A 54612-nucleotide genomic window follows, 5' to 3' on the forward strand; every position below is an offset into this window, starting at 1 on the left:
CAGATCCGACCGAGCCACCGACCCCGCAGGAACACGCGTACCCATATACACCAGCATCCCCCCACACCCCCCGACCGGCGAATCAAACACCGCACACCCCCGCACGACCGGTCGCCCGCCGCCGTGCGGGGCACACTGGAGGAATGGACGTGGCCGGCGGGACCGGTCTGCCGTGACGGGCCGGGGACATCGGGTCGGCCGTGGGCGAACTCCGCCCGCGGCCCGCGGTGTTGGCGCAGCCGGCGCCGGTGCTCGGGTGGCCGGCGCGGGCCGCCGGGTACGGGGCCGGCCGGCCGGTCCGCCGGGGCACCGTCCGTGGGAGCTGCCATGAGTTCGACCGCGATCGCCGACTACGCACTGATCTCCGACCGGCATTCCGCCGCGCTCGTCAGCCGGGACGGCTCCGTCGACTGGTTGTGCTTCCCCCGGTTCGACAGCCCCTCGGTCTTCGCGCGACTGCTGGACGGCGCGGCCGGTCACTGGTCGGTCCGGCCGTCGGTCCCGTACGAGGCGACGCGGACCTACGTGGACCGGTCCATGGTGCTGGAGACGACCTTCCGCACCGGGTCGGGGACCGTCACCCTCACCGACGCCCTGCTGACCGGCCCGGGCGGCGACGGGCACAGCCTCGGGGCCGGCGCACCACGCCTGCTGGCCCGCCGGCTGACCTGCACGGAGGGCGAGGTGCCGGTGGAGACGGAGTACCGTCCGCGCCCCGAGTACGGGCTCGTGGCGCCGATCCTGTCGGGCACCGAGGGCGGGGTGATGTCGCGCGGCGGGGCCGAGTGGCTGATGCTGACCACCCCGCACCGCATGGACCTCGCCGACGCCACGGCCCGCGGCGCCTTCACCCTGCGGGCAGGCGAGTCCGTCTGCCTCGGTCTGCACCGTTCGACGCTCGAGGAACCCCCGGCCCACGTCTGGACGCAGGACGAGCTCTCCGGCCTCCTGGACTCCACGATTGCGGCGTGGCAGTCGTGGTCGGACCTGCACCAGGCCTACGACGGACCCTGGCGCGACCTGGTGCACCACAGCGGCCGGGTACTGCAGGCGCTGTCCTTCCAGCCCAGCGGTGCCATCATCGCCGCCGCGACCACCTCGCTGCCGGAGGGCGTGGGCGGCGAGCGCAACTGGGACTACCGCTACACCTGGGTCAGGGACGCCTGTCTGACGATGGAGGCCCTGTGGGTGGCGGCCTGCCCGGACGAGGCGCACGACTTCTTCGACTTCCTGGCGACGGCCGCGCCGTCGCTGGGCGAGGACCGGACGCTGCAGATCATGTTCGGCGTGGGCGGTGAACACGACCTGAGCGAGCGCACCCTCCCCCACCTGCGGGGATGGCGGGACAGCCGGCCGGTGCGGGTGGGCAACGGCGCGTGGTGCCAGCAGCAGATCGACGTCTACGGGGAACTCCTCGACGCGGCGTACCGTCTCGCGGACCAGCTGGACCGGATCGACGACGACACCCGGCGCTTCCTCGTGGCCTGCGCGGACGCCGCCGCGGAGCGCTGGACCGAGAAGGACCAGGGCATCTGGGAGGTCCGTGGCGAGCCCCGCCACTTCCTGTACTCCAAGGTGATGTGCTGGACGGCGCTCGACCGCGCCGTCAGGCTCGCCGCGCCCCGCGCGAAGGTGGCGGGCTGGCGCAGGACGCGGGACGAGATCCACCGGACCGTGCTGCGCGAGGGCTGGAGCGAGGAGGCGGGCGCGTTCACGCAGTACTACGGCTCGACCGCGCTCGACGCGTCGAACCTGATGATGCCGATCGTCGGTTTCCTGCCCGCCGACGACCCGCGGATCCGCGCCACCATCGACGCGACGGAACGGGGACTGACGGACGGCGCGGGGCTGGTCTACCGTTACCGCCCCGAGGAGGGTCTCGACGGCATGGCCGGGGAAGAGGGCACCTTCCTGCTGTGCACCTTCTGGCTGGCCCAGGCGCTGGCGCTGGCGGGCCGGGCGGAGCGGGCCAGCGACGTCTTCGCCCGGGCGGCGTCGTACGTGAACGACGTGGGCCTCCTGGCGGAGGAGATCGACCCGGTCACCGGTGAACTGCTCGGCAACTTCCCGCAGGCGTTCAGCCACATCGGCCTGGTCAACGCCGCGTGGGCGATCAGTGAGGCCCGGCAGCCCATCGCCGCCTGATGCGGCGTCAGGAGAGGTGCGACGGCACGGAGTCGGCCGGTGAGCGTGGGCGGGGGAGGTACGAAGCGGGCCCGGGGCCGTTTCATCGGGGGCCACTCCGGGGCCCCGGGCCGCTGATGCCATCAGACACCCGCCGGCACCTTCCTGCGAGCCGGGCTGACCCACCCGGGGTCAACCGGGCATCGGGACCCGTGGTGTGACGGGGTGTCCGGAACGCCGCGCGGCACGGCGGGGGGCGGCGCCGCACACGATCGGCGCCGGCCGGAAGGGGGGCCGGGCCGGCGCCGGATCGAAGCGGGGCCGTTCTCCTGGACCGCGGGCTCCGTGGGGACCGGACCGCTCGTCGGTCCCCGGCGGAGTCCCGCGTCAGGTCTCCCGCACCCGGTCCAACCGTGCGGCGGACCCCGTCATTCCCCCGTCGCCGCCGTCCGACGCGCCGTACTGCCCGTACCGCCGCCCTCCGGGTGCCCGACCTCGCCGGTGAACCGGGCGCTCGTGGCGGGCGGCGATGCGGTGAGGGCCGACGCGTAGCGGACAGGCCCGGGACCGGCCGGCGCCGACCGGGAGCCGTTCCCGTCATCCCCCGCCGGGTCCGGAGCGGGGGTGCCGCCGCTCCCAGTCGTCGGCGAGCAGGCCGAACAGCAGGTCGTCGGTCCACTCGCCCTTGATCCACGAGTGGGCCGGCCGGCGGCCCTCCAGCCGGAACCCCACGCGTTCCAGCAGCCGCGCCGAGGCGCTGTTGCGGGCGTCGCACTCTGCGGACACGCGGTGCAGACCGCACTCGGTGAAGAGCCGGTCGAGCAGCGCCGTGACGGCCTCGGCGGCGTAGCCGTGGCCCTGGTGCGCGCGGGCGAGGGTGAAGCCGAGTTCGGCCTGCATCCGGTTGTCGTGCAGGCACACGCCGATGTCGCCGATCAGCTCGCCGCCGGCGACGAGCTCCACCGCGTACTGGAACCATCCCGGCTCCGCCGGATCGCCCGCCGCGAAGGCCGCGACGAGGTCCGCGGCCTCCTCCGGGGAGACCGGTGCGCTCCAGCCCTGGTACCGGGCGACGGCGGGATCGGAGCGGTAGGCGGCCAGGGCCGGCGCGTCGTCGGGACGGAAGCGGCGCAGGCGCAGCCGGGAGGTCTGCGGGAACATGCCCGCGATGCTCTCATGCGGCGGCGCGCCTCCCGGCGCCCCCGCGCCCCCGCACCGCCCGCACCGCCCCGCCCCGCCCCGTCCCGTACTGCCGGGTACGTCGCGTTGGTGCTCACCCCCGACAGGCACGATGCTGGTCAGTGGATGGCCCGGCCGAGCCCGGTTCCCCGCCACCGCCCGAGCGGGGGAAGGAACCTGGTTCCCGGGGCGCCGACGGCGGTACCGCCTACACCGCCTCCGCCACGCTCGACGACCACGGGGTCGTCAGGAGCGCCCAGGCCCACCGCCTGCTCGGCCACGCGCCCGCCGAGATCATCGGCCACCCCGCCACATTGTTGCTCGCCGGACCGCCGCCGCACACACCACCGCCCTCCGCGGCACGCTGGGCCGGGACCCTCGCGCTCCGGCACCGGGACGGGCACACCCTGCGGCTGCGGCTGCTCGCGCACCACCGCGGGCCCGCGGACGGCGATGACGCCGCGGGGCCCGGACGCAACGGCGGCGGAGAGGGCAAGGCCGGCTGGCTCGTGGCGCAGCTCGCCCAGCAATGGGGTACCCGTCACCACCCCCCGCGGCAAGACGATCCGGACCGAACAGGCCCTGGCGCCCGCATGGCACGCCTGACCGGCATACCCCCACCCCGTATCCCGAGACAGCTCCCCCACGCCTTGGCACATACCCCCTGGGGGTATATGTTGGTGCCGCGCGGCCGCCCGGCACGCGTCCCCGGCCACGCCGTCCACGGAGCACCCTTTGAACACCGGAGCGAAGATCACCGCGTTCGCCGTCGTCCTGGCGGCATCCTTCGGCACCGCCTACGGCGTGGGCGCGGCCCTGGACCCGGTGCGCGCCCCGGGATCCGGCGCGAACGCGCCGGAGGCGGCGCACGCGCACGGGAGCGCCGGTACCGCCGGCGCCGCCCACTCCGCAGGCGAAGCGTCAGCGGCGCATCCCGTGGGCGGCCTGGGCGCCACCGAGGCCGGCTACACCCTCGACCTGCTCACACCGCGGGTCGGCTCCGGCCGCCCGGACCGCCTGCGCTTCGTCATACGCGACGCCGACGGCCACCCGCTCACGTCGTACCGGCGCGCCCACGAGAAGGAACTGCACCTGGTCCTCGCCTCGCGCGACCTCACCGAATACCGCCATCTGCATCCGGTCCGCGCGGCCGACGGCACATGGAGCACCCCGGTCGGCCTCCCCCGCGCCGGGGACTACCGGGTCCTCGCCGACTTCACCCCCGCCGCGGAGGGCAGCCGCGACCTGACGCTCGGCGCCGACCTGTCGGTGACCGGGGACCACCGTCCCGCCGCCCCCGCGCCGGCCTCCCGGACCGCGACCGTCGACGGCTACACCGTGACGCTCGACGGATCCCTGCGGTCCGGCGCCGAGCGGGAGCTCCGGCTGACGGTGACCAGGGACGGCCGCGAGGTCACGGACCTGCAGCCGTACCTCGGTGCGTACGGCCACCTCGTCGCCCTGCGCGCCGGCGACCTCGCGTATCTGCACGTGCACCCGGGCGGCACCCCCGGCGACGGCCGCACCGCGCCCGGGCCCGAGGTCTCCTTCACCGCCACGGCCCCGAGCACGGGCACGTACCGGCTCTTCCTCGACTTCAAGCACCGGGGGACGGTGCGCACCGCCCCCTTCACGGTCAGGGCCGGCGAGGGCGGGGAACGCGGGCACGCCGACGCGGACAGCGGCAGCGCCGGCCACGGCCACTGACGGCGGGCGCCGTCCGCGGGCTCGCCCCTCAGGCGGAGCGACGCCGCAGGCGACGGACGCCGAACAGGGCTCCCGCACCGGCGGCCAGCGTGCCCGCGGCGACGGAGGCGAGAGCGGCGACGCCGGAACGACGCTCCGCGGAGCCGGTGTCCGCCAGCTCGGGGCGGCCGCCCTCCGCGGCGCCGGCGGCCTGGAGGATCAGGTCGGCGACGGCGTCGGGCCGCGCGATCAGTGAGACGTGGCAGGTGTCGAGCTCCACGGTGTGCGAGTGCGCGCGCCGCGCCTGGAAGCGCTCCTGCTCCGGGTTGATGGTCATGTCCTGACGGCCGACGAGCGCCCAGGACGGGATCGTCTTCCAGGCCGCGACCTCGGCCTTCTCCGAGAACGCGGTGGTGGCCGCGGGCCGCTGGGTGACGCCCAGCAGATTCGCCTGCCCCTCCGAAAGGCAGGCGGCGAACACCGGGTGCACCTTGTCGCGCTCGAGGTAGAGGTCAGTACCGCTGACCCCGCCGCCCGCGCGGTACGGCACGGACCTGGTGGCGGTGCCGAGTGCGCTGGGGAACCGCTCGGCCAGCGACATCCCGCTCTCGCCGACGTCGGGCATCAGCGCCGAGACGTACACCAGCGACTTCACGTGGGGGTTCCCGGCCGCGGCCGAGCTGATCACGGCGCCGCCATAGGAGTGACCGGCCAGGACGATGGGGCCCTTGACGCTCTTCAGCACGGAGGCGACGTACTCGGCGTCGCTGTGCAGCCCGCGCAGCGGGTTGGCGGGGGCCATGACGGGATAGCCGCGGGCCTCGAGCCGCTCGATCACGCCGTTCCAGCTGGAGGCGTCCGCGAACGCCCCGTGGATCAGGACGACCGTCGGCTTCGCACTTGACGTGTCCCCGTCCGCGGCGGCGGGGGCCGCGGCGGACGCGCTCAGGGCCAGGGCGCAGCCGGCCGCGGCGACGTGGGCGCGACGTATGCGACGCCGGGAACGGGGATCCAGAGTTGCCGCCATGCCGTATCTCGCTTTCCTCGGGGCTCAGGGCGGGGCCCTGTGGCCCCGGGGCCCTACGGCACCTGAGTGTTCACGGCCCGGCGGCGACAGGCCCGGCCACGTGTGCCGACCGGGTCACGTGCGGGGGCCGTCGGGGTGAAACGCGGCCCGGGAGGGTGTGACGTCCACGGTTGCGTCACGTCACACGGCGGCAGCGGTGCGGCGGCCTTCGCCGTACCCACGGCAGGGCACGGCGACCCGAACGGCGAAGAGCGGGCATGAAGCCCTCGGGGCCCCGCCCCGTACGACCGGATCCGGCGTCAGCCGTGGTCCAGGGAGCGGTGCGGATGCGCCGGGTAGACGCCCATGATCCGCACCTCGGAGGAGAAGAACCGCAGCTCCTCCAGGGCCAGGGCCACGCTGCTCTCCGCCGGGTGGCCCTCGATCTCGATGTAGAAGCGGCTGGCCTTGAGGCCCGCGCCCACCTGGTAGCTCTCGATCTTCGTGAGGTTCACCGCGTTGCTGGAGAAGCCGCCGAGCGCCTTGTAGAGCGCGCTCGGGATGTTGCGCACGGAGAAGAACAGGCTGGTCATCATCGGCGTGCCCGAGTCCTGCGGGAACGCGGCGTCGCGGGCGAGGACGACGAAGCGGGTGGTGTTGTCCGAGGTGTCCTCGACGCCGCCGCGCAGCACCTGCAGCCCGTAGAGCTCCGCGGCTCCGGGCGGGGCCAGGGCCGCGTGACGCCGGTCGCCTAGCTCGGCGACCTCGCGGGCGGCGCCCGCCGTGTCGTCGCTGACCAGCGTCTGCCAGCCGCCCTCGCGGATGATCTTCCGGCACTGCCCCAGCGCGTGCACATGGCTGCGGACGCACGCGACGTCCTCCAGCGTGGCGCCGGGCACGCCCATCAGGTCGAAGCGGATCGGCAGGAAGTACTCCGCGATGATCGACAGGTCCGCCTCGGGCAGCAGGTGGTGCACGTCCGCGACACGGCCGGCGGCCGAGTTGTCGACGGGGATCACGGCCAGGTCGGCGGTCCCCAGCGCGACCGCCTCAAGCGCCTGCTCGAAGGTCGTGCAGGGCAGCTCCCGGCTGTCGGGGTACAGCCTCTGGGCGGCGGCGGCCGAGTTCGATCCGGGTTCTCCCTGGTAGGCGATGGTCACCATGTGCGCGTCGGTATCTCCGGATCGATGGACTGTGCTGTCGGCGGGGCCGTCTTCGCATGCTACTGCGCGGTGCCCGCCGACCTCGTACGCGTCCGAGGGCCGGACGGCCGCGTGAGTGGGCCGGGGATCCGGCCCACCCGCGCCGCAGGGTGCCCCGGGCGGCCCCCACCGCCCGGGGTCGTCGGCGCGCCGCCGGCGGGGTGACGAGCCGGTCGACGGCGGCCGCCACCCACTGTGCGCGGCCCCGGGCGCGGGTGGCAGTGCCCCGCTGTTCCTGGGAGCACGGGGACCAGGCACGTCACCCGACAGGGCGGATCCCGGAGCCCGGGCGGCGCGTCGTGCGGCGGCCGGGCGGGCGCGTCACGTGGCCTGGTGACGGCGGCCGAAGGCCCGTGGCCGGACGCGCGCCGACAACACCCACCCCGGAGGTCCGGCATGAGCACGTACCTGATCAACCACCTGCGCATCCCTGGCGGCATCCCGAACGAGGAGGGCCTGAGGTACCTGGAGCGCGTCGACGCCACCTTGCGGCCCTACGGCGGCGCCTGGCTCGCGAACGGCGAGCCGACGGTGGTGGAGGGCGCATGGCCCGGCCTGGTCGTGCTGCTGGAGTTCCCCGACCGGGCCGCCGCCGAGAGCTGGTACGACTCGCCGGAGTACCGGGAGATCCTGCCGCTGCGCACCAGGAACGCGATCTCCGACCTGGTGCTGATCGACGCGGTCCCCGCGGGCTACACCGTCGCGGACCTCGCACGGCAGGTCAGGACGGCCGCCGCCGGGACGTCAGTTCCCGAGGGCTGACGCGGGGCCGCCGCCCCGGTGTGCCCGCCCCGGAGCCGTGCCGTCCGGCGTCGCGTCGCCCTCCAACGCCCCGTCGCCGCCCGGCTGCCCCGCCGTCCACGAGGCGAGGATGCGCAGGGCGTCGTACGACGAGGTGCCGGGCTCGGCGGTCAGCACCATGAGGCGCTGCCCCGAGCCGTCGGGGCTGCTCCACGTGTCGCAGTCGAGCGTGAGGTCGCCGACCACGCCGTGCCGGTAGTGCTTGGTGCCGTAGGCGGCGGTGATGACGCGGTGCTCCGCCCACCAGGTACGGAAGTCGGCGTCCCGGACCGACAACTCGCCCACCAGGCGGGCGAGTTCGGGGTCGTCCGCGTCCGCTGCGGCCTGCATGCGCAGCGCGGCCACGGCGTCACGGGCGTCGTGCTCCCACTGCCGGTGCATGCCGCGGACGACGGGGTGGGTGAACAGCAGGTGCACGTAGTTGCGGCGGTCCGGCGGGACCTGTGCGAAGTCGGTGTACAGGGCCGCGGCCGCGTCGTTCCAGGCCAGGACGTCCATCCGCGTGCCGAGGACGACGGCGGGCGTCGCGGTGAGCCGGTCCAGCAGGCGACGCATCGCGGGCCTGACGCGCTGCGGGGGACGCCGCCGCCGCGGATGTGCGTCGGCCTTGCCGGCCAGCTCGTACAGGTACCGCTGCTGGTCCTCGTCGAGGCGCAGCGCACGGGCGAGGGGGGCGAGGACCGCCGCCGACGCGCGTACCCGGCCCTGCTCCAGCCGCGTGTAGTAGTCGACGCTGATCGCGGCGAGTTGCGCGACCTCCTCGCGGCGCAGGCCCGCGACCTTGCGCGCGGAATCCGCCGGCGGCAGGCCGCATTCGTGCGGTGCGAGCTGTGCCCGGCGGGCCTTGAGGAAGGCTCCGAGTTCGCGAGGACCAGATGCCGCAGTCATGTGCCCCATTCTCCCGCGGGCTCCCCCGCCTGTGAGGGGGCAGGTTCCTTCCCGGGCAGGAACCCGCCTCTCCCGCCCGCCCCGGCCAGGGCGGATGGTCGGGAAGTGCCCGGCGCGGAGCCGGGCCGCGGCGGGCCCGCCGGGGCGCGGCCCCGCGGAACACCGCACACGCGACACGCGACACGCGACACGAGACACGGAGCATCCTGTGGCCGAGACCACCGTCACCTTCGACAGCGCCGGCATCCCCCTCGCCGGCCACCTCCACTCCCCCGACGCCCCCGCCGCGGCGGGCCCGCGGCCCGCGATCGTCGTGGGCCACCCCGGCACCGGCGTGAAGGAGCAGACCGCGGGCCTCTACGCACGGCGCCTGGCCGAGGAGGGCTTCGTCACGCTCGCCTTCGACGCGGCCCATCAGGGCGAGAGCGGCGGCGAACCCCGCGGCCTGGAGGACCCGGCCCAGCGCGTCGAGGACCTCAAGGCGGCCGTCTCCTACCTCACCACCCGCGATGACGTCGACGCCGGGCGCATCGGCGCCCTCGGCATCTGCGCCTCCGGCGGCTACGTCCTTCCCGCCGCGGCCGGCGACCGGCGGATCAGGGCCGTCGCCACCGTCAGCGCGGCCGACATCTCGCGCCAGTTCCGCCTGGGGGCGGACGGCACCCAGGACGCGGCCGTGTTCGAGGGGATGCTGGAGGCCACCGCCGCCGCGCGTACCGCCGAGGCGCGCGGCGAGAAGCCGCCCGTCCTGACCCTCTTCCCCGGCACCGCCGAACAGGCCCGCGCGCTGGGCGGGGAACACGGCGTCGAGGGCTTTGAGTACTACCGCACCCCGCGCGCCCGGCACCCCCGGTCGGCCGACTTCTTCACCTGGTCCAGCGTCGACAGGTTCGCGGCCTTCGACGCCTTCGCCACCGTCCCCCTGATCGGGCCGCGTCCGCTGCTGATGGTCGCGGGATCCCGCGCGGTCACCGCCTGGATGAGCGTCGACGCGTTCCAGCGCGCCACCGGGCCCAAGGAGTTGCACTGGATCGAGGGCGCGAGCCACGTCGACCTCTACGACCGGGAGCAGTACGTCGGGCCCGCGGTCGAGAAGCTCGCCGCGTTCTTCGCCGCGAACCTGGGCGCGGCCGCGGAGCACTGAACCGGACGACCCGGACGGCGTGTGCCGGTAGGGTCCGCGCATGCGCGAACTCGCCCGCGGCGTCTGGCACTGGCAGGCGCCGCACCCGGAGTGGACGCCCGACGAGCGGTGGCCGCGGGAGGTGTCGTCGTCCGCGATCGACGACGGCACCCGGCTGCTCCTCTTCGACCCGCTGTCCGTACCGCCCGGACTGCTCGCGCTCGCCGCCGACCGGGAGCCGGTGGTGGTGCTCACGGCGCCCTGGCACGAGCGTGACGCGCGGCGTCTGGCCGAGCGCCTCGGCGCACCGGTGTTCACGCCGCCGCCCGACACCGCCGACGACCTCGTGCGGAAGTTCGGCGTCACGCGCGAACAGGCCGGGGACGGCAGCCCCGACCTCACCTGGCTCCGCACGGGCGGCGACGGTCCCGGCCACCTGTACGCAGCGGGCGACCGGCTCCCGGCGGGGGTCGAGGTGTTCGCCGGACGGGAGCGGAACGACCTGGTGCTCTGGGACGGCCGGGCGCGGGCCGTCATCCCGGGCGACACCCTGGTCGACTTCGGCCGCGGCCTGCAGATCAACGACCGGTTGCGGGACGGCGTCACGCGCGAGCAGGTGGTCGGACGCCTGCGCCCGCTGCTCGCCCTCCCGGTCGAGTTCGTCCTGCCCGCACACGGCGCACCGGCCGACCGGACCGCGCTGGAGCGCGCGTTGTCCCCGCTCTGACCGCAGCGGACCGGTCCGGCGCGGGGGCGTTCTCCGCGATGCCGGCCGGGGACGTGCCGGCCCGTGGACTCACGCGTCGCGGTGGGCGAGGAGGATCCCCCCGAGCCTGCTCTCGGCCGAGGTGAGCGTCATCTTCGCCTCGACGGTGAAACCGGCGTCGCCGAGCCGGGCCGCCATGTGGCCGGTCCGGCGGAGGTGGACGCGGACCTTCATCGGGTGGCCGCCGTAGCCCTGCGTCTTCAGGCGCGTCTCCTCGCCGACGTGGAAGGCGAGCAGGAGCGGGCCGCCCGGCCGCAGCACGCGCCGGAAGTGCGTGAGGACGGCGCCGAGCGCGTCGTCGGGGACGTGGATCAGGGAGTACCAGGCGACCAGGCCCGCCGTCGAGGCGTCGGGGAGGTCGAGGTCCGTCATGGACCCGACGTCGAACCGCAGGCCGGGGTGCTCGCGCCGGGCCACCCTGACCATCGCGGGTGACAGGTCGATCCCGAAGGCGTCCACGCCCATGCCGTGCAGGTGCGCCGTGATCCTCCCGGATCCGCAGCCCACGTCCGCGACCGGCCCTCCGCCACCGCTCCTGACCAGGTCGGCGAAGAGCCCCAGGACCGCGCGTTCGTACGGTGTCCCGTCCAGGAGCCCGCGCACCTGGTCGGCGTAATCCTCCGCGACGGTGTCGTAGGAGGCGCGGGTGTCCGCCAGCCAGTCGTCGGTGTCCATGGCCGGCCACGGTAGCGGGGCCGGCCGCGGCGGGCAGCGAGGGCCACGCGGCGCCCTCCGGCGACCCCGTCGGGGCCCGTGAGGGGACGGTCATGACCCTGCGGGAGGGCGGGCCGGCGCTGTGCCGCCGCGAACGCGTCACGGTGGAACCGGGGATGACGACGACCGCTTCGACGGGGCTGCCCGGCCGGGTCGAGGACGTCCGCTCCCCGGTGCTCGCACCGGAGCGCAGGCGGCTCGTCGTGGAGTCGGTCCGCCGCCTCGTCACGGACCGGCCCGTCGGCCCGCGGCGCCCGACGGCGGTCGGCAACCTCCGTACGAACCGGGCGTGTTGACCCGCGACGGAGGAGGCACCACCCCGTCCGGCGCAATCGCCACGCCCTCCGGCCTGCGCCGCCGGCGCGGACGCGGCAGCCTGGAGGGCGGAGCCCGCCCGGTCGTCCTCGCACGCCGACCGGGCGGGCCGCTGCCGTCTGCCGTCACTGCCTCCGGGGGCCGGCGGGATGACTTCGCGGTCCGCGGCGGTTGTACGGAGCAGGGAGTACACCCGGCACGCGAGGGAGCAGCGGACATGACCGCGCAGGACGTCGACCGCACCGGATTCGCCGAGGACTGGGAGCACTGGCACCGCGCCAAGGAGGAGGTGCTCGCCGGTCCGCACGGTTTCCTGGCGATCACCAGTCTGCGCTGGCTCGGCCCGCGGGCCGAACGCTTCGACGACGCCCCCGGCGCCTGGTCGGCCGCCGACGGCCGGGTGGTGGTCGAGCTGGGCGACGGCGAGGAGTTGACCGTCGACGGGGCGGTCGTGCGCGGACGCCACGACTTCGGCGTCATCGCCGAGCGCGACAGCGTGTACGCCGGCTTCGGCGACGCCGTCGTCGAGGTCGCCAAGCGCGGCGGGCACGACGTGCTGCGGCCGCGCCACCCGGACAACCCGCTGCGCACCGGCTTCACCGGGACGCCCGCCTACGCACCCGATCCCCGCTGGGTGCGCGAGGGCCGCTTCGTGCCCTACGACGCCCCGCGCCCGGTGACCGTGGGCGCGACGGTGGAGGGGCTGGAGCACGTCTACGACGCCCCCGGGCACGTGGAGTTCGAGGTGGACGGCGCGACGTACCGGCTCACCGTCTTCAACGGTTTCCGGCCGGGCGCCCTGATGGCCCTGTTCACGGACGCGACGTCCGGGGTGACCACCTACGCGGCGAACCGCTCCCTGCAGATCGGCCCCCCGGACGCCGAGGGACGGGTGCGCCTCGACTTCAACCGCGCGGCCAACCTGCCCTGCGCCTACACCGACCTGGCCACCTGCCCCCTCCCGCCCGCCGGCAACCGGCTTCCGTTCGCCGTCGAGGCGGGCGAGAGGATCCCCCTGGAACGCGGCGGACGCCCCTGAGCCCCGCCCCTCAGCCGCGCAGGACCTCGCGGCCCAGCCGGCGGCGGGCCGGGTCCAGCGCGGCGTCGACCTCCTTGTTCCGCGCGACGTCCAGCACGACGGCGGCAGGGTGGTGCTCCCGGCGCTCCACGGCGGCGCGGCGCAGGTGGGTCGGCGGGTGGGTCCGGTCCTCGGTGTGGCCGGTGAGGGCGGACACCCGGGCGCCGGCGTTCGAACTCGTGCGGCGGGATCGACGCGACGTACTCCTTGAGCCGCTCCCAGACCGCCTCGTCCGGTTCCCGCCCGGTTCCGCGTGCGGCGCGGTGGACGGTGCCGGCGGTGACGTACTGCTGGTCGAGCCAGAAGGAGACGGCGTCCCCGAGCAGCAGGACGTCCAGCATGCCCAGGGCGGCGTCCGTCGAGCCGGTCCACGCCGCGAGGTCGTCCGCGAGGTACTCGGCCTGCTGGCTCGCACCGTAGGGGATCGGCCCGCGGCCCCACGCGGCGGACGGCCGGGGCCGGGGCCGGGCTCACGGACGGGGTCCGGTCAGGGCTGCCGCCAGACCGCGGGATCGGTGCCCCAGCGGCCCGGCGGGCGGCTCCAGTCCGCCGGGGCCCCGCCGTAGCCCAGCGGCGGCCGGGCGTGGACCAGGCGTCCGTACGCGGAGTCGACGGCGGAGAGCCAGGGGGCGGGGTCGTGGTCCTCGCCGGGAACGGCGTCACCGGGGCCGATGCCGTGGGTCAGCCAGGAGGCCGTGCCCGCCAGCGACAGCCTCAGCAGCCGGCCGCCGCCGTGCCGGCGGGAGTCGGTCAGGGCGCGCAGGACCGCCGCGGCCAGCAGGTAACCGGTGCCGTGGTCGAGGGCCTGAGCGGGGAGGACGCCGGGGCGGCCGTCCGGTCCGGCCTCGGCCGAGGCGATGCCGCAGCGCGCCTGTACGAGGCTGTCGAATCCGCGCCGCCCGGCCCACGGTCCGGAGCGCTCCCAGGCGCGGAGCTGCGCGACGACCAGTCCCGGGCGGCGCTCGCGCAGTGCCTCCGGCGCCAGTCCGTGGCGGTCCAGCGCGCCGGGGCGGTAGCCGGTCACGACCACGTCGGCGGTGGCGAGGAGTTCCTCGAGGACCGTGCGACCCGCCCCGGACAGGTCGAGCCGCGCCGACCGCTTGCCGAACCCGGTGTCGGCGTGGGCCCACTCGTCCTCCGGCAGGGACGGGCTGTCGACCCGCAGGACGTCCGCGCCGAGCAGCGCCAGCGTGCGCGTGGCGACCGGGCCGGCGATGACCCGTGTCAGGTCGAGCACGCGGACGCCCGCCGCGGGCAGCTCCGCCGGGGGCAGGGGGCGCACCGGGGCGTCGTCGGTCCGCTCGGCCTCCACGAGGGGCTGCGCGGCGGCGCCCGGCTCCTCCCGTACGGCGACGGCCAGCCCGCCCGCCGCGTAGACGGTCTCCTCGACCTCCGCCGCGGTGCGCCCGGCCAGTTCGGCCGCCAGCAGCCGCGACGTGACATCCGCGTCGCCGCCCTCACCCGCGTCGGGAATGCCGAGGGCGGCCGTCAACCGGGCGCGGTGGTGCGGGTAGTTGGCGTGGGTGCGCACCCACCCGTCCGCGGTCCGCCAGAAACCGGACAGCGGTGCGAAGGACGTGCCCGCCCGGCCGTCGATCCGCAGGTGCCGCTCGCTCACGAAGGCCGTGGCCACGGCCCCCTCGTCCACCCGCACCGAGGGCGGCGGCCCGCCGGAGCGCACGGCCAGCAGTTCGGCGGCGGCGAGGGAGCAGACCCCGACCGTGGCCCGGGCCAGGCGGCGGACCGGCAACCGCGCGGGCAGCACGCCGCGGGCCTCCCGGTACGTCACGTGGTGGGCCGGCTCGGGGGCGCCGCCGAGGGCTTGCCAGGCGTGCGCGGTCGGGCCGTCGGGGGACTGCGGCATGACGTCCTTCCTTCCTCGGGGGCGGCGGTTCAGCGGGGCGGGCGCCGCCGGTACAGGCCCTCCTGCACGACGGAGGCGACCAGACGGCCGTCCCTGGTGAAGAACTGGCCCCTGGCCAGACCCCGGGAGGACGCGTACGTCGGGCTCTCCATGGCGAACAGCAGCCACTCGTCGGCGCGGAACGGCCGGTGGAACCACACGGCGTGGTCGAGCGAGGCGGCCTGCCGCTCACCGGGGTGGTCGGCGTAGGGCAGGCCGGCCGTCGCAAGCAGCCGGATGTCGGAGATGTACGTCAGCGCGCAGGCGTGCAGCAGCGGCCCCCCCGGGCAGCGGGGCGCGGGTGCGCACCCACAGCTGCTGGCGCGGCCCCTGCCCGATGCCGGGCAGCCCCTTGACGGGGTCGCCCACGCAGCGCGACTCGAGGACGGCCTCGAAGACGGACACGCCCCGTCCCCGCCGCCCGGACTCCCACAGTTCGGGCAGCCCCTCGGGCCCGGGCGCGTCGGGTGCGTCCGCCTGGTGCTCGTCGCCGTCCTCGGGGCGGTGGAAGGAGGCGGAGAGGCTGAAGATGGCCTCGCCGTCCTGGATCGCGACCACCCGCCGGGTGGCGAAGGAGCGTCCGTCCCGGGTGCGGTCGACCTCGTAGACGATGGGGCGGTCGGTGCGGCCCGCGCGGATGAAGTAGCCGTGCAGCGAGTGGACGAGCAGGTCCAGGACGGGTGCGACGGGGGCCGCCGGAGCGGGGGCGGCCGCGCTCGCGGCGGGGGCGTTCGGGTCGGGCAACGTCGACCCCGCAGCGATCAGCGACTGCGCCGCGACCTGGCCGCCGAACGCCCGCAACGGCATCCCGGCGTGGCAGGAGCCGCGGTAGAGGTTCTCCTCCAGCCGCTCCAGGGCCAGCAGTTCCGTGAACGACGTGTCCGTCTGGGCGGGATCCGGGACGTTCCGCTGCATGGGTTCACCGCCAGGGTGCGTACGGCCGGGCGCCGACCGCTCGCCCACGTGTGTGCATGACACACATGGTAGGGCCGCCGACCTGCGCGGACCCGGCGGGGGTCGGGCCCCGGAACCGGGCACGAACACGTCCGGGCGCGTCGGAGGGTGGCGGCCCGCGACCCCTCGCGCGGTCAACGGCGTTCTGCGGACCAGCGGTTGAGGGTGGTGCCGTCGGAAGCCAGGGTGAGCCAGGTGCCGTCCCCGAGCGCGACGGGGTTGTCGCTCCTGGCCGTGGCCCCCTCCCCGCCGGGGTAGGCGACCGGGCCGAGCGGGCGCAGCGTGAGCGCGTCCAGCAGCCAGTGCCGCGCGGCCGCCACGTGGTGACGGGCATCGTAGGCAGCGGCGATCACGGTGTGCCCGTCGACGAAACCCGCGACGAAGTCCCAGGCCGGCTCGGGGCCTTCGCCGTCGTGGTCGTCATCGCCTTCGTGCTCACCCTGGACGCCCGCGAGGTCCGCGGCGTCCCGTTCCATCAGGACGCGGCCGTCCGTGAAACGGTGCAGCAGGAGCGGGTCGTGGCCGTGCGGGGTGCTCAGGAACGCGCCGCCGCCGGGATGGACGGCGACGGGGACGCGGAAGCCGTCGCCGACCTCCTGGACGGTGAGCGCCGAGCCGTCCCAGTGGCCGGCGTAGGCCGGGGAGCCGTCCTGGCCCTGGCCCGTGCCGAGGATCATCCGGGAGCCGTCGGGGTGCGGGAGTTGGTGGGAGCCCTGGGAGCCGCCCTCGACGCGTGCGAGGCCGAGCACGGTGCCGTCCGCGGCGTCCAGGACGACCCACTGCTCGTACGAGTCGGCGGCCGGGTCCCCGTGGTCGATGTCCGGGAGGACGTGCGCCCAGACGAGCCCGCCGTCCGCGCCGACCTGGACGGACCCCCGGGCGAGGCCGGGGCACGGCGGGGGGCCGTCGTGCCGGTGGGGTCCGTCGCCCCAGCAGCCGTGCCGGTACTCCCAGCGGGTACGGCCGTCGGCGTCCAGGGCCAGCACCGAACGCTGCCCGGAGAGGACGACGAGCGCGCCGTCGGCGCTCGCCGAGCTGGCGCTGTTGCGCCACCCGGGCCAGGGGTCGGCGACGGTGGCGAGCACCGCGGGCCGGCCGGCGAAGGCGGCCTCCAGGTCGACCAGCGCGATGGCGCCGTCCTGGTGCAGCAGCGCGTGGTGCGCGCCGCCGGGATGCCGCAGCAGCGCGTGGCCGGCGGTCACCGGCCGGGCGCCGGGCAGCCGGGCCGTGCCGACCCGACGCGCGGGGACGATCGGTTGACGGCCGGGCAGCGGGTGCCGCCGCGCGTCGTCGCCGGCGGACCGGCGACGAGGGGGTTCCACGGAGTCCACGCCCGCAGCCTAGGCCGTATCGTCACATGAGCCCCCCCAGCTGGCGCTGGGAGGTGCCCCGTCGCCCGGAGGGCGGGCCCAGCGGCTCCCCCGGCCTCCGCCGGGAGGTGCCCCCAGGTGCGGTGCATCGCAAGGCGGAGGATCGTGGGGCACCTCCCAGCGGAGCTGGGGAAGCCGTGGGGTGGGGGCACCCCCGGCCGAAGGTTGGGGGAGGGCATGTGACGATACGGCCTAGTCGCCGCCCGGCGCGCTGATGTCGTACGAGATGCGCCCGGCGGGCAGGTAGAACAGCGCGATGACGGCGCCGCCGCGGACCTCGGGGTAGTGGTGGCTGCCGGGGGCGGGGGCGGTCCAGCCCGGGCCCTGCCAGCCGCTGGGGCCGGCCAGTTGCGCCCTGGGGTCGACGGGGGCCACGAGGTTGATCTCGCCGTAGGGGTGGGCGTGGTACTGGCCCCGGTAGCGGGCCTCGGCGTTCATGTAGACCGACGTGATGCTGAAGTACCGCGTCTCGGCGGAGGGCGGCGCGATGAGGCTGCGCCGGTAGTCCGGGCCGTCCACTTCGACGTTCGCGGCCCAGCCCTCCTCGACGCCCAGCCTGGCCAGGCGCGAGAGGTGGCCGTAGAGCTCGCCGTGCGGACCGTGGGTCGCGTTCAGCCAGTCCTCGAGTTCCTTGCCCGGGGTCCGGTTCATGACCTCGTCCAGGAACGGGATGCTGCGTTCGATCAGCTCTCGCCGGTGGTCCATCGTCCGTCCTCCTCGGTGCCCGGGGTGACCGTCGTCCCCTCGAGGTCAGCCTGCCAGGCAGTTTCGTTATCGTCAACGACTGTAACGAAACCCACCATCGCGCCGGAATCCCCAGAACATCGGTTAACGTTACATGTCCTAAATGTAACGAAACGCCTGTCTGGGCCCGCTCTCCCGAAGCGAGGCGGCGGACCGGGCGAGGAGGTCAGGCCCGTGCACAAGCCCGTCCGGCGTGCGGCAGGTCCCGCACCCGCCGCATCCGTCCCGGTCGCCACGAGGGCGCCCCACGGCCACCGCGCCGGGCGCCCCGCGGCGCACCACGGGTGGAGGCCGTCCGGGACCTGGCGGGCGCTGCGGTTCTCCGAGCTGAGCGCCCCGGTCGCGCTCGTGCTGATCATCACGGGGATCGGTCTCGTCACGTCCACGGACGTGCACCTGGGGTCCCTGCTCATCGCCGCGCCCGCCCTGGCGGCGGCGATCTCGTCGGCGCGGGCCACCTGCGGGGTGGCCCTGCTGTCGCTGGCGGCGGCGGTGGTCTGCGACGTCCACGACGGCCTGCTCCGGTCCTCCGTCCTGCCGATACACCTCGCCGCCCTGCTGGTGGTCTCCGTCTTCCTCGTCGCCTTCTGCGGCACCCGCGACCGCAGCCGCCGCGAGGCGCGCCAGTTGCGGGCGATCTCCGAGGCCGCCCAGCACGTCGTCCTGCGGCCCCTCCCCCGGCGGATCGACGGCCTGAGGGTCGCCTCGGTGTACCGCGCGGCCGAGAGGATGGCCGAGGTCGGGGGCGACCTCTACGCCGCGGCTCGGACGCCGCACGGCGTCCGGCTCCTCATCGGCGACGTCAAGGGGAAGGGCCTGCGGGCGCTGGACGACGCGGCGGCGCTGCTCGGCGCCTTCCGTGAGGCGGCGCACCAGCACCGCACCCTGCCCGGCCTGGCCGCGGCCCTCGAGGCCAGCGTGCGACGGCACGTGGCCGAGGCGGCCGAGGCCGACGCGGACGCGCCCGAGCGGTTCGTCACCGCGCTCCTGGTGGAGTTCCCGGCCGGCGGCGGCCTCGTACGGACGGTCAGCTGCGGGCACCCCCCGCCCCTGCTGCTGCGGGACGGCCACGTCACCGCGCTCGCGGGACCGGCGCCGGCGCCGCCGCTCGGACTGGCCGGCCTCGACGCCGCCGCGTACCGGGAGGACTGCTTCCCGCTCGCCCCGCGCGACCTGCTCCTGCTCTACACCGACGGCCTCGCCGAGGCCCGGGACCGCTCGGGCGCCTTCTACCCCGTCCACTCCGTGGCCGACCGCGGCATCCCCCGGGACGCCGCCGGGTGCGAACCGGAGTCGCTGCTCGACGAGGTGCTGGCGGACCTGCTCCGCCACACGGACGGGCGGCTCAACGACGACGTGGCGCTGGTGGCGGTGCGGTGCCCGCCGGCCGCCTGACGTGCGACGGCGTCGGCCGGTGCCGCGGCGCGCCCGCTCAGGACGCAGGGGGGTCGGGTTCGATGCGGGCGCCGTCGGTGTCCGGCGGCCACAGGGGCTCGGGGACCCGGGCGCCGAACGAGGCGCCCCAGCGGTTGCGCGACGAGACCTCGTGGACGGGACGCCGGTTCGCCGCGACCCCCCAGCGGCCCAGCGGGTAGCCGAAGGCCAGCATGGCGATCATCCGCCAGCCGTCCCCGGCGGGAACGCCCAGCAGTTCGCACACGGTGCCGGCCTCGTAGCGCAGCACCGTGGTGAGCACCGCGCCGATGCCCTCGGCGCGCGCGGCCAGCATCGAACTCCAGATGGCCGGGTAGATGTTCGCGCCGCCGTGGTCGTCCACCGCGAAGACGAAGACCAGCAGGGGGATCTCTGTGAAGTGCTCGGTGAAGCGGTCCCCGGACTTCCTGATGCGCGCCAGGGACTCGGCGCGCTGCTCGGCGTCCTCGTGCGGCGACGCGCCGAGCAGGCCGGCCGCGATGTCGTCGTACTCCTGCCGCCGGCAGGAGGCGTAGAGCTCGGCGAGCCGGGCCTTGAGCGCGGGGTCGTCGACGGCGAGGAAGTGCCAGCGCTGGGTGTTGCCGCCGTTGGGCGCGCGGATCGCGGCGTCCAGGATCCGGCACTGGCTCTCCAGCGGGATGGGGTCCGGCTTCATACGGCGCATGATCCGGGTCGTGTAGAGCGCCTCGTGAACGTCCACCGGTCGGCTCCCAGGGCATGGGTGGCGGTTCCGTCGCAGGTACCCATCGTCACACGGACCCGCCGCCCGGCACGCCCCGAGCGCGGCCGGAGCGCGGCCGGAGCGCGGCCGGTCAGCCGGCGGGACGGGCGGCGACGGCGGGCCAGAGGGTGGCGACGACGCGGTCGGCCACGTCCGCGCCGGAACCGCCGGTGCGCAGGTAGTCGGCGAAGTAGCTGCCGAAGCAGAGCGTCACGACGGTGTCGAGGTCGACGTCCTCGCGCAGCTCACCGCGCTCGCGCAGCCGCAGCAGGGTCCGCGTCAGCTCCTCGCACCGGGGCCCCACCCCGTGCTCGCGCAGCTGTTCCAGCAGGCCGGGGGCGCGCTCGACCTCCGCCATGAAGTTGCCGTGCAGGGACATCGCACCCCTGTTGTGGTAGCGGGGGTCGAGGCGCCGCACGGCCTCCCGGAACGCCTCGACCCCGGGCAGCGCGTCCATGTCGACGTCCGGGTACGCCTCGCGCTGGGCGCGGAAGCCGTACGCGAGCGCGTCGACGACCAGGTCGTACTTGTTGGCCCAACGCCGGTACAGCGTGGGGCGGGTGACCCCGGCGTCGGCCACGATGTCCCCGATGGTCATCTGCGAGTAGCCGTCGGCGACCAGGCGCTTGCGGGTCGCCCGGATGATCGCCTCCTCGATCGCCGGATCCCGCGGCCGGCCACCGGCCCGCGCGCCGGCACCGCGGCCGGCCTCCCGCTCGTCCCCGGCGTTCCCGGCGCGGTCCTCGCCGCTCATCCGCGGTCCTCTCTGTGCCGGGACACGGGCCCCATGCCGATCGATAGCGGGCATTACATTACATAAGTGTAATGTAACGACCCCTCACTTCACCATGCGAACGGCCCGCGCACCAGGGTGCGGACCCCGGACGCCGCGGGCAGCATGAACCCGCCACTTGCCCGCGGGCACCCCGCGCACCGGGGGTGCCGCGCGGGGACGGCGCGGCTATCGTACCGACTGGACGGTATGAGCCGGTCCCCCGTCGCGAGCCCCCAGGAGCCCCGCATGCCCCGCGCGAAGTCCAACGGAATCGAGCTCGAGTACGACACCTTCGGCAGCCCCGGCGATCCGGCGCTGCTGCTCGTCATGGGCCTCGGTGCGCAGATGACCCTGTGGCGGCCGGAGTTCTGCGCCGCGCTCGCGGACCGCGGTTTCTTCGTCGTGCGCTACGACAACCGTGACGCGGGCCTGTCGACGGGGCTCGACGAGCACCCCGTCCCGGACATCGGCGCCGTGCTGTCGGGCGACCGCTCGGGCGTCCCCTACCTGCTGGCCGACATGGCCGACGACGCCGTCGGGCTGCTGGACGCGCTGGAGATCCCGGCGGCGCACGTCGTCGGCGCCTCGATGGGCGGCATGATCGCCCAGCAGCTGGTGATCGACCACCCCGGCCGGGTGCTGTCGCTGTGCTCGATCATGTCGACCACCGGCGACCGGTCGGTCGGCCGCGCCTCGGCGGAGGCCATCGCGGCGATGCCCGGCTCGAACGGCGTTCCCCTGACGCGTGAGGCCGTCATCGACGAGGGGGTGCGCCGGGCCGCCGTGATCGGCTCCCCCGGCTACCCGCAGTCCCCCGAGGAGCTGCGCGAGCGCGTGACGGCCGCGCACGACCGCGCGTACCGGCCGGAAGGCTACGTGCGCCAGTACGCCGCGATCCTCGCCTCCCCCGACCGCACCCCGGGCCTGCGGGCGGTGGCGGTGCCGACGGTGGTCGTGCACGGCGAGCAGGACCCCCTGGTCGACCACAGCGGCGGCCGGGCCACGGCGGCCGCGGTCACCGGCAGCGAACTGCTGCTGATCCCCGGCATGGGGCACGACCTGCCCGAAGAGGTGTGGCCGGCGGTCGTGGACGCGATCGCCCGCAACGCCGCCCGGGCCGCCTGACCCGCGGACGACACCACCGGCCGGCCCCCGGAGGCCGGCCGGTGCCTACCGCACGGACGCCGCCGGCGGGCGCTCGCGCAGGGCGCCGTAGCCGATGAAGTACGCGGGCACCCGCTTCAGCCAGGGCGTGGAGTTGAGCAGTCCGGCGAGCCTTCCCGCCCGGTCGGCGTCGCCGAGCGGGGAGCGGCCGGCCAGCACCGGGGCGATGAAGCGGCGGTGCGCCAGCCGCTGCAGGCCCTGGGTGGCGACCGTGGTCGGCCACCGCCGGAGCTGTACGGCGCGGACGTCGCGCAGCCCGACGCTGCCGCGGCGCAGCGGCTCGACGAGGTGCCGCGCGGTGGCGACGGCGTCCTCGACCGCGAGGTTGATGCCGATCCCGAACACGGGCGACATCGCGTGGGCGGCGTCGCCGATGCACAGCAGGCCCGGGCGGTGCCAGCGCTCCAGCCGGTCGCAGCGCACGTCGAGCAGCTTCACCTCGTCCCAGGAGCGCACCGCCCGTACGCGGTCGCCCAGCCACGGCACGGCCGCCGCGAAGGCGGCGAGGAACCGGTCGAGGCCCGCCGCCCGGAGGCCCGTGTCGCTCCCCTTGGGGATCAGCGCGGCGCACTGCCAGTACTCGCCGCGGTCGATCATCGCGGTGAGGAAGCGGTCACCGACCCCGGCCACCAGCCCCTGCGGGTCGTCGGGGTGCCGCGGCACCCGGAACCACCACGCGTCCATCGGGCAGCCGAACTCCCGCAGGCCCAGCTCCGGGCGGGACCGGGCGAGGGACCCGCGGCCGTCGCAGGCCACGGTCAGGGTGGCGCGCAGTTCGCCGGTGCGGCCGTCGGCGGCCCGGTAGCGCACGCCCGTGATCCGGCCGCGCTCCTCGATGAAGGAGGTCGCCTCGGTGCCCATCCGCAGGGTGAACGAGGGCTCGCGGGCCGCCTCGTCCGCCAGGAGGGCGAGCAGGTCCCACTGCGGCACCATCGCCACGTAGTTGTACGGGCCGCGCAGGGTGCCGACGTCGGAGACGGTGACCAGGGACCGGCCGGGACCGATCGGCAACTGGACGGTGGTCACGCGGCGTTGCGGCAGCGCCGCGAAGCGCTCCGCCAGGCCGAGCTCGTCCAGCAGGGTGAGGGTCGACGGGTGCACGGTGTCGCCCCGGAAGTCGCGCAGGAAGTCGCCGTGCTTCTCCAGCACCGTGACGTCCACCCCCGCCCTGGCCAGCAGCAGGGCGAGCACCATCCCCGCCGGACCGCCGCCCACCACGCAGCACGTCGTCCGCTCCATCTCCCCGCCCTCCGCCGCCGTCCCTGACCGCATCCCCGACCGGACACAACGGGACATATTATCCTTGAACGATGCACATTGGTGTTGCCGTCATGAGGTGCCACGCACTCCCGGAGGCCTGATGAGCCAGCAGCCGGTCACCCTTCCGTTCACCGATCCGGCCTTCGCCGCCGATCCCTTCCCCCTGTACCGGGAACTACGCCAGGAGGGCCCGGTACGCCGCGCGGTCATCCAGGGCGAGCTCGAGGCCTGGCTGGTCACCCGGTACGAGGACGGCCTGGCGGCCCTCACCGACCCGCGGCTGAGCAGCGACGTCCGGGACGCCGCCGACCCGCGGCTGATGGAGCGGCTGCCGACCACCGAGCGCGAGTCGATGATCCGCACGATGCTGCGCGCCGACCCGCCCGACCACACCCGGCTGCGCCGGCTGGTCTCCAAGGCGTTCACCGCCCGCCGCGTGGCCGAACTGGAGCCGCGCGTCCAGCGCATCGCCGACGAGCTCCTGGACGCGATCCTCCCGGCCGGACGGGCCGACCTCGTCGAGGACTTCGCGGTGCCGCTGCCCGTCACGGTCATCAGCGAACTGCTGGGCGTCCCCGTCTCCGACCGCTACGACTTCCAGCGGTGGACCGACGACATGGTCCTGCAGGGCCCCCAGCCCCCGGACCCGGCGAAGATCGAGGCCGCCTGGCAGCAGATGCACCGCTACCTCACCGCGCTGCTGGAGGCCAAGCGCGCGGACCCCGGGGACGACCTGCTCAGCGCGCTGATCGCGACCCACGACGACGAGCAGCGGCTGGACCGGCACGAACTCGTCTCGATGACGTTCCTGCTCCTGGTGGCCGGCTACATCACCACCGTCAACCTCATCGGGAACGGCATCGCCGCGCTGCTCACCCACCCCGACCAGCTGCGCATGCTGCGCGAGGACCCCGAGTTGCTGCCCGGCGCGATCGAGGAGTTCCTGCGCTGGGACGGACCGGTCAACCCCGGCATCGCGCGCTTCGCCCGCGAGGACCTGACCATCGCCGGGGTGGCGATCCCGCGCGGCGCGACCGTGGTGGTCGCCTCCGCCATCGCCGACCGCGACCCGGCACGCTTCGCCGACCCCGACCGCCTGGACGTCACACGGGCGGACAACGCCCACCTCGCCTTCGGCCACGGCATCCACTACTGCCTGGGCGCACCGCTGGCCCGGCTGGAGGGCAGGATCGCCGTCGGCAGCGTGCTGCGCCGGCTGCCGGGCCTCGCGCTCGCCGTGCCGGCCGAGGAGCTGCACTGGCGGCCCCGCGTGCTGCGCGGCCCCGCGCGGCTGCCCGTCACCTTCGGTCCCGCGGCGGGCGGGACGCCGTAGGCGGACCGCGTCGGAAAGCCGACCGCCGGGCGGGCGCACGAGGCGCTCGTCCGGCGGAACGGTTTCCGGCGGGAGCCGGTCAGATGCGCGAGCCTCCCGTGGGTCCCCTCATGTCGGTGGGGGTCCCACGACCCGTGGACGGCCGCATCGAGGCCGCCGCAAGGGCGAGCACCAGCGCGATGACGCCGACCACCACGTTGTTGATGATCGTGCGCGTCGTGGCGACGTTCCCGGCGATGCACCACGGCGAGATGATCGTCCACAGGCCGATGATGGCCGCGGCCCATGCCATGGAGTGCGTGCGCTCGAAGGCCCTGCCCACGCCGCCCATGAGCATGGCGTACGCGATGCCGGCGATCAGGGTGCCGACGGCTATCGTCGACAGTCCGTTGAAGCCCACGATCCAGGGGGACGCCGCCAGGTAGGTGCCGGTCACCAGGCCCATGGCCTCGATCGCCTGGCCCCGGTTGGTGGCGGTCGTCCTTTCGTACTCCGCGCGCAGCGCCAGCAGGTCGGGGTGCTGCTCGATACTCGGTCGCGTAGAGGCCATCTAAACCATCCCCACTCATTTCGGACGTTTCACCCCACACTTACCCACGCTGTGGCAGTCGAGACGTGGAGATTTCCGCGAGCCGTACCGGAGGGCCGGCACTGCCTTCCTCAGACCGCCCGTGCCGCCGAACAGTCGACGCACAACGTTGTCGTCGGCAGGGCCAGGAGGCGCTCCCGGCTGATCGGCTCGCCGCAGTTCACGCAGGGGTCGCAGGTCCCTTCGGTCACGCGGTGCAGTGCCTCTGAGACGCGCCGGATCCGGTCCGCGCACAGCGCGGCTTCGGCGTCCAGCCGCTCGCCCGCCGCCGCCCTCTCCGCGGCGTCGGCGGCGTCGAGGAGGCAGTCGGCGGCGAGGTCGGCCCGCGCGCGCTCGGTCCGGGCCAGGGCGTCACGCGCCTCCTGCAGCACGGCCGTCAGTTCGCACCGGATCCGCTGCCGGTCGTCGTCATGCAACGCGTCCCGCATCGCTCCTCCTGGGAATCCGGCCCGCCGGGGAATCGCCGGCGCCTGTCGGGTACCCGAGAAGGTGTGCCGTGAACGTGCGCGTCCCGCCGGTCGGGCACCGTGCACGGGAACCGGCGGTGACGTCCCAGGAGCGCGGAGGGAATCCACATGGGCGCGGACTGTCTCAGCACTGTCGTCACGATCACGCACAACCGGCGGACGGAACTCCTGGAGACGCTCGGCCGGCTGACGTCGCTCCCCGGACGGCCACCGGTGATCGTCGTCGACAACGCTTCGGAGGACGGCAGCGCCGACGCGGTGACACAGGGCTTCCCCCAGGTCCGGGTGGTGCGGGCCGGGGCCAACCTCGGCGCCTGCGGCCGCACACTGGGCGTGCGGCGGGCCCTCACGCCCTACGTCGCCTTCAGCGACGACGACTCGTGGTGGGAGCCCGGCGCCCTGTACACCGCCCGCGACCTCCTCGACCGCCATCCCCGGATGGGCCTGCCGGCCGCACGGACACGCGTCGGACAACGCGGTGCCCCCGATCCGCTCGACGACGTGCTGGCCGGGTCCCCGCTCGGGCGCGCCCCGGATCTTCCGGGCCCCCAGGTCATGGGCTTCCTTGCATGCGCCGCCGTCGCCCGCCGGGCCGCCTACCTCGACGCGGGCGGCTACCACCCACTGCTGTTCATCGGCGGCGAGGAAGTGCTCCTCGCCTATGACCTGGCGGCTTGCGGCTGCTCGTGCTGCTACTGCCCCGAGGTCCTGTCGGTGCACCAGCCGTCCCCCGGCCCGCGTCCGGGTCGGCGCACCGTCCAGCGCCGCAACGAGGTGCTCACCGCCTGGCTGCGCCGTCCCCTCACCCTGGCGCTGCGGCGCACGTGCACCCTGGCGGCGGACGCGGCGGACGACCCCGTGGCGCGAGACGCGCTGGCCGGCGTGCTCACCCGCCTGCCCGCCGCCCTGCGCGACCGCCGGAGCCTGCCCGCACCGGTGGAGGCCGCGGCCGCGCTCGTCGAGCGGTGACGAGGACCGGCAGCCGGATCAGAGGATCTGCTCGGTGTCGATCCGGGCGTCCACGCGCTTGTAGGCGTCGGGCTGCTGGGTGAGGACCGGCAGGCCGGTGGAGAGCGCGAGGTGCGCGGCATGGGCGGTGGCGATGTCCGTGGCGCGCTCGTGGGCGATCTGGGCCACGGACCAGCAGGTGGCCTCGCCGAGCGCCCGGAAGACGAAGCACGGCGCCGCCAGGGCGTCCTGGAGGCGTTCGTACACCTCGCCCAGGACCGACTCGGTCAGGCCCTGCGCGAAGGGGACCGCCGGGACGATCAGCGGCACCGCGGTCTGCGCCGAGCGGATGACCCGGGCCACCATGTACGGCCGCCCCAGGGCCAGGGCGCGGACGGCGGTGTGGTCGAGGATGTACCCGCCGCTCACGCCGCCTGACCCGGGTCGGCCGGAGGCGCGGTCTCGAAGCCGCGCCGCGTGTCGGCCGAGGCCACGGCCTCGAGCGCTGCCTCCCACTCGCCGGGGTGGTCCTGACGGGCCCGGGCGGCGAGCCAGTCGACGGCGCGCAGGGCGCGTTCGGTGCGCTGGAGCCGTTCGGTGACGGCCGCCTCGATGAACGCGGAACGGTTGCCGCCGGGGCCGCCGGCCAGCTTGTCGACCGCCGCGACGGTGTCCTCGTCGAGCGTGATGGTGACCTTCTGTTTCGCCATACGGTCACCTTACCGACGTATGGCCCCGGGGGCGCCGATCGTCACCCGGCCGGCCGGACGTCCGCGTGTCGGACCCGGATGGGACGATGTCCCCGCCGCACGTACGGACTCAGGGGAGGATCCACCGGCCATGTCGCTCATCCACCGCACGACTCTGACGCCCACCAAGCTGGAACTGCTCACCGACTGGCTCCCCCGGCAGCCCTGGTACGCGGGCGCCGGGCGGCGACCGGAGCTCGTGAGGGCGGGCGGCTTCCGCCTGGACGACCCCCTGGGCGAGGTCGGCGTGGAGTTCATGGTGGTCACCGACCAGGACGGCGCCGCCTACCACGTGCCCATGGCCTACCGCGGCGCGCCGCTCGCCGGGGCGGAGAGCGCGCTCATCGGGACCACGGAGCACGGGGTGCTGGGCAGGCGCTGGATCTACGACGGCGCGCACGACCGGGTCGTGGTGGCCCAGTTGACCGCCCTGGTGCGCGGTGAGGCCGAGGCCCAGGCCCAGAGCGTCAGCGACACGCCCGACCCGACCGTCGCCCGCCACTACGCGGGACCGGCGGACGCCGCCGTCTCCGGCGCTGCATCCGTCGCCGACGGCCCCGGGGCCACCACCGATGTCACCGTCGACGCGGGCCCGGCCGGCCGCCTGGTCCTCCGTCTGACGCGTGCCCTGCGGCCCGGCGCGGCCGACAGCGCAGCGGGCGACGTGCTGGGTCACGTCGAAGCAGGCTGGCAGCAGCAGGACGGCACCGGGGCCCGTGCGGTCTTCGCGAGCCTGCACAAGGACACCGAGGGCTGATCCGGGGGACGCGTACCGGCGAACCGGCCCGCGTGGGCGGCGCGTTCGGCGATCCCTGGTCCGTCGCGGCGGACGCAGGCGTGGGCGCGTCCGCCCGGCGCCCCGACTGCGCGGCCTCCCGCGCCGCGTTGAGGGCGGCGGCCGGCGCCGTCGCCGCGGTACGCGTCCTGCCGCAGCGCACGGGGTCCCCGGGGCACCGCCGGCGCGGAGCGGCGTCCCCGTCGTTCGCCGCGCGGCGGGACGGCGCCGGACGGAGACTGGGAGGAGCACGCGCGTGCTGCCGTGATCGTCGACCGGCTCGCCCCAGGGAGCGGACATGCGCATCGACCTCACCGGACGGACCGCCTTGGTGACGGCGTCGACGCAGGGCATCGGAGCGGCCATCGCCGCCGGGCTCGCGCGGGCGGGTGCCCGCGTCGGCGTGAACGGTCGCGACCCGGGGCGGGTGGAGCGGGCGCTCAAGGAGCTGCGGGACGAGGTGCCGGACGGCGATTTCGTCGCCGTCGGAGCCGACGTGGCCACCGAGGAGGGCGCCGAACGGGCCCGCGAGGCGGTGCCGGACGTCGACGTCCTCGTCAACAACCTCGGCGTCTACGGCGCCAGGGACGCCCTCGAGATCGACGACGCCGAATGGCGCCGGTACTTCGAGGTGAACGTCCTGTCCGCCGTCCGCCTCACCCGGATGTACATGCCGCGGATGCTGGAACGGGACTGGGGCCGCATCCAGTACGTCTCCAGCGAGTCCGGCGTGGCCATCCCCGTCGAGATGGTCCAGTACGGCATGACGAAGACGGCCATGCTCGCCCTCGGCCGCGGCTTCGCGAAGAAGGCCGCGGGATCGGGCGTCACGGTCAACTCGGTCCTGGTGGGCCCGACCCGCACCGCCGGGGTGGAGGAGTTCGTCCGGGGGCTGGTCGGCGACGAGTTGCCCTGGGAGGAGGCACAGCGCCTCTTCATGCGCGAGCACCGCCCGCAGTCGCTGCTGCAACGGCTCATCGAACCGGCGGAGATCGCCAACATGGTGGTGTACCTCAGCTCCGACCTCGCCTCGGCCACGACCGGCGGCGCGCTGCGCGTCGACGGCGGCTGCGTGGACGCCATCGTCACCTGAAGCGCCGTCGTCGGAGCGGGGCGGGGCCCCGTGCACGGCGCAGGGCACGCGCACGGCACACTGGCCTCGTGATCACGGTGGACTGGGACATGCGGCCGGCTGCGGCGACGGACGTCGAGGCGGTCGCGGAACTGCGCGCCGTGGTGCTGCGACCCGACCTGGAACGGCTCGGGCGTTACGACGAGCGGCGCGTGCGGCAGCGCCTGCGCGACGCCTTCGTACCGGAGCACACCTGGGTCGTCGACGTGGGCGGCGCCTTCGCCGGCTGCGTCGCCCTGCGGCCCGCCGACGACGCGCACTGGCTGGAGCACTTCTACCTGGCCCCGCACCTGCAGGGCGGCGGCATCGGCACGGCCGTACTGCGGACGCTGCTGGAGCGGTGCGACCGCGACGGCGTCCCCGTCCGGCTGAACGTGCTGCGCGGCAGCTCGGCGCGCAGGCTGTACGAGCGGCACGGGTTCACCGTCGACGCCGAGGACCCGGTCGACGTGTTCATGGTGCGCGAGCCCGGCACGCTCCTGTACGGCGGTTGATCCCCGGGGGCGGCCCGGCGGTCCGTCCGCTCAGGCGCGGCGACGCGGATGCCGGCCCGGGCCCGGTCACCTGGCCGGCATGCCGCCGTGGGGGCTGTTCACCACCAGGGACAGCGATCCCTCAACCAGGTAGGGGTGGTCGGGGAAGTGGTCGACGTGGAGGTGACCGCCGTCCGTCGCGTCGGCCATCGCGTGCAGTTCGTCCGCGAGGATGGCCCTCGCACCGGGGTCACCGCTGATCACGAGGACGCGCCGCGCGGCATCGACCCCGATCCGCACCCCCGGACCGGCCGCCGTCCGCACGTCGACCCCGGCCAGGTACTCGCCGCCCGCCGGCGCCAATGCCCCGATGAAGCCGTCGCCCGCGGCCACCGCGTCCGCCAGGGCCGCCAACTCCCGCGCCGGCGCCGCGAGATCCACCCCGCCGTACACGGCATCGACGGTCAGTCGCACGTGTCGCACTCCTCCGGACCCGTCCGGCGAGCCCGATTCCCGGGCCGGATTCACCGACCGTCCTCGAACTCTGCGCGGGGGAAGCGGTGTCCGCGCTTGACGGTCAGGGTGACGCTGCGCAGGTGGGCGATGTCGCGCAGCGGATCCTCGTCCAGGACGACGAAGTTGGCCAGCTTGCCGGGTTCGACGGTGCCCATGGTGGCCTCGGTGCCGGCGGCGCGGGCGCCGATGAGCGTGGCCGAGCGGAGGACGTCGGCGGTGGGGATGCCGCAGCGCCGGACGAGGAAGGCGAGTTCGTCGTGGAGGGCGGGGAAGGGGGCGCCGGGGGCGGTCTCGTGGTCGGTGCCGGTGGAGACGGCGACGCCGGCCCGGTGGGCCTGGGCGGTGACGGCGGCGGCGAGTTCGCTGTTGGCGCGGGCGCGGGCGGCGTCCTCGGGGCCCTCGCCGGCGAGTTCGTCGCTCTCCCACATGGCGGCGGTGGCGTCCAGGACGGTGCCCCGCGCGCGCATGAGGGCGAAGAGCCGCTCCAGGTGCGGGTCGTCCCCGGCGGCGAACCGGGCGTGGTCCACGGCGGGTTTGGTCCTGTAACTGGTGAGCCCGTCCCGGCTGCCCTCGAAGGCGAGCAGGGTGGCGTGGGAGACGGTGTCGACGCCGGCTGCGACGACCTGGCCCGGGGTCGCGGGGAACACGGTGGCGTGGGCCCAGACGGGGATGCCCTGGCGGTGGGCCTCGGCGGTGACGGCCGCGACCAGGTCCGCGTCCAGGTCCGCGTAGACCTTGATGGCGGCGGCGTACGTGCCGCGCGCCAGGGCGACGGCCAGGGGCAGGTCGGTCGCGGCGGTGACGGCCTGCATCCAGGGCACGTCGCCGGGCACGGCGCCCTGGGAGACCTGATGGGTGCGCGGGTCGTCGAAGAAGCCGGGGCCGGCCATCAGGGCGGCGTAGCGGATGTCGGGGCCGGGGATCTCGCCGACGAGGGTGGCGCGGGCGAGGTCGCCGATCTGCCGCAGGTCGTCGGCCATGTCCCGGACGGCGGTGATGCCGCTGTACACGTGGCGGCGCAGTGCCGACTCGGCCGCGGAGCGGTCGGGCGGGGTGGCCAGGTGCTGGTGGGTGTCGATCAGGCCGGGGACGACGAATCGTCCGCCGAGGTCGAACACCTCGGCGTCGGCGGGGAGCCGGGAGGCGAGGCCCGTGTCGGGCGCGACCGCGCGGATCGTCTCGCCGTCGGTGACGATCGTGGTCGCGGGCCGGGGCGGGCTGCCGGTGCCGTCGAAGAGGGTCGCGCCGCGGTAGACCGCGGTCGTGCCCGCGGCGGGCGCCGCGTGGGGAGTGGGGGCGCCCTGGGACCGGTCGGCCATGCTCACCTCGACTGTTGCAGCCTGCGTGACATCTGTATCGTCTGCCGAAACGGTCGGTACTGTACTCCAGCCGCCGCAGGACGAGGAGGAGTGCCCGCGATGTCCGAGGCCCCGCGCACCGCGGTGGACAAGGCGCTCGACCTGGTCGAGGCCGTCACCCGCGCGCCGCGTCCCGTCCGACTGACGGACCTGGCGGTCGAGGTCGGCCTGCACCGGGCGACGGCGTACCGGATCCTGCTGGACCTGGTGCGCAGGGGCTGGGTGCTGCGGGCGGGCGACCGCTACCTGCCCGGTACCGCCGTGCTGCGGATGTCGGCGGCCGCGGCGGGGAACTCGCTGACCGCCCTGGCCAAGCCGGTGCTGCGGGAACTGTCCGACGCCACGGGGATGATGGTCAACCTTCAGGTCCTGGAGGCCGACCGGTCCCGGGTGGTCGACGTCGTCCGGCCGGAACGGCTGGCGGTGATCAGCCACTTGCTGGGCGAGGCGCTGCCCGTGCACCGTTTCGCCGGGCCGCTGGCGCTGGTCGCGGCGCTCGAACCGGCGGCCCGCGCACCCTACCTGCGTCCCGCCGAGGCCGACGGGCATGCGCTGGACGGGGAGGCGGGGCTGCTGGCGGACATCGCCCGGACGGAGCGGACCGGGGTCGCCGTGGAGCGCGGGCGCAACGAGAGGCTGATCGCCTCGGTCAGCCGCGCGGTGGCACCCGGCCCCGGCGCCCCCGTCTGCGCGCTGACCGTCGTCGGGCCGGACGCGGAGTTCGACGGGGCCCGGCTGCCCGCCCTGGAGCGCGCGCTGCGCGACGCCGCCGACGAACTCCTGCGGGTGCTGACCGGCCCTCAGGGAGGCACGGCGTGAGGGGTGTCCTCGTCCTGGACCGCGCGCAGACCCGGGCCGCGCTCGACACGCGCCGTGTCGTCGACGCCGTGGCCGGGGCCCTCGTCGCGATCAGCCGCGGCGAGGTGTCGGCTCCGCCACGGATCGCCGCGCGCACCCCGGCGGGGCTGCTGGGCGCGATGCCGGGCCATGTGCCGGGGCTGGGCCTGGCGGCGAAGCTCGTGTCGGTGTTCGGCGACCCGGCGCGGCCCGGGCGCGGTGCGCACCGGGGCGTGGTCGCGTTCTTCGACGAGCACGACGGACGTCCCCTGGCCCTGATGGACGCCGAGTCGCTGACGGCGGTGCGCACCGCCGCCGCGGCGACGCTCGGCGCGCGCGTGCTGGCCCGCCCCGGGGCGGTGCGCCACACCGTGGTGGGCACCGGGGCCCAGGCGCGCGCCCAGATCGGCCTGCTGGCGGAACTCCACCCCGGCGCGGAGGTCGTCGTCGCCGGCCGCGATCCGCGGGCCGTGCGCGAGGCCGCGGCCCGCCATCCGGGGGCGCGTGCGGCGGAGGACGTCGAGGAGGCGGTGCGCGGGGCCGACGTCGTCTTCTGCTGCACCGGGGCGACGCGTCCGGTCGTACGCCGCTCGTGGCTGGCACCGGGCACGCACGTGAGCTCGGTCGGCGGATCCCACGGGCCCGAGATCGACGCGGACACCGTACGGGACGCCGCCCTGTTCGCCGAGTGGCAGGGCGCCGCGGGCTCCCCACCCCCGGCCGGGGCCCACGAACTGCAGGGCCTCTCCCCCGGCCGGGACGTCGTCCTGCTCGGCTCGGTGCTCGCGGGCGACCACCCCGGGCGCGGCGAGGGGGACGGGCTGACCCTCTTCAAGTCCACCGGGCACGCGGCGCTGGACGTGGCCGCCGCCCACGTCGTCCACGCCGTGGCCCGCGCGGAGGGACTGGGCACGACCGTGGACCTCTGACCGTTCCCGACCGCACGCAGACCAGGAGCGCGACCTTGCAGCAGTCACGGCAGCAGTCTCAGCACCGGGCAGTGCGGCAGCCACTGGACGGTGTCACCGTCGTCTCCCTGGAGCAGGCCGTCGCCGCTCCGTTCGCGACCCGCCAACTCGCGGACCTGGGCGCCCGGGTGATCAAGGTGGAACGGCCGGGCGGCGACTTCGCACGGGACTACGACAGGGCGGCCCGGGGGCAGTCGGCGTACTTCGTCTGGTGCAACCGCGGCAAGGAGAGCGTGGTCCTGGACCTCAAGCAGGACGCCGACCGGGCGCTGCTGGACCGGATCCTGGCCGGGGCCGACGTCTTCGTGCAGAACCTCGCCCCCGGCGCCGCGGGCCGCCTGGGCCTGGGCGCGGAGGCACTGCGCGCACGGCATCCACGGCTGATCTGGTGCGGTGTCTCCGGCTACGGCGACCACGGACCCTACGCGGCGAAGAAGGCGTTCGACCTGCTGGTGCAGTGCGAGTCGGGGCTGGTGTCGCTGACGGGTACGCCGGACAGCCCCGCGCGGGCGGGCGTCTCCATCGCCGACGTCGCCGCCGGGATGTACGCGTACACCGGCGTCCTGACCGCCCTGTACGAACGCGAACGCACCGGCGAGGGCAGCGCCTTCGACGTGGCGATGCTCGACGCACTCGGCGAGTGGCTGGGGCAGCCGCTCTTCCACGGCCTGTACGGGAGCGCGCCGCTGGGCCGCAGCGGTGCCCGGCACCCGTCGATCTCGCCGTACGGCCACTACCGGGCGGGCGACGGCGCGGAGGTCTTCGTCTGCGTGCAGAGCGACCGGGACTGGGTCGCGCTGTGCGAGAAGGTGCTGGAGCGGCCCGAACTCGTCCGCGATGCGCGGTTCGCGGACAATCCGCTGCGCCACGCCCACGACGACGAGTTGACCGCGATCCTCGAGGAGCACTTCGCCGCCTTCCCGGCGGACGAACTCCTGGAGCGGCTGGACGGCGCCGGGATCGCCAACGCAAGGCTCCGGTCGGTCCCGGAGTTCGCGGCCCACCCCCAACTGGAGGCCCGCGACCGCTGGCGGGAGTTCGCCACGCCGTCCGGCCCGCTGCGCGGACTGCTCCCACCGGTGACGGTACGCGGTCGCGAGGCCCTGATGGGGGCGGTGCCGGCCCTGGGCGAGCACACCGACGCCGTCCGCGCGGAGTTCTCCGCCGCGCCGGAAGGGACGGAGGTAGGCCAGTGAGCGACCACGCGGCCACCTGCCCGGGGCCGGGCACCGGGAGGTCTTCTCTGCGAGGCCGCGGCACGTAGGGGCGGACGCGGTCCCGTTCGACCCGGAGGGCCCAGTCCGCTGCGGCCGCCGAACCGGGGGCTTTGTCGGTGCCGGATGTCACGATCGACGGGTGACGGACACCGACTTCGACTGGCGGTCCTTCCTCGCGCGCTGGAGCGTGGAGTGGGCCGATGCCCAGGATCCCGACGCGTCTCCCTCCGAGGACGAGGCGCGGGCCCTGCGCGAACGCCGGCTGGGCTTCGCCCCCGCGAGCCCGGAGCGCATGGCGGAGGCCGAGCGCCGGCTTGGGCACCGGCTGCCGCGCTTCGCGCTGACCCGGGGACGTCTGCACACCTTCCGTACCCGGTCGTGGACGCGCCCGCCCGCTCCGGGCGAGACGTACCTGACCGTCTCCGTGACCGCTCACCGGAGCGGGGAATGAGCGACACGGCGTCACGCGACACTCGTCCGGTGGATTGGTTCGAGCAGGCCAAGGCAGCTGAAGAGCGCCGGGATCGGGATGCGGCCCTCGCGTTGGTCGGGGCCCACGCCGAGTGCTGCTCCCCCGACCCGTACAGGCACAACTCCCATCTGTGGCCCATGGATCTGCTGCTCCGTGCGGGACGGCTCCCGCAACTCGCCGAGCTCGCCCGCACGGACGTCCACGCACGGCGGAAACTCGGCGCATCGCTTCGCGAGCGCGGGATGTCTCTGGAGGGGCGATCGTGGTGATCAAAAGCGAAGTCGATTCCGGAGTCGCCGAACGGGACGAGTGGTCCTACACGCCGGCTGTCGGCGTCGGACCGCTCCGGTTCGGCATGAGCGTCGACGAAGTGGTCGCGGCAGCTGAGGATTTCGGCCGGACGAGGGTCGGCGAGTGCACACGGGACCACCCCGTCTTCGCGCCGACGTGGAAGGTCGAGGTCCACCGTCCCGGCGTGGGTGCTCCTCAGCCGGCCGTCACAGCCTATGTGAGCCAAGCCGTGGGGCTGTTCTGCGTCGCTTCCGACGCCGTGAACGGCCCCCAGGTCGCGTACGAGGGAATCCCGCTGGTCGGGAGGGATCTGGCGGAGCTGACGAGCGACGCGATCGCGTACGCCGAGGCAAGGGACACGGGCTTGCGGTACACGCCGGAGGGCTGCGCGCTACCGGATGTCCCCGGGGTCGTCCTGCGCGCACAACGGGTCGGGGCGGTCCTCCGGTCACGTCAGTTGTTCATGGTGACGCGCGACGGCGCGTACACGGAATGGGATTCGCTGCCCTCCGAGGAGCACCGCGTCAACGGTCGGTCCACGACCTGACGTGGTGTTCCGACGGCGAGTCGCCGGAGTGGGGAACGAAGCACGGCCCCGGGGGCTCGGCCTCGCCGCTCACCGGCCAGTCGCGTCGCGCATGGACCAGGACGTGATCCGGCGGGCACGGTACGGCGGTGCCGGCATCGGAAGTGGATCAGGCGCCGCATAGGGTGTCGACATGTCACTGAGCCGCATAGTCCTCTTCTCGGGTCGGTCGATCGAGCTCACCGAGTTGCGGATGGTGTCGACCTACCACGGGTTGCTGGAGGGCTACCCGTGCAAGCGCATCAACGACATGCGGGTCAGTGGTTTGCAGCGGATGGCCGAACGCACTTTTCCTACGACGCCGGTCCATCTCGTCCCGCCCTCCCGCGAGTACCCGGACCAGACGGCCGGCGCCTTCGGCCCCGTTGAGGTACTGCCTCCGGTGGCGTGCACGGGGACCTTCGGCTCGACGGCGGTGGCGCCTGAACTCGACCCGGTGCTGCACCGCTCCGCTCTCACCGTGATCTGGTTCCAGTCCCTCCCGGATGTCCCGTCAGGTGAGAATGCCGGTCCCGCGCTCCGCGGCGTTCACTGGGAGGAGCTGGCCCAGGACTACGAGCTCTGATCACGAGCGGATCGGCCGCCCGGGGGACGGGGCAGGTGGGCCGGTCACGTGTGCGGCCTGGAATCCTCGTGCGTATGAGCGAGACGAGCGAGCGCCAGGATGTCCCGAGGGACCGTTGGGTCTTCGGTCTGGAAGAGATACCGGCCACCGACCGGGGCGAGGACGGGACGTTCCATCGTGTCGCCGGTGCCTTCGGCACCACCGTCATCAGCGCTCCCGACGGCGCGCCTCGGGAACTTGTCTGGGCGGCGGAGGAGATCGTCTCCCAATGCGGGCCGGACTGGGCGGTGCCCTCCGTCCTCCTGCAGTGGCTCAGGATCGAAGCCGGCGAGGAACTCCGGCTGGGGGTGGAAAGCTGCCGGCTGGAGCGCGTCTCCGAGGATCAGGTTCGCCTGCACGCCCACTACAAACAGTGGGAAGACCTGGTCGTCCCCCTTGCGGACGTTCGCCGCATGCTGATCGACATGATGACCTTCCTCCACACGGAGGCCCGTCACCCGCTGCCGAGCTGGCGCATCCGGCGCCTCGGGGAACGGGACTGGACACGGAAGCGCAACCCCCGTTAGCCGGGTGTCCGCCGGTCACGAACGAGAACGCCGCGCCGTAGACAGTGTCTACGGACGGCTGGTAGACACTCCCCCATGACCGATGGCGGCTCCCTGCGGGAGCGACTTGTCGATGCCGGGGTGGACCTCGTGATGGCCGGGGGCACCGCGTCGGTGGGGCTGCGCGAGATCGCGCGGCGGGCGGGGGTGTCGCACGGCGCGCCGAGGCGCCACTTCCCCACGCACGACTCCCTGTTGTCCGCCATCGCCCGGCGCGGCTTCGAGGACCTGCACGCACGGTTCGCGACCGCGACCGCCGGGGCGGCCACGCCGCGCGCCCGGCTGGAGGCCGCCGCCCGGGCGTACGTCGGGTACGCGCTGGACCACCGCGGCATGTTCGAGCTGATGTTCCGCCACGACCTGCTCGACGGTGTGCCGCAGGCGGACGGCGGTCCGCGGCTGCGCGAGACGTCGCTGCCGCTCTTCGGGGCCCTCGTCGAGCTCGTCACCCGGTGCCGGGCCGAGCAGGACGCCGCCGCGGCGGCCGCCTCGCCGCCCGCCGCCGTGACGGCGGCGGCCCTCTGGTCGAACCTGCACGGCCTCGTCCAGCTGTGGACCTGGGGCAGCCTCCAGGTCGTTCTGGGCGCCGACGACCCGGGCGAGGAGTCGCTGCGCCACGAGCAACTCCTCACGGCCGTCCTCGACTCCCACCTCGGGCGGGTGCCCGCGTGATCTCCCCCGCACGGCAGCGGCTCGCGCTGGCGGCGAGCGTGGCGGGCGCCGCGATGGTCGCCCTGGACGGCGGTGTGCTGCTGGTGGCGCAGCCCAGCCTGCAGCGGGATCTCGGTGCGAGCGTCGCCGAGGTCCAGTGGACCAGCACGGGCTACCTGGTGGCAGTGGCGGCGCTGCTCGTGCTCGCCGGACGGCTCGGGGACCGCTACGGGCACCGGCGTCTGCTCTGCGCGGGGGCGCTCGGCTTCGGGGCGGCGTCGGCAGGGATCGCCGTCGCGGGGAGCGTCGGCTGGGTGATCGCGCTGCGTGTGGCCCAGGGTGTGTGCGGCGCGCTCCTGCAGCCGGCGACGCTGGCGCTGCTGAGGCTGGCGTACCCGCCGGACCGGCTGGACAGGTCGATCGCCGTCCGCACGATCGCGCTGGCGGTGGCCGCCGGGGCCGGCCCGGTGCTCGGCGGGCTCGTGCTGACCCACCTGGGGTGGCGCGCCGTGTTCTGGGTCAACGTCCCCGTGGCGCTCGCGATCGCCGCGCTCACGCTCGCCGTCCGCGTGCCGGCGCCGCGGCGGCCCGACGGCGGAGGGCGGGTCGGCGTGGCCGGTGCGGCCCTGCTCGCGACGGCGCTCGCGGCCCTCGTCCACGCGCTGTCGGGCATCCCCGCGCGGGGGTGGACGGGCGGCCGAACGCTGCTCGAACTCCTTGCCGCGGCAGGCGCCCTCGCACTGCTCGTCGCGTACGAACGGCGTGCGGAGCACCCCAACGTGCCGCGCGCGGTGGCCCGTTCGGTGCCCGTCATTGCGTCCGTCGGCATCCTGCTGGTGACCACCGCGGGCCTGTTCGGCACCCTGTTCCGGGCCACGTTCCAGCTGCAGGACGTACTGCGCCTCGACCCGCTGGCCGCGGGCCTGCGGGTGCTTCCGCTGACGGCGCTCATGGTGCTCGGGGCGCCCGTCGCCGCTGCCGCGCTGCGCCGGTACGGCCCGCGGCGCACCGCGGTGTGCGGCACGCTCCTGGTCGTCCTGGGCATCGCGTCGCTCGCGCGGTCGGGGGCGGACGGTGCGTGGGCCGCGATGGCCGCTGCGTTCGCCGTGCTCGGCGCGGGCTTCGCCACCGTCATGGTGACCGCCACCGCCTCTGTCGTCGGCGACGCGCCGCCCGGGTACGCCGGGGTCGTCGGGGGCCTGAAGCAGACGGCGATGAACGTCGGGCCGGCCCTCGGCATCGCGGTCGCGGCCGGGACGTCGGGCTCCGCCGGGGTGCCGGGCGCCACGACGGGCACCACGCTGTTCCTCCTCGCCGCGCTCGCCGCCCTCGGCCTCCTCCCGGCGTCGCTGCTGCCCCGGCCCACCCGGGCATAGGCCGGGCCGACCGGGCCGGACCCCGCCCCGGCCGGCCGCATGGGGAGGAGCGGCCGTCCGGGGCGTGCCGTACCGGCCGGGGTCAGGCGCCGGCGCGGTAGGTCGAGGTGAACGTCCAGTCGCCGGAGCCGACTTCGTAGACCCGCTCCCCCTCACCGGAACGGACGAGGCGGGCGTCCCTGGGCGCGGCGACGTGACCGGACGTCACCGGCACGTGCACCTCGGCCGTGGTGCCCGCGGGCACGGTGAGCCGCAGCCGGTACGCGTCCCCGTCCAGGCGCCACGCGGTGCTGACCGTGCCGTAGGGCGTGCGGTACGAGCCGGAGGCGGAGGTGAGGCCGGCCACGAGGGCCGGGTCCACGAGGAGTTGGCGGTAGCCGACGGAGCCGGGCGCCTGCTGGATGCCCGCGAGGCGGGCGGTGAACCAGGCGTCGATGGCGCCCAGCATGAAGTGGTTCTGCGACTGGCCGGGGCCGCCGTCCCAGCTCTCGCCGAGCGTGGTGTTGCCGTGCAGCACCTGGTAGCCGTAGCTGGGGCTGGTGGTCTGGGTGGCGATGCGGCCGACGACGTCGTCGTGCCCGGACTCCGACAGCACCCGGAACGCGGCGGGCAGCGAGATCTCGCCCAGGTTGAGGTGGAAGTCCGCCGCCTCGACGCTTGCGACGAAGTGGCCGAGCAGCCGCTCGCGCTGGTCCGCGGGGACGGCGCCCATGTCGAGGGCGAGCGCCTCAGCTCCGTGCCCGCCGCCGCCGAAGGTGCCGGTCGCGGGGTCGTAGTACTTGTCCGCGAGGGCCTTGGCGGTGGCGTCGGCCTTGGCCCGGTACTCCGCTGCGGCGTCCTGGTCGCCGAGGAGCGCGGCGATGCGGCTCATGGCGTCGACGACGCGCCAGTAGCCGTAGGTACCGGCCACCGCGCGGGGGAAGGTGGTGTCCGGGGTGAACCAGTCGCCGAGCCCGTAGTCGAGGATGCCGCCGGAGACCTTCTCCTCCAGGAAGGTGACGTACTTCCGCATCTGCGGGTAGTAGGTGGCGAGGGTCTGCTCGTCGCCGTAGGTGGTGTAGAGCTGCCACGGCACCAGGACGAAGGCGCCGCCCCAGTTGGAGTCGTTGCGGTAACCGCCGGGCAGGGCCGTGTACTCGGGGGTGGTGGAGGTGATCAGGCCCTCGGGGGTCTGGCCGTCGGCCATGTCGCGGACGATCTTGCGGAGCTGGGACTCCATGTCGTAGTTCGCGGCGAGCGTGGGGAAGACGAGCTGGTCCTGCTCCAGCCAGCCGAGCTTCTCGCGGCTCGGGCAGTCGGTGAGGACGCTCATCATGTTGCCCTCGATCGAGCGGCGGATGATGGAGTGGATGCCGTTGACCAGGTCGTTGGAGCTGGTGAAGTCGCCGGCCGAGGTGTTGTCGGTGTGCAGGACCTTGCCGCGGACGGTGACCGTGGCCCCGGCGGGCAGGCCCTTGAGTTCCAGGTAGCGGAAGCCGTGGTAGCCGTACTCGGGGTGCCAGGTCTCGGCGCCCGGGCCCGCGGTGGTGTAGCTGTCCCACAGCGGGCCGCCGACGTTGCTGATGGACTGGAAGGCGTGGCCGTCCTTCAGGCTCTCGGCGGGCACGATGCGGACGGTGGTGCCGGCGGGGGCCTTCACCGTGATCTCGGGCCAGCCGGCGATGTTCCTGCCCACGTCGAAGACGCGGCTGCCCTCGGCGCCGGGCACCTCCTTGGCGGTGAGCGTCTCGATGACCCGGATCGGTTCGGTCTCGCGGGCGCTGAGCCGGGCGGGCGCGTCGGCGGTGCCTGGGCCGGCGACGGTGACGGCCGGATCCCAGCCGGCGCGGCTGCCGCGGGGCTCGTCCCAGTGCGGGATCGCGCGGCGGGCGTCGTAGTCCTCGCCGCCGTACCAGTTGGAGGAGGTGGTGGGGCCGAGCGTGGTGCGCCAGTCGTCGCCGCTGCTGATGCGGCGGACGGTGCCGTCGGCGAGGGTGACCTCCAGCTGCGCGATCAGCTTGGGGTCGCTGATGTTGCCGTAGAGCTTGCGGTAGCGGTCCGCTGTGCTGACGACGTTGGAGATGCCGTTGCCGAGGGAGACGCCGACGGTGTTGCCGCCGGTGCGCAGCAGGTCGGTGACGTCGTAGGTGGCGTACTGGACGCGCTGGGTGAAGGTGGTGTTGGCGGGTTCGAGGACGGCGTCGCCGACCTGCCTGCCGTTGATGGTGGCGTCGTGGATGCCGAGGCCCGAGACGTACAGGCGGGCGCTGCGCACGTGCTCCGGCAGGGCGAAGTCCTTGGTGAACAGCGGCAGCCCGGACGGCAGCCAGGGCTTCGGCGGCTGCTGACCGGTGACGGCGGCGGCCTGGGTGAAGGGCCCGGTGGGGGTGTCCGCGGTGGCGAGGGTGTAGTCGGTGGGGAAGCCGGGGACGCGGCCGTCGTCGGTGAGGACGTCGGCGCGGGGGTAGAGCGCGACCTCGTCGAAGGTCTTGGCGGACTTGAGGTCGAGGGTGAGCGTGATGGGCTGCTGGGAGACGTCCGGCCCGGTGTGCGCGGCGCTGGAGTAGCCGGCGGCGGTCTGGAGGCCGCTGTTGGGCAGGCCGTCCACGGCGAGGGCCGGTTCCCAGGTCTTGCGGAGGGTGTTGGACTCGGAGGCGGTGACGGCGGCGCCCTTGGCGAGGCCGGTCGTGGCCGAGGCCGCGTCGCGGACGTCGATCTCGCCGAGCTGCAGGCGCCAGGTCCGGCTCGGGAAGTCCTCCTGCAGGGGCAGCCCGAGGCGGGTGACGTCGAGACGGACGTAACGGGCGGTGGTGCGGGGCAGCTTGACGACCACGGGGGTGACCTCGCGCTTGCCCAGCTGCCAGTCGGCGTTGGTGATCCAGTCGGCCTGCCAGTCGTCGCTCCTGGTGAGACCGGTCTCGAAGGACGCGGGCGCGCTCCAGTCGGCGGCGTGGTCCGGGCCGTGCGGGTCCTTGCCGTGAGGTCCCGTGCCGTGCGAGCCCGTGGCGGACCAGAGCATCACGCGCCAGTAGACCCGGGTGCGGGAGCCGAGCTCCTTGCCCGCGTAGACGGTCTGCGGGACGGCGGAGCCGACCTTCCCGGAGTCCCACAGGTCGGGGCGTCCCTGGCGGAGCCTGGTGAGCGAGGTGGCCGCCTGGACCCGGTAGGCGGTCTGGACGAGCCCCCGGGAGCGGCCGGTCAGGGCCCAGCTCAGTTCGGGGGTGGTGTCGTCGATGCCGAGGGCCTGGGTGAGCTTCTGGGTGCGCAGGGTGGTCGCGGTCAGCGACGCGGGGGCGCCGGCCTCCGCGGTGACGGCGGTGGGCAGGATCGTGACGAGCGCGGTGAGTCCGGTGGCGACGGCGAGGGCCGGGCCGCGCCGGACGGCTCTGCGCGGAGGTCGGGGCATGCGGGTGCTCCTTGACGGTGGTGCGGTGGGCGGTTGCTGCGGGTCGGGCTCTGCCGGCGCCGGCACGTCAGATCCGGTGCAGGGTGGCGGTGACCCGGCGGTACGGCCGCAGGGTGACCGGGCCGAGGAGCCCGGACGGCAGCGGCTTGTTGCGCTCGTTCGACAGGGTGTTGGACACCCGCACCGCCAGGGTGTTGCGGCCCGGACGCAGCAGGTCCGTCACGTCGGCGGTGTACGGGGTCCACAGCAACGGGGGCAGTTCGGTGCCGTTGACGGTGACCGAGGCGACCTCCCTGACCTGGCCGAGGTCGAGGCGGAAGCCCCGGCCGTCGAGGGTGCCGGCGTCGAGGTCGAGGTCGGTGGTGTAGACGGCGCTGCCGGAGAACAGCGGTTCCACCGTCGTCCAGCTGCCGAGCGGGCCCGTGACGGGGCCGGCTCCGGGGCGCTGCAGGGTGAGCGTCCAGTCGCCGCCCACCTGGACGGGGGTGAGCGGGTCGGTGACGCTCACCGTGCCCCGGTAGGCGCGGCCGCCGTCGGTGCCGGTGAGCACGTGGTCGCCGGGCGCGTCGAGGAAGGCGGCGACGCGCAGGGTCTGCCCCGCGGCCGTGACGGAGCCGAGGGAGGCGGCGGGCAGGGTGCTGTCGGTGAGGTGCGGCCGGGGCTTCGCGCCGGCGCGGACGACGACGGCGAGGGTCTCGTAGGGGGCGAGGCGCAGCGGCAGCCGGACGCCGCCGTGCTTCTGCTCCCGGTGGACGGGCGCGGGTCGTACGGTGCCGGTGACGGGGTCCCAGAGTTCGGGCACGCCGTCGGCGGGCAGAACGGCGACGGTCTCGACGGGCGCCGCGCTCTCGTTGTTGAGGAGGAAGGCGACGTCCTTGCCGCGGGTGGTGCGCAGCACCCGTACGGCCGGAGCCGGCGGTTCGAGGACGGCCGCGGCGACGCCGGCGTCGCGTGCGGCGTCCCCGAGGCCGGCGGTGCCGGCGACGCGTACGGCGGTTCCCGCGCCGACGCGCCGGCTGCCCGGGACGGCGTCGCCGAAGAGCGCGGACAGCGCCCGCTCCAGGGTGCGGTCGCGCCCGCCGGCGTCCTCCTGGGGGAGGGTGCCGACGGCGACGACGGTGCCGCCCTGCCGGGCGAAGGCTTCGAGGCGGGTGACGGCGGCGGCGTCGAGCGTCGGGGTGACGGGGAGGACGGCGAGGTCGTAGCCGGCCTCGCCGACGACGAGGCGTCCTTGGTGGACGCCGGCGTGGGCGAGCAGTTCGGGGTCGCCGGACAGGGCGCCCTCGTGGACGAGGTCGAAGTCGACCTGGGCGCTCTCCAGGGCGTACGCGGCGTCGGTGAAGGCGCCGTCGACCTCGCCCTGGCGGGTGGTGCCGCGCCACTGCTCGGCGGCGCGCTGCGGCTGGATCAGTGCGGTGCGGGCCCCGGAGGTACCGCGGGCGACCTCCATGACGCGGCCGATCCAGTCGGCGATCGGCTCCATCGCCCACCACCAGGGCGCGCGCGGGCCGAACGGCGGCGGGAAGAAGACGCGCTGCTCGTCGGTCCACAGCGCGTGCAGCACGGTGAGGTTGACGCCGCGGGCGGCGTTCGCGCCGACCAGGGCGCGCACGAAGTCCGGGGCGACCTGCCAGCCCATGTTGCCGAAGCACTCCAGCAGCGCCCGGTCGCGGCCCATCTGGTGGGCGACGCTCACCGGGTTGCGGGGGATCATGGTGGGCTGTCCGGCCACGTACTCGGCGGTGATGATGTCGCCGCCGGGCACCTGCGCCCACTGGTGGACCTTGTGCAGGTCGCCGGTGGAGACGATCCGCTTGGACGGCGCGGTCTCGTCGTACAGCGGGTTGGTGATGAGTGCGACGCCGCGCTTCTCGTACCACTGGGACTGCTTGCGGAAGTAGCCGGCGAAGCGGTCCGAGACGGCCTGCCAGTAGCGGCCCCGGGTGATACGGCCGGTGCGGCCGAGGTCGTCGAAGGCCGTCGCGTAGGCCGTGCCGGGCTCGGCGCCGGTCTTCCGCAGGGCCGCGGCCAGGGTCGGCGACCACGGGAGGCGCTTGAAGTGCGCCTCGGCGGAGGCGAAGAACGGCTCGTCGTCCCAGAAGCCGGGGATGACGTTGCCGAAGTAGCGGGCGAACCTGCGGTGGTACTCGCCGGGCACGATGTCGAGGAACAGCTCCACCGGCTCGTCGTCGAGGAGGTCCACGTAACTGCGGCTGTAGCCCTGGGAGTCGTCGACCAGCGGGGTGCCGCCGAAGACGTCGATCAGCCAGTCGCCCTCGGGGACGTGCCAGGTGCGGCCGTCGCCGAGTTCCCCGGTGAGCTCGATGACCTGGTCGCTCGATGTGGCACCGACAGGTCGGGCGGCGGCCGCGACCGGTGCCGCGGCGCCGGCGGGCGGGATCCGGGCGGGGAAGTCGCCCGCGGCGGCGGGGTCGTCGAAGGCGGTCCTGGTGTGGAGGACGGTGCCGTCGGCGGCGGTCACGACGAGGCTCGCCCACAGGGCGCGCTGGGTCCCGGCGGCACGGACGCCGACGCCGCCGGCGGGGTGGGCGGGGTCGGTGACGGTGCCCTTGGCCCTGCCGTCGAGGGTCACGGTCAGGGTGGGGCCGCTGACGGTGACGGCGAGGGTGTGGAACTTGGTCTTGTTGAAGCCGTCGGTGCGGGTGGAGCGGGCGAGTTCGACGGGGTCCCGGTCCTTCGCGAGGAGCGAGACGGTGACGACGCCGGTCTGGTCGAACTCGACGGCGTAACCCGCGCCGCCGTCGGCGGCGGCCCGTACGACGAGGCCCGCGGCCACCTGGTCGGCGCGGGCGCTGCCGGTGACGGTGTAGTCGCGCCACTCCGTTCCCCCGCGCAGCACGGCTGCGCCGCCCAGGACCGCGGCGTCGGCGACCAGCGAGGTGGTGTCCACACCGACGCCGGTGGTGGTGCGCAGGTCGACGGTGGCGGGGCCGGAGACGACGGTGCTGGACCGCCACAGGGCCTTCAGCCGCAGGTCGGGGCGGGGCTTGTAGGTGCGCGAGCCGACCTGGCCGCCCTTGACGATGTACTCGCCGGCGCGGCCGCTGGGGAAGTGGTCGTCGTTGAAGATCCACACCCGCATCCCGGTCTTCTCGGCGGTCTGCAGGACGTGGCCGACGATCGCGAACCATTCCTCGGTGAAGAAGACCGGCTGCATCTCGGCGTTGTCGAAGGGGAAGAGGACGACCTCGTACATCCCCTTGTCCCGCAGGTCGGCCATCTGGGCGTCGACGAGTTCGGGGGTGACGGGGCCGTTCCAGTACCAGTAGACCGTCGGGCGGCTGTCCTTGGCGGGGTCGGCGAAGCGGGCGGGCGACCAGACCGCCTCCGGAGTGCCGTGGTGCTGCGGCGCGGCGTGGGCGGGGAGGGGCAGGCCGGATGCCAGCGCGGCTCCGGTGACTCCCGCGGCGGCCACGAAACGGCGTCTGGACAGGGGGAACTCAGGCATGGCGGTACTCCGTGGGACGAGGACGGGGGGGAGTCGGGCGGGCGGTGGCGCCGTGGCCGGGCGGGCCGCGGCGATGTCGCCGGGCGGCCCGTCGTGCCTTCGCCGGGCGGCTCAGACGGCCGCGAGGGCAGCGACGTCGGCTGCGGCCAGGGCGCGGTTGTGCAGCCTGAAGCCGGCGACGGCACCGGTGAGGTAGGGGTGCGTGGGGTTCTGCGAGCGCCCGAGGTAGTTGTGGGTGGTCGTGCCGAGCAGGAGGGGGCTCGCGGCCATCGCGGGGTTGCGGCCGGCCTCGGCGCCGTCGACGTAGAGGACGCCGGTGCCGTCGCCGAGGGTGAGCGCGACGTGGGTCCAGCGGCCGGCGGGCAGCGGGCCCGTGGCGTCGATGACGTCCTCGGCCTCCATGCCGGCGATCTTCAGGGCCGCGCGGGCGCGGCCGGCGCCGGTGCGCGGGGTGAGGAAGAGGTAGGTGTCCTTGTGGTAGCCCAGGTCGAAGACGCGGGCGGAGTTGGCCAGGACGTCCACCCGCACCCACATGCTGACGGTCAGTTCGGACAGCGCCGACGGCAGGGCCGGGGCCAGCGCGACGTGCCCTCCGGCGCCGTCGAGCGCGACGGCCGGCCGTCCGCCCGGTCCGTCCGCGGTCCAGGAGGCGCCCGCGGCGAGCGTCGCGGGGGCGAACGTCCGTGTGGTGTCGGCGGCGGTGGTGCCGGTGCCCTCGTCGAGGGGATAGCGGGCGACGTCCCGCTCGCGGGCGGCACGGGGGGCGACGGCCCAGTAGACGGTGTAGTTCTCGTGGTGGACCCGGTGGAACGGCTTCAGGGTGACCGCGCCGCCGGCCGTCTCGGCGGTGAAGGTGCCGTCACCGCCGCGTACGGGGCGCAGGGACTGCGGGGTGATCTCCGGGACGGCCGTCAACTGCGTCGAGCCGTAGGTGCCGGCGAGCACGAGCGGGCCGTACGACACCGAGCGCACCTGCGGGTTGTCGGGCGCGGGGCGCCACACGGGTTCGCGGGGCAGGGTGAGTTCGACGGTGTCCCCGGCCCGCCAGTGGCGGTGGAGGGTGAGGTGGCTGCCGGGCTCGACACGGCCGGTGTACGGGTGTCCGGCCACGCGGACGCGTGCCCGGGCCCGGCCGTCCGCCAGCCAGCCCGGTATCCGAACCTTGAGCGCGAAGCGGCCGCCGCCCTCGGTGACGGTGATCCGCACGGTGTCCTCGGAGACGGCGTGCTGACGGATCGTCACCCCTTCATTCGGCCCGTGGCGCCGCCAGTCCACCTCGGAGGGGATGAAGAGGTTGACGTAGAGCGCGTCGCCGGACTGGAAGTAGATGGTGTCCGCGAACTTGGTGTGGGTCTCCAGGCCGGTGCCGTGGTCGCAGGAGAAGTTGTCGTAGTCGCCGCTGTAGCTGCCGGGCGCCGCGCCGAGGCCGCCCTTGGGCTGCCGGTGCGAACCGGCCCACAGCCCGGTGTAGTACGTGACGAAGCCGTGCTCGGAGTCGGGGTCCTGCTCGCCGAGCATCTGGTTGTACAGGGTCCACTCGTAGTGGTCCAGGTAGGCGGTGCGGGTCGGCTCGTGCAGGAACAACTGCCGGCCGAGCTTGAGCATGTTGTAGCTGTTGCAGTTCTCGCAGGTGTTCTCCGACAGACGGCTGACGATCTCGTCCGGGGGCCCGAAGAACTCCAGGTTGGAGTTGCCGCCGATGGCGTACGTGTGGTGCTCCACGACGGTGCGCCAGAAGGTGCGCGCGATGTCGAGGTAGCGGCGGTCGCCGGTGGCCTCGTAGGAGTACGGCGCCCCGACCACCTTGGCGATCTCGGTGTTGGCGTGCCGGCCCGCGAGTTCGTCGCGTCCGGCGGCGAGCGGCGCGTAGAGCTCCTCGTGGTCGAAGCGGCGGGCGGTGCGCAGGTGCGCGGGGTCTCCGCTGACGAGGTGGAGACGGGTCAGGACGTCGTTCATGCCGCCGAACTCGACCTTGAGCACGGACTGCATGCGCTCGTACGACAGCGACGCGGTGCGCGCCTCCGCCCAGCCGGCCATCCCCAGGAGCACGGTCATGGCCTGCTGGTTGCCGCTGAGGGTGTACTGGTCGAGCAGCCCGGCCATGATCTTGTGCAGGGTGTAGTACGGCGCCCAGGGCTTGCCGCCCGCTTCCAGGCTGTCGAAGACCGCCTCGGGGAAGGCCGACAGGTACCCCTCGTGGAACCCGGCGGCGGGAGAGGCCGCCTGGCACTCGGCGAGCGCGGCGACCAGGACGCGGCCCTTGTCGGCGTAGGCCTCGTCCGCGGTGTTGGCGTGGGCCTGGGCGAGGGCGGACAGCAGGTGCCCGGTGGTGTGGCCGCGCAGTTGGACGTCGGGCGCCTCCCAGCCTCCGCAGGGCTCGGCGGACGAGGGAAGTCCCACGGTGCGGCGGAAGGTGTGCAGGAGCCGGTCGGCGTCGACGAAGCGCAGGTAGGCGCCGGTGCGCCGCATGTTGTCGCGGAAGGGGCTGTCGAGCAGCCGCACGGCCGACAGCGGCAGCGGGGCGAGCTTCGGACGCACGGCGGGGGACGCACCACCGTGGACGGCGTCCGCCGGCCCGGGGGCGCTCGGCGCGGCGGCGGCCGGGGCCGCCAGCACGGCCTGGCCGGCGGCCGCAAAGGTCGCGGCCGTCGCGACGCCGGCGGTCAGCACGTTCCTGCGGGACGGCTGGGAGGGGTGGGGTGCGGACATTCTCGGAACTCCTTCCGGGCACGGAGGAGTACCACCGGCCGGCGTGGGCCCGGCGGTGGCGCGGCCGTGGAACGCGGTTGCCGGGCAGCCCGATGCCCGGCCACTGGCCTGAGTGCGAATGAATCGTTTTTAGAGCCAGCGGCAACCTAGGGTGACTTCGCGGAGACCGTCAAGAGCCGTACCCCGATCCGGCACCCATGGCGTCACGCGTCCGACGCACCGTCACAAAAGGTTGCATTCGCGGGCGATGGACAACCCACGGGGCGCCCCCACGCGCGGGTGAAGGCACTTGCGGCACCCGGTGTCTTGTCGCGGCAGCGGTGGCCGCGTATGTTCCTGCCCGTCACCTACTGAATCGTTCAAGTCCTGAGGGGGAACAGCAAGCGCGGTCACCGTGCCGCACCACGGAGGCCAGAGCGGACGTGGGCACCCGGCCGTCGTCCGGCGGCGCCGGACGGGAGTGGATACTCCGGGACGGCGAAAGGATGCACCCACCCATGACCACTGACAGGATCTCCGCGGCCACGGCCGGCACCTGGCTCCTCGGCGACATGACGGTGAACCGGATCGGCTTCGGCGCGATGCGGCTCACCGGCAACGCGGCCTTCCACCTCGGCACCTCCAGCGACCGGGAGCGCGCCATCGGCGTGCTGCGCCGCGCCGTCGAACTCGGCGTCGACCACATCGACACCGCCGCCTTCTACTTCTCACGGCTGCGGTCGGCCAACGAACTCATCAACTCGGCCCTGGCGCCGTACCCGCAGGACCTGGTCATCGCCACCAAGGTGGGCCCCGCACGGGACGCCTCCGGCGCGTGGGCCACCGCGGCGCGCCCCGACCAGCTGCGCGGCCAGGTCGAGGAGAACCTGCGGCAGCTCGGCCGCGACCACCTCGACCTGGTCAACCTCCGCTTCATGGGCGGCACTTCCGTCGCCGAGCACTTCGGCGCCCTGGCCGAGCTGCGCGACGCCGGGCTCGTCCGCCACCTCGGGCTCTCCAACGTCCGCCCGGAACACCTGGCCGAGGCGCGGGCCATCGCCCCCGTGGTGTGCGTCCAGAACCGCTACGGCGTCGACGCCCGCGACAGCGACGACCTGCTGCGGGAGTGCGGCGCCCAGGGCATCGCCTTCGTGCCCTTCTTCGCCATCGCGGGCGGCGGCCGCGAACGCGGGCCCGGCGCCGCCGGCGACGGCGAGAGCGAGGCCGTCCTCGCCGTCGCGGCCGCCCACGGCGTCTCGCCCGCGCGGGTGCGGCTCGCGTGGACGCTCGCGCAGGGCGACCACGTGCTCGCCATCCCGGGGACGGGGGATCCGGAGCACCTGGTCGACAACCTGGCCGCGGGCACTCTGCGGCTGACGGCGCGGGAGACGGCGCTCATCGACGCGGCCGGCCGCCCCGCCCGCTGAACGGGACGGGGCGGGACGGGGCGGGATGGGACGGGGCGCGGCCGGAACGGGCGTACCGGCGGTCAGTCGTGCGGGACGACCGCCACGGGCGCCTTAGCGTGGTGCAGCACCGCGTGCGTCACCGGGCCGATGTGCAGTCCGGCGGCCGCGTGCCGCACACGGCGGCCGACGACCACCAGGGAGGCGTCGGCCGCCGCCTCGACCAGGTGGTGTGCCGCCCCTCCGGCGAGCGAGTGCTCCACGACCTCGACGGCGGGGTACTTCGCCCGCCACGGCGCCAGCACCCGCGTCAGCGCCTTCGCCTGGGCGTCGGTCAGCTCGCGCTCCAGGTCGAGCGCGATCGCGGCGGGGTTGTAGCCGTAGGAGGCCGGCAGGTTCCAGCCGTGGACGGCGCGCAGGCCCGACCCGCGCTCCACGGCGGCCTCGAAGGCGAAGGCCAGCAGGTCGTCGTGGGGCCGGGCCAGGTCGATGCCGAGCACCACGTCGCGGAAGGGGGTGTACTCGGACACCAGCCCGTCGAGGTCCGGGCGGTGCTCGTCCTCACCCGTCTCGCCGGCCCGTACGAGCACGACGGGCCGCACCGTCCGGGCGACGGTCGCGGAGGCGACCGAGCCGACGAGGAAGCCCGCGAGCGCGCCGAGGCCGCGCGAGCCGAGCACCAGCAGTTCCGACGCGTCGGCGGCCGCCGCGAGGGCCGCCGCGGGCTGCCCGCTCAGCAGGCCGGCGGTGATCTCCAGATCCGGATGGCGCGCGGCGAGTTCCGCGGCGGCGTCGCGCGGCACCGACTCGGCCCACTGCCGCTGGGCGTCGGGGTCCACCGCGGCCACCGCCCCGGCCAGCGGTGCGTGGACGGAGCCGTACGGCTGGTACTCGTGGACGTGCACGAGCCTCAGCGGCAGTCCGCGGCGCAGCGCCTCGCGGGCGGCCCAGTCCGCCGCGGCCCGGCTCTCGGGCGTTCCGTCGAGACCGGCGGTGACCGTACGGGACATGACGTTCCTCCTGGCGAACGGGGCGAAGGGCGTGGGCTGTTCGCCCCCAGCCTCCCGCCCGCGGCACGCCCCCGGCAGGGGCCCGCCGGGCCCGCCCATGGGCCGACCGGCCCATGGGCGACGGCACGTGCCGTCGGGGACAGTGGGAACAGGTCACCACTGCGCCAAGCGTACGGGGGCGGGTCCGGACGGGGCGGTGGGGGGTGACGCGGCCGCGACGTACGGAAGGACGTGACCGGGCATGACGCAGCAGGACGCGGCCGCCGCGGCCGGGGACATCGGGCGCCGGATCGCGAGCCGCCGGGAGGAGACGGGCCCGTCCCCGGAGGAGGCGGCGGAACGCGCCGGCATCGCCCCGGGCCACCTGCCGCACGTCGGACAGGAGCCGACCCCGGCGCCCCGGACGGAACTGGTGGAACTCGGCCCCGAGGAGTGCTGGGCCCTGCTGTCCACCCACGGCGTCGGCAGGATCGGGCTGGACACACCCGACGGGCTCGCCGTCCTGCCGGTCAACTACACGGTCACCGAGGGCGTGATCGCCTTCCGCACCGACCCGGGCGCCACGCCCGCGGCGGCCGCGGACACCCGGTGCGCGTTCGAGGTCGACCACGTGGACGAGGTCCTCAGCCAGGGCTGGAGCGTGCTCGTCCGCGGTCTCGCCACCGCCGTCACCGACCCGCCCGCCGTCCGGAGCCTGGCGGAGCGCGAGTACAGCGGCCCGTGGGCGGGCGGCGACCGCACCCTGTGGATCCGTGTCGTGCCCACCGGCGTCACGGGCCGCCGCATCACGTCCGGGTAGGCCGCTTCGTCCCGGACCGGAGCGGCGGGACAGGGTGGGGGCGCGGAGCGGGGCTGCCGTCAGGCTCGCGGTCGGCCACGGAGCCGCCGCACGTCCCGCACGAGCGTGTGCACGGCCATGAGGAAGATCAGGATCCCGGCCACGAGCCAGAGGACCGACGCTCCGGAGCGGTACTCACGGACGCCGAGAAGGAGCAGCATCAGGCCGACGAGGACACCGAAGGCCGACATCAGGGCACTGACGCGGTTGATCACACGGACATCATCGACGACACCGGCGGTCACCGGAAGCGATACCGGGAACATCGCCCTCGGTCTCCCGACCGGGTGAGGGCCCGCACCGCGGCGAACCGCCGGTCGCGCCTCAGGGCACGATCCGCACACCCCCGGGTCGTGCACCACCCGCAGCGCCGCCCCGCGCCACGCGGCCTCCCTGGCCGCCGTCTCCACCGCGGCGAGGCTTGAGGCCGAGCCGTCCGCCCCCACCACCACCAGGCCGCCCACCGCGCCTCCTCGTCCGCCGTGCCGCACGTCCGCCTCCGGCCTCAGGCCCTCCGGTGGCCCCAGGACGGGCCGGTCCGCTCCCACTCGCGGTCCCATGCCGCGGCGCGGTGGCGGTCGATCCACAGGCGGACGATCCAGCGGCCGGCGAGGACGAGCGCACAGGCGCCCGTCGCGGCGACCGTGCCGAAGACCACTCCCTGGGCCTCGGCCTGCGCGGGGGTGAGCCGGTTCTGCTGCAGGTGGCCGCCGGCGTCCAGCCAGACGGTCGTGGGGGACCCCGCGTGGCTGCCCGGTTCGACGCGCGCCTCGCCGGTCCGGGTGGAGCCGTCGGGCGCGGTCCACCGGACGGTGGTGAGGACCTTGCCGATGGAGCCGGTGTACGGGTTCTCCACGGCCTTCGCGGCGTCCTCGGTCAGGACGGCCGTCGCCAGGTGGGTGCCCGCGCTGTGCCGCAGCTCGGAGTGCTCGACCGCGACCGCCGTGGCGGCTCCCGCGGCCGGGGCGCCCGCGGCGATCAGCAGCGCCGCCGCCACACCCGTCCAGGCCTCCAGGACATCGGACCGCCGCCGCATCGGATTGCGGCGCCAGCGCCAGAACACCGCCCTGCCGCCCATGGCCGCGCTCCCTTCCCTGTCCGTCGACCGTCGCACGCGCCGGTGCTCCCGTTGCAGGGGCCGCACGGATCATTTCCGCCCCGGGAGGGGGCCGACCGGCCCATCCGCGCGTACGCGCCCCGAGCGCGGCGCCCGCCCGGCGGCCCCGCCCGGGATGTGACGACCGTCACCCGCCGCCGATCGAACTTCGCGTGCCGCCCGCCGTCCTGTCGGTGTCCTCGACACCTTTCGGAAACGGAGTACGGATGTCCACGTCCGCGACCCACCCCCTGTCCCCCGGCACCCACACCCTGGAGGTGGACGGTGTGGTCCAGCGCTACCACGTCCACGGCACCGGCACCGGTCCGGTGTGCATCGCGCACTCGGGCGGGCCGGGCGTGTTCTGGGAGTACCTGCGCATGCCCGAGGTCGAACGGCACCTCACGGTCGTCTACCCGGAGCCGGTCGGCACCGGCGGCTCGGGCCGGCTGCCCTCGCACCCGCACGGGTACACCCGGGAGCTCTACAGCCGGTTCCTGGAGGCCCTCGTCGACCACCTCGGCGCCCCGCGCGTGTACCTCCTGGGGCACTCGCACGGCGGCTTCGTCGTCCAGTACCACGCCCTGCGCCGTCCCGCGCGCGTCGCCGGGGTCGTCCTCTACGACAGCTCCCCGGTCACCGGCCCCGAGCTCGGCGCCGAGGCGGCGCGCAAGGTGGCGGAGTTCGCCGCCCGCAACGCGGGGCACCCCGGTCTGCCGGAGGCCCTTGGGGCCCTGCAGGGGGTGTCCGCGATCTCCGACGACGCGGGGATGACGGCGGCCCTCAAGGGCCTGCTGCCCGCGTACTTCGCCGACTACTGGGCCCGGGAGGAGGAGTTCGCGCCCCTGCGCGCCGCGGTGACGGGCACGTACATCTCGGGGCTGGACACCGGCCTCGTCCCCGATGTCATCGACGACCGCGGGCAGTTGGGAGCCCTCACCGTCCCGGCGCTGGTCGTGGTCGGCCGGTACGACGTGATCTGCGGGGTGCGGTGGGCCGATGAACTGCACGGGCTGATCCCCCGATCGGAGCTGCTGGTCCTGGAGGACAGCGGGCACTTCGGCCACCTCGAGGAGCCCGGGCGCTTCGCGGAGGCCGTGGTCGGCTTCGTGACCGCCCGCGAGGGGGCGGTGCCCGCCTGACGGACCGGGGGAACGGGTGCGACGCGGCGGCCGCGCGGCCGCCGCGTCGCAGGGCTGGACGGGCCGCGCCCGTCCGGTGAGGGCCGGGCCGGCCGGTGGCCGGGACACCGTGGTGCCCCCGGCCACCGCCGGCCCGGACCGTCGCCCGCCGGGGCTGCGGCTCAGGTGATGACGTCGTACTCCCCGTAGGCGTGCTGGGGCGTCATCGTGGAGTCGAGCCCGTTGGTGACCCAGGTGCCGAGGACCATCTCCGCGGTGATGCCCGGGCCGAAGCCGGCCAGCAGCCCGCGGTGCCCGTCGAGGGCGGAGCCCTCCTCGAACATCCGGTACAGGGCGTCGAGGACGACGGCGCTCGCGATGTTGCCGTACTCGGTCAGCGTGGCCCGGCTGAACCGGAACGACTCCGGCGGGACGCCGAGGAAGCGGCACAGGTCGTCCAGGATGCGGGGGCCGCCGGCGTGGA

53 protein-coding genes (1 of these 53 only partly in view) are annotated in these 54612 nt (G+C 74.8%); 26 read left to right on the forward strand and 27 right to left on the reverse strand.

Translation table 11 applies throughout. The features are described 5' to 3' along the window. Positions 1-327: 327 nt before the first annotated feature. Positions 328-2145: a glycoside hydrolase family 15 protein gene (locus ACZ7MY_RS37585; protein WP_499609346.1), complete on the forward strand. Its 1818-nt coding sequence runs from the start codon at positions 328-330 to the stop codon at positions 2143-2145. Between the two features lie 576 nt (positions 2146-2721). Here ACZ7MY_RS37585 and ACZ7MY_RS37590 read toward each other — a convergent pair. Continuing rightward, on the reverse strand, positions 2722-3285 hold the full coding sequence (locus tag ACZ7MY_RS37590; protein WP_499609349.1) for a GNAT family N-acetyltransferase: 564 nt from the start codon (positions 3283-3285) through the stop codon (positions 2722-2724). A 753-nt stretch (positions 3286-4038) separates the two neighbouring features. Here ACZ7MY_RS37590 and ACZ7MY_RS37595 point away from each other — a divergent pair. Beyond that, positions 4039-5010, forward strand: a complete 972-nt coding sequence (locus ACZ7MY_RS37595) for a DUF8832 domain-containing protein (protein ID WP_499609352.1) — start codon at positions 4039-4041, stop codon at positions 5008-5010. Between the two features lie 28 nt (positions 5011-5038). Here ACZ7MY_RS37595 and ACZ7MY_RS37600 read toward each other — a convergent pair whose 3' ends face one another. Further along, positions 5039-6016, reverse strand: coding sequence for an alpha/beta fold hydrolase (locus tag ACZ7MY_RS37600; RefSeq protein WP_499609355.1), 978 nt, complete (start codon positions 6014-6016; stop codon positions 5039-5041). Positions 6017-6315: 299 nt separating this feature from the next. Further along, complete coding sequence (locus tag ACZ7MY_RS37605; protein WP_499609357.1) at positions 6316-7158, reverse strand: prephenate dehydratase; 843 nt, start codon at positions 7156-7158, stop codon at positions 6316-6318. 435 nt (positions 7159-7593) lie between these two features. On the opposite strand from ACZ7MY_RS37605, the gene ACZ7MY_RS37610 reads away from it, so the two are divergent. After that, positions 7594-7959: a DUF1330 domain-containing protein gene (locus tag ACZ7MY_RS37610; RefSeq protein ID WP_499609360.1), complete on the forward strand. Its 366-nt coding sequence runs from the start codon at positions 7594-7596 to the stop codon at positions 7957-7959. On the opposite strand, the gene ACZ7MY_RS37615 is transcribed toward ACZ7MY_RS37610, so the two are convergent. Beyond that, complete coding sequence (locus ACZ7MY_RS37615) at positions 7942-8886, reverse strand: helix-turn-helix domain-containing protein (protein ID WP_499609362.1); 945 nt, start codon at positions 8884-8886, stop codon at positions 7942-7944. The genes ACZ7MY_RS37610 and ACZ7MY_RS37615 overlap by 18 nt on opposite strands. A gap of 208 nt (positions 8887-9094) precedes the next feature. Between ACZ7MY_RS37615 and ACZ7MY_RS37620 the strand changes: the two genes are divergently transcribed. Both ACZ7MY_RS37620 and ACZ7MY_RS37625 read left to right on the forward strand, forming a co-directional pair. Continuing rightward, positions 9095-10030: an alpha/beta hydrolase gene (locus tag ACZ7MY_RS37620; RefSeq protein ID WP_499609364.1), complete on the forward strand. Its 936-nt coding sequence runs from the start codon at positions 9095-9097 to the stop codon at positions 10028-10030. A gap of 40 nt (positions 10031-10070) precedes the next feature. Beyond that, positions 10071-10736: an MBL fold metallo-hydrolase gene (locus tag ACZ7MY_RS37625; RefSeq protein ID WP_499609367.1), complete on the forward strand. Its 666-nt coding sequence runs from the start codon at positions 10071-10073 to the stop codon at positions 10734-10736. A gap of 69 nt (positions 10737-10805) precedes the next feature. Here the strand turns inward: ACZ7MY_RS37625 and ACZ7MY_RS37630 are convergent, their stop codons facing one another. Further along, entirely contained in the window at positions 10806-11450 is a 645-nt protein-coding gene (locus tag ACZ7MY_RS37630) for a class I SAM-dependent methyltransferase (protein ID WP_499609370.1), read from the reverse strand. Between the two features lie 92 nt (positions 11451-11542). Between ACZ7MY_RS37630 and ACZ7MY_RS37635 the strand changes: the two genes are divergently transcribed. Both ACZ7MY_RS37635 and ACZ7MY_RS37640 read left to right on the forward strand, forming a co-directional pair. Then, positions 11543-11785 carry a hypothetical protein gene (locus tag ACZ7MY_RS37635; protein ID WP_499609372.1) on the forward strand — a complete coding sequence of 81 codons (243 nt, stop codon included), beginning with the start codon at positions 11543-11545 and terminating at the stop codon, positions 11783-11785. Positions 11786-12021: 236 nt separating this feature from the next. Then, on the forward strand, positions 12022-12843 hold the full coding sequence (locus ACZ7MY_RS37640; RefSeq protein WP_499609375.1) for a DUF1684 domain-containing protein: 822 nt from the start codon (positions 12022-12024) through the stop codon (positions 12841-12843). Positions 12844-12853: 10 nt separating this feature from the next. Here the strand turns inward: ACZ7MY_RS37640 and ACZ7MY_RS37645 are convergent, their stop codons facing one another. From ACZ7MY_RS37645 to ACZ7MY_RS37670, 6 genes are all read right to left on the reverse strand, one after another. Next, positions 12854-13039, reverse strand: a complete 186-nt coding sequence (locus tag ACZ7MY_RS37645) for a hypothetical protein (protein ID WP_499609378.1) — start codon at positions 13037-13039, stop codon at positions 12854-12856. A gap of 330 nt (positions 13040-13369) precedes the next feature. Further along, positions 13370-14746 (reverse strand): CoA transferase, encoded by a 1377-nt coding sequence (locus tag ACZ7MY_RS37650; protein WP_499609380.1) that lies wholly within the window; start codon positions 14744-14746, stop codon positions 13370-13372. Between the two features lie 29 nt (positions 14747-14775). After that, positions 14776-15060: an acyl-CoA thioesterase gene (locus ACZ7MY_RS37655; protein ID WP_499609568.1), complete on the reverse strand. Its 285-nt coding sequence runs from the start codon at positions 15058-15060 to the stop codon at positions 14776-14778. Further along, a complete protein-coding gene (locus tag ACZ7MY_RS37660) occupies positions 14975-15700 on the reverse strand; it encodes an acyl-CoA thioesterase (protein ID WP_499609382.1) in 726 nt (241 codons plus the stop codon). The genes ACZ7MY_RS37655 and ACZ7MY_RS37660 overlap by 86 nt, the downstream gene beginning before the upstream one ends. A 173-nt stretch (positions 15701-15873) precedes the next feature. Beyond that, complete coding sequence (locus ACZ7MY_RS37665; RefSeq protein ID WP_499609384.1) at positions 15874-17070, reverse strand: hypothetical protein; 1197 nt, start codon at positions 17068-17070, stop codon at positions 15874-15876. Between the two features lie 231 nt (positions 17071-17301). Next, positions 17302-17814 (reverse strand): 4-hydroxylaminobenzoate lyase, encoded by a 513-nt coding sequence (locus ACZ7MY_RS37670; protein WP_499609387.1) that lies wholly within the window; start codon positions 17812-17814, stop codon positions 17302-17304. A gap of 213 nt (positions 17815-18027) precedes the next feature. Between ACZ7MY_RS37670 and ACZ7MY_RS37675 the strand changes: the two genes are divergently transcribed. After that, positions 18028-19248 carry a PP2C family protein-serine/threonine phosphatase gene (locus ACZ7MY_RS37675; protein WP_499609389.1) on the forward strand — a complete coding sequence of 407 codons (1221 nt, stop codon included), beginning with the start codon at positions 18028-18030 and terminating at the stop codon, positions 19246-19248. Positions 19249-19285: 37 nt separating this feature from the next. On the opposite strand, the gene ACZ7MY_RS37680 is transcribed toward ACZ7MY_RS37675, so the two are convergent. Continuing rightward, positions 19286-19987 (reverse strand): nitroreductase family protein, encoded by a 702-nt coding sequence (locus tag ACZ7MY_RS37680; RefSeq protein ID WP_499609392.1) that lies wholly within the window; start codon positions 19985-19987, stop codon positions 19286-19288. Positions 19988-20099: 112 nt separating this feature from the next. Further along, on the reverse strand, positions 20100-20762 hold the full coding sequence (locus ACZ7MY_RS37685) for a TetR/AcrR family transcriptional regulator (protein ID WP_499609395.1): 663 nt from the start codon (positions 20760-20762) through the stop codon (positions 20100-20102). A 267-nt stretch (positions 20763-21029) separates the two neighbouring features. On the opposite strand from ACZ7MY_RS37685, the gene ACZ7MY_RS37690 reads away from it, so the two are divergent. Then, positions 21030-21908 carry an alpha/beta fold hydrolase gene (locus tag ACZ7MY_RS37690; protein WP_499609397.1) on the forward strand — a complete coding sequence of 293 codons (879 nt, stop codon included), beginning with the start codon at positions 21030-21032 and terminating at the stop codon, positions 21906-21908. Positions 21909-21953: 45 nt separating this feature from the next. On the opposite strand, the gene ACZ7MY_RS37695 is transcribed toward ACZ7MY_RS37690, so the two are convergent. Continuing rightward, positions 21954-23186, reverse strand: coding sequence for an FAD-dependent oxidoreductase (locus ACZ7MY_RS37695; protein WP_499609400.1), 1233 nt, complete (start codon positions 23184-23186; stop codon positions 21954-21956). 121 nt (positions 23187-23307) lie between these two features. Between ACZ7MY_RS37695 and ACZ7MY_RS37700 the strand changes: the two genes are divergently transcribed. Continuing rightward, entirely contained in the window at positions 23308-24540 is a 1233-nt protein-coding gene (locus tag ACZ7MY_RS37700) for a cytochrome P450 family protein (protein ID WP_499609403.1), read from the forward strand. 79 nt (positions 24541-24619) lie between these two features. Here the strand turns inward: ACZ7MY_RS37700 and ACZ7MY_RS37705 are convergent, their stop codons facing one another. Together ACZ7MY_RS37705 and ACZ7MY_RS37710 are read right to left on the reverse strand one after the other, a co-directional pair. Beyond that, positions 24620-25090 carry an SPW repeat protein gene (locus ACZ7MY_RS37705; protein ID WP_499609406.1) on the reverse strand — a complete coding sequence of 157 codons (471 nt, stop codon included), beginning with the start codon at positions 25088-25090 and terminating at the stop codon, positions 24620-24622. Between the two features lie 110 nt (positions 25091-25200). After that, positions 25201-25557, reverse strand: coding sequence for a TraR/DksA C4-type zinc finger protein (locus ACZ7MY_RS37710; protein ID WP_499609409.1), 357 nt, complete (start codon positions 25555-25557; stop codon positions 25201-25203). A 147-nt stretch (positions 25558-25704) separates the two neighbouring features. On the opposite strand from ACZ7MY_RS37710, the gene ACZ7MY_RS37715 reads away from it, so the two are divergent. Continuing rightward, positions 25705-26565, forward strand: coding sequence for a glycosyltransferase family 2 protein (locus ACZ7MY_RS37715; protein WP_499609412.1), 861 nt, complete (start codon positions 25705-25707; stop codon positions 26563-26565). Positions 26566-26583: 18 nt separating this feature from the next. Here the strand turns inward: ACZ7MY_RS37715 and ACZ7MY_RS37720 are convergent, their stop codons facing one another. Continuing rightward, on the reverse strand, positions 26584-26973 hold the full coding sequence (locus ACZ7MY_RS37720; RefSeq protein ID WP_499609414.1) for a hypothetical protein: 390 nt from the start codon (positions 26971-26973) through the stop codon (positions 26584-26586). Further along, positions 26970-27254 (reverse strand): ribbon-helix-helix domain-containing protein, encoded by a 285-nt coding sequence (locus tag ACZ7MY_RS37725; protein WP_499609416.1) that lies wholly within the window; start codon positions 27252-27254, stop codon positions 26970-26972. Before ACZ7MY_RS37725 ends, ACZ7MY_RS37720 begins: the two co-directional genes overlap by 4 nt. A 130-nt stretch (positions 27255-27384) precedes the next feature. Between ACZ7MY_RS37725 and ACZ7MY_RS37730 the strand changes: the two genes are divergently transcribed. The 3 genes from ACZ7MY_RS37730 (at position 27385) to ACZ7MY_RS37740 (ending at position 29694) form a co-directional block, all read left to right on the forward strand. After that, a complete protein-coding gene (locus ACZ7MY_RS37730; protein ID WP_499609419.1) occupies positions 27385-28050 on the forward strand; it encodes a maltokinase N-terminal cap-like domain-containing protein in 666 nt (221 codons plus the stop codon). Positions 28051-28366: 316 nt separating this feature from the next. Further along, entirely contained in the window at positions 28367-29161 is a 795-nt protein-coding gene (locus tag ACZ7MY_RS37735) for an SDR family NAD(P)-dependent oxidoreductase (RefSeq protein WP_499609421.1), read from the forward strand. 89 nt (positions 29162-29250) lie between these two features. Beyond that, positions 29251-29694, forward strand: a complete 444-nt coding sequence (locus ACZ7MY_RS37740) for a GNAT family N-acetyltransferase (RefSeq protein WP_499609570.1) — start codon at positions 29251-29253, stop codon at positions 29692-29694. A gap of 66 nt (positions 29695-29760) precedes the next feature. Here ACZ7MY_RS37740 and ACZ7MY_RS37745 read toward each other — a convergent pair whose 3' ends face one another. Then, the gene (locus tag ACZ7MY_RS37745) at positions 29761-30147 is read right to left on the reverse strand and encodes an Imm32 family immunity protein (protein WP_499609424.1); all 387 of its coding nucleotides are present in this window, start codon (positions 30145-30147) and stop codon (positions 29761-29763) included. A gap of 50 nt (positions 30148-30197) precedes the next feature. Further along, on the reverse strand, positions 30198-31508 hold the full coding sequence (locus tag ACZ7MY_RS37750; protein ID WP_499609426.1) for an amidohydrolase family protein: 1311 nt from the start codon (positions 31506-31508) through the stop codon (positions 30198-30200). A 99-nt stretch (positions 31509-31607) separates the two neighbouring features. On the opposite strand from ACZ7MY_RS37750, the gene ACZ7MY_RS37755 reads away from it, so the two are divergent. The 9 genes from ACZ7MY_RS37755 (at position 31608) to ACZ7MY_RS37795 (ending at position 39115) form a co-directional block, all read left to right on the forward strand. Further along, positions 31608-32366 (forward strand): IclR family transcriptional regulator, encoded by a 759-nt coding sequence (locus ACZ7MY_RS37755; protein WP_499609429.1) that lies wholly within the window; start codon positions 31608-31610, stop codon positions 32364-32366. Then, on the forward strand, positions 32363-33313 hold the full coding sequence (locus ACZ7MY_RS37760; RefSeq protein ID WP_499609431.1) for an ornithine cyclodeaminase family protein: 951 nt from the start codon (positions 32363-32365) through the stop codon (positions 33311-33313). Before ACZ7MY_RS37755 ends, ACZ7MY_RS37760 begins: the two co-directional genes overlap by 4 nt. A gap of 71 nt (positions 33314-33384) precedes the next feature. Beyond that, a complete protein-coding gene (locus ACZ7MY_RS37765; protein WP_499609433.1) occupies positions 33385-34548 on the forward strand; it encodes a CaiB/BaiF CoA transferase family protein in 1164 nt (387 codons plus the stop codon). A 160-nt stretch (positions 34549-34708) separates the two neighbouring features. After that, entirely contained in the window at positions 34709-35020 is a 312-nt protein-coding gene (locus ACZ7MY_RS37770) for a hypothetical protein (RefSeq protein WP_499609576.1), read from the forward strand. 283 nt (positions 35021-35303) lie between these two features. Continuing rightward, entirely contained in the window at positions 35304-35879 is a 576-nt protein-coding gene (locus ACZ7MY_RS37775; RefSeq protein ID WP_499609435.1) for a hypothetical protein, read from the forward strand. A 172-nt stretch (positions 35880-36051) separates the two neighbouring features. After that, complete coding sequence (locus ACZ7MY_RS37780; RefSeq protein ID WP_499609437.1) at positions 36052-36483, forward strand: hypothetical protein; 432 nt, start codon at positions 36052-36054, stop codon at positions 36481-36483. 74 nt (positions 36484-36557) lie between these two features. Further along, positions 36558-37049, forward strand: coding sequence for a hypothetical protein (locus ACZ7MY_RS37785; protein ID WP_499609440.1), 492 nt, complete (start codon positions 36558-36560; stop codon positions 37047-37049). A 75-nt stretch (positions 37050-37124) separates the two neighbouring features. Then, the gene (locus tag ACZ7MY_RS37790) at positions 37125-37760 is read left to right on the forward strand and encodes a TetR/AcrR family transcriptional regulator (protein WP_499609442.1); all 636 of its coding nucleotides are present in this window, start codon (positions 37125-37127) and stop codon (positions 37758-37760) included. After that, positions 37757-39115 (forward strand): MFS transporter, encoded by a 1359-nt coding sequence (locus ACZ7MY_RS37795; protein WP_499609445.1) that lies wholly within the window; start codon positions 37757-37759, stop codon positions 39113-39115. The genes ACZ7MY_RS37790 and ACZ7MY_RS37795 overlap by 4 nt, the downstream gene beginning before the upstream one ends. An 82-nt stretch (positions 39116-39197) precedes the next feature. Here ACZ7MY_RS37795 and ACZ7MY_RS37800 read toward each other — a convergent pair whose 3' ends face one another. From ACZ7MY_RS37800 to ACZ7MY_RS37810, 3 genes are all read right to left on the reverse strand, one after another. Beyond that, positions 39198-42500, reverse strand: coding sequence for a family 78 glycoside hydrolase catalytic domain (locus ACZ7MY_RS37800; protein ID WP_499609448.1), 3303 nt, complete (start codon positions 42498-42500; stop codon positions 39198-39200). A gap of 67 nt (positions 42501-42567) precedes the next feature. Continuing rightward, positions 42568-45969 carry a glycosylhydrolase-like jelly roll fold domain-containing protein gene (locus ACZ7MY_RS37805; protein WP_499609451.1) on the reverse strand — a complete coding sequence of 1134 codons (3402 nt, stop codon included), beginning with the start codon at positions 45967-45969 and terminating at the stop codon, positions 42568-42570. Positions 45970-46080: 111 nt separating this feature from the next. Beyond that, positions 46081-48678, reverse strand: coding sequence for a glycoside hydrolase family 127 protein (locus ACZ7MY_RS37810; protein WP_499609454.1), 2598 nt, complete (start codon positions 48676-48678; stop codon positions 46081-46083). 497 nt (positions 48679-49175) lie between these two features. Here ACZ7MY_RS37810 and ACZ7MY_RS37815 point away from each other — a divergent pair, with 497 nt between their 5' ends. Then, positions 49176-50084, forward strand: coding sequence for an oxidoreductase (locus ACZ7MY_RS37815; protein ID WP_499609457.1), 909 nt, complete (start codon positions 49176-49178; stop codon positions 50082-50084). 62 nt (positions 50085-50146) lie between these two features. Here ACZ7MY_RS37815 and ACZ7MY_RS37820 read toward each other — a convergent pair whose 3' ends face one another. Continuing rightward, positions 50147-51073, reverse strand: coding sequence for a universal stress protein (locus ACZ7MY_RS37820; protein ID WP_499609459.1), 927 nt, complete (start codon positions 51071-51073; stop codon positions 50147-50149). 241 nt (positions 51074-51314) lie between these two features. Between ACZ7MY_RS37820 and ACZ7MY_RS37825 the strand changes: the two genes are divergently transcribed. Beyond that, positions 51315-51872: a pyridoxamine 5'-phosphate oxidase family protein gene (locus ACZ7MY_RS37825; RefSeq protein WP_499609462.1), complete on the forward strand. Its 558-nt coding sequence runs from the start codon at positions 51315-51317 to the stop codon at positions 51870-51872. Between the two features lie 59 nt (positions 51873-51931). Here ACZ7MY_RS37825 and ACZ7MY_RS37830 read toward each other — a convergent pair whose 3' ends face one another. Together ACZ7MY_RS37830 and ACZ7MY_RS37835 are read right to left on the reverse strand one after the other, a co-directional pair. Next, on the reverse strand, positions 51932-52126 hold the full coding sequence (locus ACZ7MY_RS37830) for a hypothetical protein (RefSeq protein WP_499609465.1): 195 nt from the start codon (positions 52124-52126) through the stop codon (positions 51932-51934). A gap of 290 nt (positions 52127-52416) precedes the next feature. Continuing rightward, the gene (locus ACZ7MY_RS37835) at positions 52417-52989 is read right to left on the reverse strand and encodes an Rv1733c family protein (RefSeq protein WP_499609467.1); all 573 of its coding nucleotides are present in this window, start codon (positions 52987-52989) and stop codon (positions 52417-52419) included. Between the two features lie 245 nt (positions 52990-53234). On the opposite strand from ACZ7MY_RS37835, the gene ACZ7MY_RS37840 reads away from it, so the two are divergent. Continuing rightward, positions 53235-54149 (forward strand): alpha/beta fold hydrolase, encoded by a 915-nt coding sequence (locus ACZ7MY_RS37840; protein ID WP_499609470.1) that lies wholly within the window; start codon positions 53235-53237, stop codon positions 54147-54149. A 161-nt stretch (positions 54150-54310) separates the two neighbouring features. Here the strand turns inward: ACZ7MY_RS37840 and ACZ7MY_RS37845 are convergent, their stop codons facing one another. Beyond that, a protein-coding gene (locus ACZ7MY_RS37845) for a type III polyketide synthase (RefSeq protein WP_499609472.1) crosses the window boundary here: on the reverse strand, positions 54311-54612 show its 3' portion. It continues 805 nt past the right edge of the window; only the last 302 of its 1107 coding nucleotides appear in the window; its start codon lies beyond the right edge, outside the window; it ends in the stop codon at positions 54311-54313.

The organism is Streptomyces sp. NPDC111520, assembly GCF_055635295.1.

What these genes read in the sequence shown, in the direction of transcription:
- ACZ7MY_RS37790 (WP_499609442.1), top strand. Translation starts at nt 37,125, where the DNA reads ATGACCGATGGCGGCTCCCTGCGGGAGCGACTTGTCGATGCCGGGGTG.
- ACZ7MY_RS37650 (WP_499609380.1), bottom strand. Translation starts at nt 14,746, where the DNA reads ATGCCGCAGTCCCCCGACGGCCCGACCGCGCACGCCTGGCAAGCCCTC.
- ACZ7MY_RS37600 (WP_499609355.1), bottom strand. Translation starts at nt 6,016, where the DNA reads ATGGCGGCAACTCTGGATCCCCGTTCCCGGCGTCGCATACGTCGCGCC.
- ACZ7MY_RS37815 (WP_499609457.1), top strand. Translation starts at nt 49,176, where the DNA reads ATGACCACTGACAGGATCTCCGCGGCCACGGCCGGCACCTGGCTCCTC.
- ACZ7MY_RS37780 (WP_499609437.1), top strand. Translation starts at nt 36,052, where the DNA reads ATGTCACTGAGCCGCATAGTCCTCTTCTCGGGTCGGTCGATCGAGCTC.
- ACZ7MY_RS37820 (WP_499609459.1), bottom strand. Translation starts at nt 51,073, where the DNA reads ATGTCCCGTACGGTCACCGCCGGTCTCGACGGAACGCCCGAGAGCCGG.
- ACZ7MY_RS37825 (WP_499609462.1), top strand. Translation starts at nt 51,315, where the DNA reads ATGACGCAGCAGGACGCGGCCGCCGCGGCCGGGGACATCGGGCGCCGG.
- ACZ7MY_RS37660 (WP_499609382.1), bottom strand. Translation starts at nt 15,700, where the DNA reads ATGCAGCGGAACGTCCCGGATCCCGCCCAGACGGACACGTCGTTCACG.
- ACZ7MY_RS37755 (WP_499609429.1), top strand. Translation starts at nt 31,608, where the DNA reads ATGTCCGAGGCCCCGCGCACCGCGGTGGACAAGGCGCTCGACCTGGTC.
- ACZ7MY_RS37750 (WP_499609426.1), bottom strand. Translation starts at nt 31,508, where the DNA reads ATGGCCGACCGGTCCCAGGGCGCCCCCACTCCCCACGCGGCGCCCGCC.
- ACZ7MY_RS37615 (WP_499609362.1), bottom strand. Translation starts at nt 8,886, where the DNA reads ATGACTGCGGCATCTGGTCCTCGCGAACTCGGAGCCTTCCTCAAGGCC.
- ACZ7MY_RS37635 (WP_499609372.1), top strand. Translation starts at nt 11,543, where the DNA reads ATGACCCTGCGGGAGGGCGGGCCGGCGCTGTGCCGCCGCGAACGCGTC.
- ACZ7MY_RS37785 (WP_499609440.1), top strand. Translation starts at nt 36,558, where the DNA reads ATGAGCGAGACGAGCGAGCGCCAGGATGTCCCGAGGGACCGTTGGGTC.
- ACZ7MY_RS37690 (WP_499609397.1), top strand. Translation starts at nt 21,030, where the DNA reads ATGCCCCGCGCGAAGTCCAACGGAATCGAGCTCGAGTACGACACCTTC.
- ACZ7MY_RS37840 (WP_499609470.1), top strand. Translation starts at nt 53,235, where the DNA reads ATGTCCACGTCCGCGACCCACCCCCTGTCCCCCGGCACCCACACCCTG.
- ACZ7MY_RS37800 (WP_499609448.1), bottom strand. Translation starts at nt 42,500, where the DNA reads ATGCCCCGACCTCCGCGCAGAGCCGTCCGGCGCGGCCCGGCCCTCGCC.
- ACZ7MY_RS37590 (WP_499609349.1), bottom strand. Translation starts at nt 3,285, where the DNA reads ATGTTCCCGCAGACCTCCCGGCTGCGCCTGCGCCGCTTCCGTCCCGAC.
- ACZ7MY_RS37730 (WP_499609419.1), top strand. Translation starts at nt 27,385, where the DNA reads ATGTCGCTCATCCACCGCACGACTCTGACGCCCACCAAGCTGGAACTG.
- ACZ7MY_RS37630 (WP_499609370.1), bottom strand. Translation starts at nt 11,450, where the DNA reads ATGGACACCGACGACTGGCTGGCGGACACCCGCGCCTCCTACGACACC.
- ACZ7MY_RS37610 (WP_499609360.1), top strand. Translation starts at nt 7,594, where the DNA reads ATGAGCACGTACCTGATCAACCACCTGCGCATCCCTGGCGGCATCCCG.
- ACZ7MY_RS37725 (WP_499609416.1), bottom strand. Translation starts at nt 27,254, where the DNA reads ATGGCGAAACAGAAGGTCACCATCACGCTCGACGAGGACACCGTCGCG.
- ACZ7MY_RS37695 (WP_499609400.1), bottom strand. Translation starts at nt 23,186, where the DNA reads ATGGAGCGGACGACGTGCTGCGTGGTGGGCGGCGGTCCGGCGGGGATG.
- ACZ7MY_RS37700 (WP_499609403.1), top strand. Translation starts at nt 23,308, where the DNA reads ATGAGCCAGCAGCCGGTCACCCTTCCGTTCACCGATCCGGCCTTCGCC.
- ACZ7MY_RS37740 (WP_499609570.1), top strand. Translation starts at nt 29,251, where the DNA reads ATGCGGCCGGCTGCGGCGACGGACGTCGAGGCGGTCGCGGAACTGCGC.
- ACZ7MY_RS37735 (WP_499609421.1), top strand. Translation starts at nt 28,367, where the DNA reads ATGCGCATCGACCTCACCGGACGGACCGCCTTGGTGACGGCGTCGACG.
- ACZ7MY_RS37715 (WP_499609412.1), top strand. Translation starts at nt 25,705, where the DNA reads ATGGGCGCGGACTGTCTCAGCACTGTCGTCACGATCACGCACAACCGG.
- ACZ7MY_RS37685 (WP_499609395.1), bottom strand. Translation starts at nt 20,762, where the DNA reads ATGAGCGGCGAGGACCGCGCCGGGAACGCCGGGGACGAGCGGGAGGCC.
- ACZ7MY_RS37670 (WP_499609387.1), bottom strand. Translation starts at nt 17,814, where the DNA reads ATGGACCACCGGCGAGAGCTGATCGAACGCAGCATCCCGTTCCTGGAC.
- ACZ7MY_RS37705 (WP_499609406.1), bottom strand. Translation starts at nt 25,090, where the DNA reads ATGGCCTCTACGCGACCGAGTATCGAGCAGCACCCCGACCTGCTGGCG.
- ACZ7MY_RS37605 (WP_499609357.1), bottom strand. Translation starts at nt 7,158, where the DNA reads ATGGTGACCATCGCCTACCAGGGAGAACCCGGATCGAACTCGGCCGCC.
- ACZ7MY_RS37585 (WP_499609346.1), top strand. Translation starts at nt 328, where the DNA reads ATGAGTTCGACCGCGATCGCCGACTACGCACTGATCTCCGACCGGCAT.
- ACZ7MY_RS37810 (WP_499609454.1), bottom strand. Translation starts at nt 48,678, where the DNA reads ATGTCCGCACCCCACCCCTCCCAGCCGTCCCGCAGGAACGTGCTGACC.
- ACZ7MY_RS37640 (WP_499609375.1), top strand. Translation starts at nt 12,022, where the DNA reads ATGACCGCGCAGGACGTCGACCGCACCGGATTCGCCGAGGACTGGGAG.
- ACZ7MY_RS37805 (WP_499609451.1), bottom strand. Translation starts at nt 45,969, where the DNA reads ATGCCTGAGTTCCCCCTGTCCAGACGCCGTTTCGTGGCCGCCGCGGGA.
- ACZ7MY_RS37625 (WP_499609367.1), top strand. Translation starts at nt 10,071, where the DNA reads ATGCGCGAACTCGCCCGCGGCGTCTGGCACTGGCAGGCGCCGCACCCG.
- ACZ7MY_RS37835 (WP_499609467.1), bottom strand. Translation starts at nt 52,989, where the DNA reads ATGGGCGGCAGGGCGGTGTTCTGGCGCTGGCGCCGCAATCCGATGCGG.
- ACZ7MY_RS37710 (WP_499609409.1), bottom strand. Translation starts at nt 25,557, where the DNA reads ATGCGGGACGCGTTGCATGACGACGACCGGCAGCGGATCCGGTGCGAA.